35 protein-coding genes (2 of these 35 only partly in view) are annotated in these 57,671 nt (G+C 72.6%); 24 read left to right on the forward strand and 11 right to left on the reverse strand.

What is annotated here, in order from left to right:
• On the forward strand, window positions 1–1,529 hold the final stretch of the coding sequence (locus AB0E24_RS22185) for a pyruvate carboxylase (protein WP_069872188.1). The gene continues 1,846 nt to the left of window position 1, outside the view; 1,529 of the gene's 3,375 nt are visible here — the last part of the coding sequence; its start codon lies beyond the left edge, outside the window; its stop codon occupies window positions 1,527–1,529.
• Between the two features lie 193 nt (window positions 1,530–1,722).
• On the opposite strand, the gene AB0E24_RS22190 is transcribed toward AB0E24_RS22185, so the two are convergent.
• Window positions 1,723–2,271 (reverse strand): MarR family winged helix-turn-helix transcriptional regulator, encoded by a 549-nt coding sequence (locus tag AB0E24_RS22190; RefSeq protein WP_069872186.1) that lies wholly within the window; start codon window positions 2,269–2,271, stop codon window positions 1,723–1,725.
• Between the two features lie 169 nt (window positions 2,272–2,440).
• Here AB0E24_RS22190 and AB0E24_RS22195 point away from each other — a divergent pair, with 169 nt between their 5' ends.
• Entirely contained in the window at window positions 2,441–4,120 is a 1,680-nt protein-coding gene (locus AB0E24_RS22195; protein WP_359379232.1) for a purple acid phosphatase family protein, read from the forward strand.
• 172 nt (window positions 4,121–4,292) lie between these two features.
• Here AB0E24_RS22195 and AB0E24_RS22200 read toward each other — a convergent pair whose 3' ends face one another.
• Window positions 4,293–6,749, reverse strand: a complete 2,457-nt coding sequence (locus tag AB0E24_RS22200) for a GH92 family glycosyl hydrolase (protein WP_079256251.1) — start codon at window positions 6,747–6,749, stop codon at window positions 4,293–4,295.
• Window positions 6,750–6,880: 131 nt separating this feature from the next.
• Here AB0E24_RS22200 and AB0E24_RS22205 point away from each other — a divergent pair, with 131 nt between their 5' ends.
• From AB0E24_RS22205 to AB0E24_RS22230, 6 genes are all read left to right on the forward strand, one after another.
• Window positions 6,881–7,828: a right-handed parallel beta-helix repeat-containing protein gene (locus AB0E24_RS22205; protein WP_359379235.1), complete on the forward strand. Its 948-nt coding sequence runs from the start codon at window positions 6,881–6,883 to the stop codon at window positions 7,826–7,828.
• Window positions 7,829–8,097: 269 nt separating this feature from the next.
• Window positions 8,098–8,907 carry a DUF4142 domain-containing protein gene (locus AB0E24_RS22210; RefSeq protein WP_102933521.1) on the forward strand — a complete coding sequence of 270 codons (810 nt, stop codon included), beginning with the start codon at window positions 8,098–8,100 and terminating at the stop codon, window positions 8,905–8,907.
• Window positions 8,908–9,407: 500 nt separating this feature from the next.
• Window positions 9,408–9,818: a hypothetical protein gene (locus tag AB0E24_RS22215; RefSeq protein WP_359379238.1), complete on the forward strand. Its 411-nt coding sequence runs from the start codon at window positions 9,408–9,410 to the stop codon at window positions 9,816–9,818.
• Window positions 9,815–10,642, forward strand: a complete 828-nt coding sequence (locus AB0E24_RS22220; RefSeq protein WP_359379241.1) for a transcriptional regulator — start codon at window positions 9,815–9,817, stop codon at window positions 10,640–10,642. Before AB0E24_RS22215 ends, AB0E24_RS22220 begins: the two co-directional genes overlap by 4 nt.
• A gap of 109 nt (window positions 10,643–10,751) precedes the next feature.
• Entirely contained in the window at window positions 10,752–11,186 is a 435-nt protein-coding gene (locus tag AB0E24_RS22225; RefSeq protein WP_069872350.1) for a roadblock/LC7 domain-containing protein, read from the forward strand.
• Between the two features lie 100 nt (window positions 11,187–11,286).
• Window positions 11,287–11,661: a hypothetical protein gene (locus AB0E24_RS22230; RefSeq protein ID WP_069872172.1), complete on the forward strand. Its 375-nt coding sequence runs from the start codon at window positions 11,287–11,289 to the stop codon at window positions 11,659–11,661.
• Window positions 11,662–11,711: 50 nt separating this feature from the next.
• Here AB0E24_RS22230 and AB0E24_RS22235 read toward each other — a convergent pair whose 3' ends face one another.
• The 3 genes from AB0E24_RS22235 to AB0E24_RS22245 all read right to left on the reverse strand — a co-directional run bounded on the left by AB0E24_RS22235 (window position 11,712) and on the right by AB0E24_RS22245 (window position 15,764).
• Window positions 11,712–13,040, reverse strand: coding sequence for an enolase C-terminal domain-like protein (locus AB0E24_RS22235; RefSeq protein ID WP_232636535.1), 1,329 nt, complete (start codon window positions 13,038–13,040; stop codon window positions 11,712–11,714).
• A 25-nt stretch (window positions 13,041–13,065) separates the two neighbouring features.
• Window positions 13,066–14,403 (reverse strand): gluconate:H+ symporter, encoded by a 1,338-nt coding sequence (locus AB0E24_RS22240; protein WP_069872168.1) that lies wholly within the window; start codon window positions 14,401–14,403, stop codon window positions 13,066–13,068.
• 182 nt (window positions 14,404–14,585) lie between these two features.
• Entirely contained in the window at window positions 14,586–15,764 is a 1,179-nt protein-coding gene (locus AB0E24_RS22245; RefSeq protein WP_069872166.1) for an L-talarate/galactarate dehydratase, read from the reverse strand.
• Window positions 15,765–15,916: 152 nt separating this feature from the next.
• On the opposite strand from AB0E24_RS22245, the gene AB0E24_RS22250 reads away from it, so the two are divergent.
• Both AB0E24_RS22250 and AB0E24_RS22255 read left to right on the forward strand, forming a co-directional pair.
• Window positions 15,917–16,819 (forward strand): LysR substrate-binding domain-containing protein, encoded by a 903-nt coding sequence (locus tag AB0E24_RS22250; RefSeq protein ID WP_069872163.1) that lies wholly within the window; start codon window positions 15,917–15,919, stop codon window positions 16,817–16,819.
• A gap of 221 nt (window positions 16,820–17,040) precedes the next feature.
• Window positions 17,041–18,297, forward strand: coding sequence for a cytochrome P450 (locus AB0E24_RS22255; RefSeq protein WP_359379246.1), 1,257 nt, complete (start codon window positions 17,041–17,043; stop codon window positions 18,295–18,297).
• Here the strand turns inward: AB0E24_RS22255 and AB0E24_RS22260 are convergent.
• Window positions 18,294–18,926, reverse strand: a complete 633-nt coding sequence (locus tag AB0E24_RS22260; protein ID WP_234701492.1) for an ATP-binding protein — start codon at window positions 18,924–18,926, stop codon at window positions 18,294–18,296. The genes AB0E24_RS22255 and AB0E24_RS22260 overlap by 4 nt on opposite strands.
• Before the next feature lie 198 nt (window positions 18,927–19,124).
• Here AB0E24_RS22260 and AB0E24_RS22265 point away from each other — a divergent pair, with 198 nt between their 5' ends.
• From AB0E24_RS22265 to AB0E24_RS22280, 4 genes are all read left to right on the forward strand, one after another.
• Window positions 19,125–19,892 (forward strand): IclR family transcriptional regulator, encoded by a 768-nt coding sequence (locus AB0E24_RS22265; RefSeq protein ID WP_069872158.1) that lies wholly within the window; start codon window positions 19,125–19,127, stop codon window positions 19,890–19,892.
• 42 nt (window positions 19,893–19,934) lie between these two features.
• The gene (glpK, locus tag AB0E24_RS22270) at window positions 19,935–21,440 is read left to right on the forward strand and encodes a glycerol kinase GlpK (RefSeq protein WP_069872155.1); all 1,506 of its coding nucleotides are present in this window, start codon (window positions 19,935–19,937) and stop codon (window positions 21,438–21,440) included.
• Between the two features lie 160 nt (window positions 21,441–21,600).
• On the forward strand, window positions 21,601–22,002 hold the full coding sequence (locus tag AB0E24_RS22275; protein ID WP_069872347.1) for an SseB family protein: 402 nt from the start codon (window positions 21,601–21,603) through the stop codon (window positions 22,000–22,002).
• 243 nt (window positions 22,003–22,245) lie between these two features.
• Window positions 22,246–23,082 (forward strand): undecaprenyl-diphosphate phosphatase, encoded by an 837-nt coding sequence (locus AB0E24_RS22280; RefSeq protein ID WP_093704714.1) that lies wholly within the window; start codon window positions 22,246–22,248, stop codon window positions 23,080–23,082.
• Here the strand turns inward: AB0E24_RS22280 and AB0E24_RS22285 are convergent.
• Window positions 23,072–24,199 carry an alkene reductase gene (locus AB0E24_RS22285; protein WP_359379252.1) on the reverse strand — a complete coding sequence of 376 codons (1,128 nt, stop codon included), beginning with the start codon at window positions 24,197–24,199 and terminating at the stop codon, window positions 23,072–23,074. The two genes, AB0E24_RS22280 and AB0E24_RS22285, sit on opposite strands and share 11 nt — an antisense overlap.
• A gap of 90 nt (window positions 24,200–24,289) precedes the next feature.
• Between AB0E24_RS22285 and AB0E24_RS22290 the strand changes: the two genes are divergently transcribed.
• Both AB0E24_RS22290 and AB0E24_RS22295 read left to right on the forward strand, forming a co-directional pair.
• Window positions 24,290–25,231, forward strand: coding sequence for a sigma-70 family RNA polymerase sigma factor (locus tag AB0E24_RS22290; RefSeq protein ID WP_359379254.1), 942 nt, complete (start codon window positions 24,290–24,292; stop codon window positions 25,229–25,231).
• Window positions 25,224–25,394 (forward strand): hypothetical protein, encoded by a 171-nt coding sequence (locus tag AB0E24_RS22295; protein WP_159033396.1) that lies wholly within the window; start codon window positions 25,224–25,226, stop codon window positions 25,392–25,394. The genes AB0E24_RS22290 and AB0E24_RS22295 overlap by 8 nt, the downstream gene beginning before the upstream one ends.
• 227 nt (window positions 25,395–25,621) lie before the next feature.
• Here AB0E24_RS22295 and AB0E24_RS22300 read toward each other — a convergent pair whose 3' ends face one another.
• Window positions 25,622–26,500: a helix-turn-helix transcriptional regulator gene (locus tag AB0E24_RS22300; protein ID WP_359379258.1), complete on the reverse strand. Its 879-nt coding sequence runs from the start codon at window positions 26,498–26,500 to the stop codon at window positions 25,622–25,624.
• Window positions 26,501–26,724: 224 nt separating this feature from the next.
• On the opposite strand from AB0E24_RS22300, the gene AB0E24_RS22305 reads away from it, so the two are divergent.
• Window positions 26,725–27,870, forward strand: a complete 1,146-nt coding sequence (locus tag AB0E24_RS22305; RefSeq protein WP_359379261.1) for a cytochrome P450 — start codon at window positions 26,725–26,727, stop codon at window positions 27,868–27,870.
• Window positions 27,871–27,923: 53 nt separating this feature from the next.
• Window positions 27,924–29,084: a serine hydrolase domain-containing protein gene (locus AB0E24_RS22310; protein ID WP_359379264.1), complete on the forward strand. Its 1,161-nt coding sequence runs from the start codon at window positions 27,924–27,926 to the stop codon at window positions 29,082–29,084.
• A gap of 103 nt (window positions 29,085–29,187) precedes the next feature.
• Here AB0E24_RS22310 and AB0E24_RS22315 read toward each other — a convergent pair whose 3' ends face one another.
• The gene (locus AB0E24_RS22315; RefSeq protein WP_102933531.1) at window positions 29,188–29,766 is read right to left on the reverse strand and encodes a TetR/AcrR family transcriptional regulator; all 579 of its coding nucleotides are present in this window, start codon (window positions 29,764–29,766) and stop codon (window positions 29,188–29,190) included.
• Between the two features lie 130 nt (window positions 29,767–29,896).
• Here AB0E24_RS22315 and AB0E24_RS22320 point away from each other — a divergent pair, with 130 nt between their 5' ends.
• On the forward strand, window positions 29,897–30,634 hold the full coding sequence (locus AB0E24_RS22320; protein ID WP_359379268.1) for an SDR family oxidoreductase: 738 nt from the start codon (window positions 29,897–29,899) through the stop codon (window positions 30,632–30,634).
• Between the two features lie 24 nt (window positions 30,635–30,658).
• On the opposite strand, the gene AB0E24_RS22325 is transcribed toward AB0E24_RS22320, so the two are convergent.
• Both AB0E24_RS22325 and AB0E24_RS22330 read right to left on the reverse strand, forming a co-directional pair.
• Window positions 30,659–30,973, reverse strand: coding sequence for a hypothetical protein (locus tag AB0E24_RS22325; protein WP_351376900.1), 315 nt, complete (start codon window positions 30,971–30,973; stop codon window positions 30,659–30,661).
• On the reverse strand, window positions 30,970–31,383 hold the full coding sequence (locus tag AB0E24_RS22330; protein ID WP_146055538.1) for a helix-hairpin-helix domain-containing protein: 414 nt from the start codon (window positions 31,381–31,383) through the stop codon (window positions 30,970–30,972). The genes AB0E24_RS22325 and AB0E24_RS22330 overlap by 4 nt, the downstream gene beginning before the upstream one ends.
• Before the next feature lie 287 nt (window positions 31,384–31,670).
• Between AB0E24_RS22330 and AB0E24_RS22335 the strand changes: the two genes are divergently transcribed.
• The 5 genes from AB0E24_RS22335 to AB0E24_RS22355 form a co-directional block, all read left to right on the forward strand.
• On the forward strand, window positions 31,671–32,528 hold the full coding sequence (locus AB0E24_RS22335) for a Tat pathway signal sequence domain protein (protein ID WP_359379272.1): 858 nt from the start codon (window positions 31,671–31,673) through the stop codon (window positions 32,526–32,528).
• Between the two features lie 14 nt (window positions 32,529–32,542).
• A complete protein-coding gene (locus AB0E24_RS22340; protein WP_359379275.1) occupies window positions 32,543–33,742 on the forward strand; it encodes a copper amine oxidase in 1,200 nt (399 codons plus the stop codon).
• A gap of 44 nt (window positions 33,743–33,786) precedes the next feature.
• Window positions 33,787–35,148, forward strand: a complete 1,362-nt coding sequence (locus AB0E24_RS22345; RefSeq protein ID WP_359379278.1) for a serine hydrolase domain-containing protein — start codon at window positions 33,787–33,789, stop codon at window positions 35,146–35,148.
• A gap of 142 nt (window positions 35,149–35,290) precedes the next feature.
• Window positions 35,291–53,965 (forward strand): non-ribosomal peptide synthetase, encoded by an 18,675-nt coding sequence (locus AB0E24_RS22350; protein WP_359379281.1) that lies wholly within the window; start codon window positions 35,291–35,293, stop codon window positions 53,963–53,965.
• Window positions 53,966–53,976: 11 nt separating this feature from the next.
• On the forward strand, window positions 53,977–57,671 hold the start of the coding sequence (locus AB0E24_RS22355) for a non-ribosomal peptide synthase/polyketide synthase (protein WP_359379285.1). The gene runs 16,363 nt beyond the window's last position; only the first 3,695 of its 20,058 coding nucleotides appear in the window; its start codon is at window positions 53,977–53,979; its stop codon lies off the right edge, out of view.

Here is a 57,671-nt window from a genome sequence, read left to right on the forward strand (position 1 = left end):
CGACCGAGGTGACCACCTCCTTCGTCCGGGAGGCCACGGCCACCGGGATCGATATCTTCCGGATCTTCGACGCGCTGAACGACATCGGGCAGATGCGGCCGGCGATCGACGCGGTACGGGAGACGGGCACCGCGATCGCCGAGGTGGCGCTCTGCTACACCTCCGATCTGTCCGATCCCTCCGAGACGCTCTACACCCTCGACTACTATCTGCGGCTCGCCGAGCAGATCGTGGACGCGGGCGCGCATGTGCTGGCCATCAAGGACATGGCCGGGCTGCTGCGCGCCCCGGCCGCGGCCAAGCTGGTGTCCGCGCTGCGCAGGGAGTTCGACCTGCCGGTGCACATCCACACCCATGACACCGCGGGCGGTCAGCTCGCCACCTATCTCGCGGCGGTCCAGGCCGGTGCGGACGCGGTGGACGGCGCGGTGGCCTCCATGGCGGGCACCACCTCCCAGCCGTCGCTCTCGGCGATCGTGGCCGCCACCGACCACTCCGACCGGCCGACCGGGCTCGACCTCGAGGCGATCGGCGGCCTGGAGCCGTACTGGGAGGCCGTACGCAAGATCTACGCACCGTTCGAGGCGGGCCTGGCCTCGCCGACCGGACGGGTGTACCACCATGAGATCCCCGGTGGTCAGCTGTCCAATCTGCGCACCCAGGCCATCGCGCTCGGCCTCGGCGACCGCTTCGAGGAGATCGAGGCGATGTACACCGCCGCGGACCGGATCCTGGGCCATCTGGTGAAGGTCACCCCGTCGTCGAAGGTGGTCGGCGATCTCGCGCTGCACCTGGTGGGGGCGGGTGTGTCGCCCGAGGACTTCGAGGCGGATCCGGGCCGGTACGACATCCCGGACTCGGTCATCGGGTTCCTCCGCGGCGAGCTGGGCAATCCGCCGGGCGGCTGGCCCGAGCCGTTCCGCGGCAAGGCGCTGGAGGGCCGCGCCGCCGCCAAGCCGATGGCGGAACTGTCCGCCGAGGACCGGGAGCAGCTGGAGAAGGATCCGCGGGCCACGCTGAACCGGCTGCTGTTCCCCGGCCCGACCAAGGAGTTCGAGGCACAGCGGCAGGCCCACGGCGACACCAGCGTGCTGGACAGCAAGGACTTCTTCTACGGGCTGCGCCCGCGGCAGGAGTACACGGTGGACCTCGAGCCCGGGGTCCGGCTGCTGATCGAGCTGGAGGCGATCGGCGACGCCGACGAGCGCGGGATGCGTACGGTGATGTCCTCGCTGAACGGGCAGTTGCGCCCGGTCCAGGTGCGGGACACCTCGGCGGCCTCGGACGTACCGGCCACCGAGAAGGCCGACCGGAGCGACCCCGGCCATGTGGCGGCGCCCTTCGCGGGTGTGGTGACGCTGGTGGTGGCCGAGGGCGATCAGGTGGCGGCCGGGGCCACCGTGGCGACGATCGAGGCGATGAAGATGGAGGCCACCATCGCGGCCCCGAAGGGGGGCACGGTCTCGCGCCTCGCCATCAACACGATTCAGCAGGTGGAGGGCGGCGATCTGCTGGTCGCCCTCGTCTGAGCCGACAGCGACGGCGAGCCGCCGCCACCGGTCCCACGGCCCTCGGGTCAGGGGCGTCCGGTGGCGGCGGCTTCGTATGCCCGCGGAAAGGTGTCCACCGCGGGTGGGGCATCCACCGCCCGGTCGAGAGCGCCTCGTCGGACACCTCGACACCAATCCGCTGTTCCGGGACTTCCGGGCGTCCGAGGCTCGATCACCGGCCGTCGGGCACGTCGGTTGCGTCGGACACGTCGTGCACATCGGCTGCGCCGGACACATCGGATGCGCCGGCCCCCGGCAGATGGCGTGCCACGGAGGCGTTGAGCCGCTCCAGGAAGTCGGTCAGCCGGGCCAGGTCCTCATCCGGCCAGTCCGCGGTGGCCTCGCCCAGCAGCCGGGTCCGCCGGGCGGCCGCCAGGCCGATATGGCGGCGCCCGGCGTCGGTCAGGTCCACCCTCCGTATCCGCCGGTCCACGGTGTCCCGCACCCGGGTGACCAGCCCTGCCGCCGTCAGCCGGTCCACGACGCGCACGGCGCGGGCCCGGTCGGAGAGCAGCAGCGCGGCGATGTCGGACACGGTGGGTGGCGGTGGGGAGCTGGCCTCGACAAAGCGCAGCACCCGGTAGCCGGTCGGGGTGACCTCCGCGGGCAGCCCGTCCAGGAAGCGCTCCCGCACCAGCGGTCCGTACAGCCCGTACCGGGCGTGGCGCAGCTCCCGCAGCACCGCGTCCAGCCCGCGCAGCTCCTCGTCCCGATCGTTCACAGGGAACAGCGTGCTGCGCGGCCACCGCCCCTGGCAACGTCCATCCGCCACCGTCCACCGAGATGGTTGTCGGGGTTCGCCGTCCGGTCGTCCGCCGGTAGCCCGCCTTGCCGCGCTGTTCACGGTGGCACGGTGTCCGGCGGCGGCGGGCGCGTGGGAGCTTCCCCCCATGACAACGACACCGAAGGCCACGACCACCACAACGACGGCGACCATCACACCGACGACGACGGCCATCACACCGACGACGGCCATCACACCGAAGGCGCCCCGGGTGAGCCGCCGGGGGCTGCTGGGCGCGGCAGGCGCGGCGGCGGCCGGTGCGGGCACCTTCATCTCCCAGCCGGAGGCGGTGGCGGCCTCACCGGTGCTGTGGACCCGGCCCGACGGGTCCGGGATGCCGCCGGTGAGCGGGCTGCACCTCCAGTTCGGGGCCGATGCCGCGCGGGAGGTGGTGGTGTCCTGGCAGACACCGGTCCCGGTGAAACGGCCGCGTGTCATGTTCGGCACCCCGGCCCATGGCATGGGCACCGAGGTCACCGCGCGGACCACCTCCTACCAGGACGCCAAGTCCCGGCAGACCATCTATGTCCATCACGCCCGGCTGAACCGGCTGCGCCCCGGCACCGGCTATGTCTACGCCGCCGTCCACGACGGGGCGACGCCCGAGGCGGGGTCGTTCCGCACCGGGCCGGGCGGCCGGGCGCCGTTCACCTTCACCAGCTTCGGCGACCAGGGCACGCCCACGGTGGGCAAGCTGAACGGGCCCAGACCGCCGAAGATCACCGAGAAGCTCGTCTACCTCAACGACAACCTCGGCTCGCCGTACGCCAATGACGTGACCACCGCCGTCGAGCGGATCGCGCCGCTGTTCCACCTCATCAACGGCGATCTGTGCTACGCCAATCTGTCCGAGGACCGGCTGCGCACCTGGTCGGACTGGTTCGATATGACCAGCCGGTCCTCGCGGTTCCGGCCGTGGATGCCCGCGGCCGGCAACCACGAGAACGAGCTGGGCAACGGGCCGATCGGATTCGCCGCCTACCAGGCGTACTTCTCACTGCCCGGCAACGGCGGCGACGCCGAGACCGAGGGGCTGTGGTACGCCTTCACCGTCGGCTCGGTGCGCGTCGTGAGCCTGGCCAATGACGACGTGGCCTACCAGGACGCCGGAAACACCTATGTGCGGGGCTACTCCGGCGGGGCCCAGCGGCGCTGGCTGGAGGCCGAGCTCGCACGGGCCAGGGCCGACCGGGACATCGACTGGATCGTGGTCGTCATGCACCAGGTGGTCGTCTCCACGGCCGACCACCCGGGCAACGGCGCCGACCTCGGCATCCGGGAGGAGTGGCTGCCGCTCTTCGACACCTACGGCGTCGACCTGGTCGTCTGCGGCCATGAACACCACTACGAGCGCTCCCACCCGATCCGTGGCCAGGAGCCCAGCGACACGATGACACCGACCCCCGCCGCCACCCGCACCGATCTGGTGGACACCACCGGGGGAACCGTCCATATGGTCATCGGTGGCGGTGGCACCTCGGTGCCGTCGATGGACGTCCTGTTCGACACCCCGCGGTGCAATGTCATCACCGGTGTCGGAGCGACCGGCGCGAACGGCCACAAGAGCCCGGTCTATGTGACGGAGGCGGCCCCGTGGTCGGCGGTGCGCGACCGGGTGAACCCCTATGGCTTCGCCGCGTTCACCGTCGACCCCGGCACCGAACCGGGTGGCCTCACCACGATGTCGGTGACCTACTACGCGGTCACCGGGCTCTACGGCCGCGTCGAGCCCGTGGACACCTTCACCCTCCGGCGCACCCGCGGCGACGGTGAGCGGCCCCGATGAGCCACGCCAGGAACTGACGGACCCTCTGACGCTCCATGCGGAGGACAAGGGCTATGAGTGGGCCGGCCCGCTCACCGTGCGTGGGTCCCGGTCCGACCGGGTGCCCGGGTGGCGGGCCGGCCCATGGCCCATGTCCGCGCGGACACGTTCGCCTGCGCGACGGCCCAGTGCGTCAGTGAGGCAGCCGACCCGGGTCGGTGGCCCAGGTGGTGTCCGGCCGGTCGGCCAGGTCGAAGGAGAGCGAACCGCCCTGGCGGATGAACGAGCCGTCGAGCCACGAGGTGTTGTGCGGTTTGCCGTTCACCCGCACCGCGTGCACATAGAAGTCGGTGTCGGAGGCGTCCGGGGCGTCGATGGTGAGGGCGTGCCGCGAGCCCGCCGGGGCGACCACGGCGCGAGGGAAGAGCGGACCGGTGAGCAGTGCCTCGGCACGCCCCGGGGCCTGGGGGTAGAGGCCGAGCGCCGCGAACACGTACCACGCGGACATGGTGCCCAGGTCGTCATTGCCGGGCAGCCCCTTAGGCCCGGTTCCGTACACATTGGCGACGATCTGGCGCACCGTCTCCTGGGTCTTCCAGGGCTGACCGAGCGCGTTGTAGAGCCAGGGGGCGTGGATGCCCGGTTCATTGGTGGGGTCGTAGCGGAGCGGATCGCCGCCGCGGACCGACCAGGAGCCGTCGGGCTTGTGGAAGAAGCCGTCCAGCCGGGCCGCCGCCTTCTCGCGTCCGCCCATGGCGTCGGCGAGCCCCTGGACGTCCTGCGGCACCATCCAGGTGTACGTGGCCGCGCTGCCCTGGGCGAATCCCCGGTCGGACGCGGGGTCGAAGGGGGTCACCCAGGAGCCGTCCCGGTTCCTGGCCTGGCTGTAGCCGGCCGTACCGGTGGCCTCGGGGTTGAACACATTGCGCCAGTAGCCGCCGCGTGCGCCGAGCTCATCGGCCTCCTTGCCGCGGCCGAGCAGCCGGGCCCAGCGGGCGAGCGCGTCATCGGCGACGGAGTCCTCCAGGGTCTCCGCCGCACCGCCCCAGCAGTGGCAGGCGTCCTGCGCCGCGTACCCCGACTCCAGGTACTGGGCGAGGCCCGGGCGCTGGCCCTCGCACTGCCCCGGGCAGCCCTTGTCGGAGAGCGAATCGGGGTGGGGGACGGTGGCCTGGCGGTAGAGGGAGTCGAAGGCGCCCTTGGCGTCGAAGTTCCGTACCCCCATGGCGTAGAAGGTGGCGAGCGTGGCGGCGGAGGGGTCGCCGGTCATCACATGGGTGGCGCCGCTGATGTGCACCCAGCGGTCCCACACACCGCCGTTCTGCCGGGCGAAGTTGAACAGCGACTGGGCGAAGTCCCCGGCGACCCGGGGCTGGAGCAGGGCGAGCAGCTGCACCTGGGCGCGGTACTGGTCCCAGCCGGAGAAGTTGCTGTACTGCGCCGTCTGCCCGCGCTCGACGCGGTGCGGTGTGCCGTCCATGCCCGGGTAGCGGCCGTCGGTGTCGCTGATCAGGTTGGGCTGCTGGAGCGCGTGGTAGAGGGCGGTGTAGAAGGCGGTGCGGCGCGGTTCGCTGCCGCCGCTGACGCGGATGGCGCGCAGCCGGCGGTCCCAGGCGGCCCGTCCGGCGGCCGCCACATCGGCGACGCTCGCCCGGGGCGCTATCTCGGCGCGGAGGTTGGCCTCGGCGCCCGCGAGGGAGACGTACGAAATGCCGAGCCGCATCCGGACATCGTTATCCCGTGTGGTGTCGAAGCCGACGTATCCGCCGGAGCCACGCCCGGCCCGGTCGGCGCCGGTGAGATAGCCCTCGCCGCCGTCCGCGGTGGTGGCGCCGGGTGAGAGCCGGTCGTTCTCCCAGGTGCCCACGGTGGAGAAGGCGCGGTCGAACGAGGCGCTGAAGTAGAGGCGGTAGTAGGTCTTGCGGTTGTTCTCGCCGCCGTTGGCGCGCCGTCCGCAGAACGCGCCGGTCAGCACCCAGCCGGTGACCTTGTGCCGCTCGCGGTCGATCTCGATGTGCGCGTTCTCGCTGCCGTTGAGGGAGTTGGAGGTGCGGAACAGCAGTCGGGCCGGGGCGTCCCGGGGGAAGGAGAAGTCGGCGACACCGGCCCGCTCGCTCACCGCGAGATCGGCGGCCGCGCCCGAGTCGAGCCCCACCCGGTAGTGGCCGGGCTCGGCCTTCTCATTGTCGTGCGAGAAGGTGGCGGCGTACTTCTGGTCCTTGGTGTCGGCGGTGGGAGAGCTGTCGACCTCGCCGACGAACGGCATGATCGGCACATCGCCCGCGGCCCCGGGGTGGCAGCCCGCGCCGTTGACATGGGTGAGGCTGAAGCCCCGGACCCGGGTGGTGTCGTACGAATAGCCGTTGGCCGCGGCGGTGTTGGTCTGGTCGCCCGTGGTGCTGGTCGGGGACCAGGCGATCATGCCGAACGGCAGATTGGCGCCGGGGTAGGTGTTGCCGCCGCCCGCGGAGCCGATCAGCGGGTCCACATGGTCGACGGGGTGGCGTACCTCGTCGGCCCGTGGCGCCGCGCTCGCCGCGGGGGCCTCGACGAGCGGGGCGATCAGCGCGCCGATCGCCACCGCCACTCCCCCGCCGACCAGTGCCGATCGGCGTCCGAGTCTCTTTCGCCGTGCTTTGTGCGTCTCCATCGGGGATCACGCCCTTCCGTGTCTCGGGAGTGAACCTAGGGGCGCATGGTGACGGTGGAGTGAACCGGGTGACAGCAATGCACCGTTGACGTCGGGACCGGTCCCCGGGATCCGGCTCTACGGTTCCCGGCATGCGGATCACTTGGAGACTCGTCCTCGGCTTTCTCGCCGTCTCGGTCCTCGCGCTCCTGGCCGCCCTGGCGCGCCCGTCGTGGCCCCTGGAGCGAGGTACGGACGGCGGATCCGGCACCGCCGCGCAGAGGATGTGGCCCGCCACCGTGAAGGGGGCCGCGCGCTGCACCGTGCGCGCCACCACCCCGCGGGAGGCGGCGCGCCTGGCGAGGCCGGGGGACACCGTCTGCTTCGACGGCGATCTGTCCCGGCAACGGCTGGTCATCACCAAGGGCGGCGACCGGGAGCACCCGATCACCTACGCCGGGGGCGGGGACTCCGTGCACGGCATCACCATCGAGGCCGACGATGTGATCGTCGACGGGTTCCGGTCCATCCGCCCCGCGGCGCCCGGGATCGAGCTGACCGGCCACCGCGTCACCCTACGGAACAACACCGTGATCGGCCCGAGGGGCGGGGACGGCGACGGCATCCGGTTCTTCGGCGACGATCTCACCATCGCGCACAACACCGTCCGCGACACCGACAACAGCCATGGCCGGCACGCCGACTGCATGCAGACCTTCGCCAGCGACACCCCGCCCAGCCACCGTGTCCGCATCGAGGACAACCGCTGTCTGGAGGTGGACAACATGTGCCTGATGGCCGAGGGCCCGAACGACGGCGAGGGCGACGGCCGGGGCACCACCTCCGACTTCACCATCAGGGGCAACCGCTGTGAAACGCTGCGCGCCTCCCAGGCCCTGATGTTCGAGGACGTACAGAACGCGACCATCACCGGCAATGTGTTCGCCGCGCCCACCCACCACGCCATCGGCCTCGCCGAACACTCGACCGGCGCCCGGGTCTCCGGCAACGTCCTCCACTCCGGTATCCGCTACGAGGTGGGCATCGACGCCTCGTCCCGGCCGGGCTACCGGGGCCCGGAGCCGGGCGGCCCGCCGTAGGAACCTCTGGGAGGAGGAGCCGGGGGAGCGGGAGCGCGGGGTACTCCCGCTCCCCCGGGATACACGGACCCCCGCCCGGGAAACGGCGTATGACGCGTTGCTCCTGAGGCGGCTGTGAGATAGGCCATATGCGGCCGAAGTAACGGTTCAAAGATGCATAAACGGCCGCCACACCGTTGAGCATGGAGGCCGCGTGGTCCGTATTCGCCGGTGCAAGCACGGGCGGACACTGCTCCGCACTACGACCGGCGTCCCCGCCAGGAGGCTCTATGCGATCCCGGTACTTCGTGACAGGTACCTCCCTCCTCATAGGTTCCGTGGTGGTCACCCTCGGAGTGATCATGTCGCCCGTCCTGACGGGTGTGCAGCAGGAGAACCAGGCGAACCTGGCGAAGACGAGCTCGACGCAGTACGGACCGCTCACCGGGGCCGACCGGGACTTCGTGGTCAAGGTCCGGCTCGCCGGGCTGTGGGAGTTCCCCGTCGGTGAGCTGGCCCTGAAGAAGGGCACCACGGCGCCGGTGAAGACGGCCGGTGAGCATCTGGTCGTGGGGCACGCGCAACTGGACGCCGCCGCGCGGGACATCGCGCCCAAACTCGGCGTCACCCTGCCCAACAAGCCCACGCCGCAGCAGCAGGGGTTCCTGGACACCCTGACGGCCGCCACGGGCAAGGACTTCGACAGCCAGATGGCACAGATCCTGCGCATCACCCACGGCCAGATCTTCAGCTCCATCGCCAAGATCCGGGCGACCAGCAAGAACACCCTGGTGCGCCAGCTCGCGACCCAGGCCAACACGGTGGTGCTGGATCACATCACCCAGATGGAGAACACCGGGATGGTGGACTACGAGGCCCTCCCCGGCCAGATCACCTCGACCCCGACCCAGGGCCCGAACTTCACCAAGCCGGTGCTGCCCAGGCCCGGTGAGCCCATGGTCGTCCTGAAGGCGCCACCCTCGCTCGCCGGCAAGGGGGAAGCGCCCACGCCGTCGCCGCCCGCCCGCGTCGACGACACCCCGGGCGCCTCGGGCTCCCCCGCCACCCCCGGCGCCACCTCATCGCCCTCCGCGCCGTAACGCACCGTCAGGGCAGCCGGACAAGCCGGGTGAAACGCGGGCGGTTTCCGCCACATCGATACCGTCAATTCTCGCCACTCTGTGCACCGCGGGGGTGTGGAACGGCCCCGGGAGAGCCTCGTGCACACCTCTGGCGGGCACCGCGCCGCGTCCCGGCTCCATGCGTATGCGTACTCGACCATCGCACACCCGTCTACTGACCCATCCCCCACGCCTGCAACAGGACGGTGGAATATGCGTCCGGCCGTCTGTGGCCCGATGGCCCCGAACCCGCCGAGAATCCGTTCCGAGGGCCGATGACCGGGCCCGGCGGGCCGCCCGGCGAAGACTGCCGAGGCATACGGGGCCCACGGGGCGGCGGAGCTTACAACGCGCCGCCTACCATTTCCGAGCATTACCGGATTTGACCCCCAACGGCTGAACCCTGCGTAACCTCACCGTCACTGGCGAAGCGCCACCGGTGGGCGCCCGCCACGGGCGACGCAGGGAGGGGAGGCCGCATGCCCGGAATCGACGAGTGCTTAGTGGAAGCGATGACCGTGAACGGGGCGCGCGGAGCCGCCGTGATCGAGTGGACCAGTGGACTCGCGCTCGGCATGGTCGGCGAGGTGCGCGACGAGGACCCCGAGGCCACCGCGGCGGAGACGGCGGAGCTGGCCCGGATGGCCGCCGAGCAGCGGGCGTTCGCCGCGCTCGAGAAGGGCGGCGCGGACGCGGACGAGGCGGCTGGGGAGCCCGCCGTCGAGGATGTCATCGTCACCACCCGCACCTGCTACCACCTGTTGCGCTTCGTCGATACGGCCTTCGACAGCGGCGTCTTCTTCTATCTGTGGCTCGACCGCCGGGAGGGGAATCTGGCGCTCGCCCGGATCCGGCTGCGCGATATGTGCCGGCGTCTGGCACTGATATGAGCCTGCCGCGTCGGGCCGGTGCGCGGGCCGACCGCCCGCCCAGCCTCACCGGGCTCGCCGCCGAGCGGGCCAGCGGCGCCCTGCTGTGCGACGCGGGCACCGTCTATCTCCAAGGCGGCCAGGTGGTGCACGCCGAGAGTCCGGTGGCCCCCGGCATCGAGGTGCTGCTCACCGTCGGCGGACGGCTGACCGCCGACAGCTGGCGGGAGGCGGTGGGCCGCGCCGGCGGGGTCGGGCGGTTCCTCGTGGACAGCGGCCGGCTGTCGGACGCGGAGCTGGAGATCTGCCATCTGGGCGCGCTCTTCGACGCGGCGTACTTCGCGCTGGGACACGGCAGCGGCCCCCGCGGCTTCCAGCGGGGCGCGGCCCACTGGCTCGGGCCGGTGCGCCCGGTGGACGCGGTCGCCGTCGAGCGCGAGACCCGGCGCCGTGGCGGACTGCTGGACTCCCTGTGGCCGTATCCGCGGGTGGACACCGAACCGGTGGTGCTCCGCCGCCCCGACGGCCGTGCCCCGGCCGTCACTCCCCGTCAGCGCGCGGTGCTGGCGCTGGCCGACGGGGTCCGCACCCCCGCCGATATCGCCCATGAGCTGGGCCGTCCCGCCTTCCACACACTGCTCGACATACGGCGGCTGGCGGCCGCGGGCCATGTCGCCACACCGCGGCCCACCGGTCCGGGGCATCCGGGCCGCGCCGATCCGCCCGCCCGGTCCGGCGCCCCCGCGCCGACCGTCCCGGACCGCGGCCTGGGCGCGGTCGTCTTCACCGATCCCGATACCGACCTGCTGCGTCGGCTGCGCGACGCCCTGGAGGCAACCCTGTGATTCCCCCGACCAGCCCGCACGGCCCGACCGCCGCACACGGCCCGGCCGCAGCGCACAGTCCGACCGTCCCGCACGGCCCGACCGACCCGCCCACCCCGTGTACGGCGTCATGAGGCGCACCCTGCGGCAGCGCACGGAGCGGAAGTGGCTGCTGGCCGCCGAGCCCGAAGTGCTGGAGGAGCTGCGCCGGCTGCGGGCCCGGGTGACCCATGTGACCGGCGCACTCGCCGCCACCAGCGATGGTGTGGTGCTGGCGCATGACACGGCCACCGTCGAGCCCGAGGGGGTGGCGGCGCTGACCGCCGCGGCCCTCGGGGTGGCGCGGTCGCTGGCGGCTGCCACCGGGCGGGGCGACTTCCGTGAGCTGCTGGTTCGCGGCGAGGACGGCTATGTCGCCAGCTACGCCGCGGGGTCCACGGCCGTGCTGACCGTGCTGGCCGGTGACCGTACCAACGTCGGCCGCCTCCATATGGAGGCCCGTCGCTCGGGCGCCCGGCTCGCCGATCTGGTGGGCGTCGCCCTCAGCAGGGCCGAGCAGCCCTGACACCACGACCTCCCCCACCGGCGCGCACCCCGCGCCCACACCCGACCCGACATCAACGGCATCACCGATATCACCGACACCGAAGGGAACAACCACGATCATGGCGAACACCCAGACCGCGCTCAAAGAGGCGATGACGTCCGTAGAGGGCTGCCTCGGCGCCGCGCTGGTCGACTACTCCAGCGGTATGGCCCTGGGCACCGTGGGCGGGGGAAAGGACCTCGACCTGACGGTGGCCGCGGCGGGCAACACCGATGTGGTGCGCGCCAAGGTGCGGACCATGGAGCAACTCGGCCTCCAGGACACCATCGAGGACATCCTCATCACCCTCGGCAGCCAGTACCACCTGATCCGGCTGCTGAAGGGCCGGGATAGCCAGGGCCTCTTCCTCTATCTGGCGCTGGACAGGAACCGGGCCAATCTGGCGATGGCACGACACCAACTGCGCAAGATCGAGGCCGGGCTGGAGATCTGAGCCGTACGGCCCCGTCCCGTGGGCCGATCCGGCCCACCGGACGGGGCACGCTAACGCACCAGGCAGGGACGCTTGTTGTCGAAGGTCCAGCCCGGAATGAGATAGCGCATGCCCACCGCGTCGTCCCGCGCCCCCAGCGCCTTCTCCTGGTAGAGGGCGTGGGCGGCGAGGAGCCGGTCCCGGTCGAGCCGGATTCCCAGGCCGGGAGTGTCCGGGATGGCGATCTCGCCACCGGTGATCCGCGGCGGATCGACGGTGAGCCGCTCCAGCCCCTCCTGCCAGATCCAGTGGGTGTCCAGGGCGTTGTACTCGCCCGGGGCGGCGGCTCCGCAGTGGGCCACCATCGCCAGGGAGATGTCGAAGTGGTTATTGGAGTGGCATCCCCAGGTCAGGCCCATCTCATGGCACAGCTGGGCCACCCGTACCGACCCCTGCATGGTCCAGAAGTGGGGGTCGGCCAGCGGGATGGAGACCGATTGCAGCGCCAGCGCGTGGGTCATCTGCCGCCAGTCCGTGGCGATCATGTTGGTGGCCGTGGGCAGTCCGGTGGCGCGCCGGAACTCCGCCAGGATCTCCCGGCCCGAGTAGCCGTCCTCGGCCCCGCACGGGTCCTCGGCGTAGGCGAGCGTGCCGAGCAGCGGGCGGCACAGCTCGATCGCCTCGCGCAGCGACCAGGCGCCGTTGGGGTCGAGGGTGATACGGGCCCCGGGGAAGCGCTCCTTGAGCGCCCGTACCGCCTTGACCTCCTCGTTTCCCTCCAGCACCCCGCCCTTGAGCTTGAAGTCCCGGAAGCCGTAGAGGTCGTAGGTGGCCTCGGCCTGGCGGACTATCGCCTCGGGGGTGAGCGCCTCCTCGTGGCGGACGCGGTACCACTCGGCGGCGGCGTCGGGTTCGCGGACGTACTCCAGATCGGTCCGGTCGGGATCGCCGACGTAGAACAGATAGCCCAGGACCCGTACCGAGTCACGCTGCTGTCCGTCGCCCAGCAGCGCCGCGACCGGCACCTCGAGATGTTGCCCCAGCAGGTCCAGCAGGGCCGACTCGACGGCGGTGACGGCGTGCACGGTGGTGCGCAGATCGAAGGTCTGGGCGCCGCGGCCCCCGGCATCGCGGTCGCCGAACCGCTGTCCGATCTCGCTCAGCACCCGCTTGTAGTCGCCCACCCGCGCCCCGACGACGAGGGATCCGGCGTCGCGCAGCGTCTGGGTGATCTTCTCCCCGCCGGGGACCTCCCCCAGTCCCGTACGGCCCTCGGAGTCCTCGAGGACGACCACGTTGCGGGTGAAGTACGGGCCGTGGGCGCCGGAGAGGTTCAGCTCCATGCTGTCCCGGCCGGCGACCGGATAGACGGAGAAGGAGGTGACGGTCGGCTGGCTCATCGTGGCGTCCTTGGGTCGGAGGCGGTCAGACATTCAGTGCTTCGAGGGTCCATTCGACGGCCAGGACACCGCCGAGGCCGAGGACCGCGAGCACGGTGGTGTAGGTGGTGCGCGCCTTGATGGCGTCGATGACGGAGAGGTTGAAGTACTCCTTGAACATCCAGAAGCCGGGGTCGTTCACATGGCTGAAGGCGATCGAACCACAGGAGACGGCGAGGACCATCAGCTCGGGGTGGACTCCGCTGTTCTCCAGGAGCGGCTGCACCACCCCGGCGGCGGTGACCACCGCGACCGTCGCCGATCCGAGCGCCACCCGCAGGACGACGGCGATGAGCCAGGCGAGGATGATCGGCGAGATGGACCAGCTGTCGGTGAGGTCCTTGATGTAGTCGGATATCCCGCCCTCGACCAGGACCTCCTTGAACGCGCCACCGGCCCCGATGACCAGCAGGATCATCGCCATCGCCTGGGCCGCCGAGTTGCAGGAGGCGCTGACCTCGGCCAGGCTCCGGCCGATCCGCGGGCCGAACGCCCACACCGCCAGCAGCAGGGTCAGCAGCAGGGCGATCGGCGCGGATCCGATGAAGGTGATGAAGTGCAGGACCGGGCCGTCGCCGGACACGGCCATGTCGGTCACCGCGGCGCCCGCGATCAGCACCACCGGGACCAGCGCCACCGAAAGCGACCAGCCCAGGCCCGGCATCTCCTCATCGGTGAAGGTGCGCTCGCTGACCAGGCCCTTGGGGATCGCGGGGTCCATCCGGCGGACGAACGGAAGGCGCGGCCACACCAGGGCGATCAGCGCACCGGCCGGAACGGCGATGAACAGCCCGTAGAACAGGGTCAGTCCGACGGAGGCGTGGAAGGTCGAGGCCACCGCGGTGGGCCCGGGGTGGGGCGGCAGAAAGCTGTGCATGGTCGACAGGGCGATGGACATCGGAAGCCCGACCCACAGCAGGTTCTTCCGGGTGACCCGGACGATGGTGAACGCCACCGGCACGATGATGACGAAGGCCACCTCGTAGAACATGGTCACGCCGATGAGCATGGCGGTGACCACCATCGCCACCTGGACCCAGCGCAGTCCGAAGGTGTCGATGAGGGTGGTGGCTATGCGCTGGGCCGCGCCGCAGTCGCCCATGACCCGGCCGACCATGGCGCCGAGACCGACGACGAGCATGGTGTCGCCGATCTGACCCCCGACACCCTCGCCGAGGACCTCGGGGATCTTCTCCATCTCGACCCCCTGCACCAGCGCGACCCCGACGGCCACGAGGAGCAGGGCGATGAAGCCGTTGAGCTTCAGCCTGGTCATGAGGAACAGCAGGATCCCCACGCTGATTCCGACGACGACTAGTGGCATGTCTTCAGTTCCCCTTTGAACTGCGAGCGGTTGGGCGGGAGGCGCCAACGGTTCGCCAGACGGGCCAAGGAGTCCACGTACATGCACTCCGTCTATATATGCAGATGGAGGCTAGAGGGGTGACCACCACCGGTCAATGGGTGTGGCCATGGATCCGCGACCGGCTTCGCGGCGAGCCGGACTCATCGGGTGCCGAACTCCGCGGTGGCGCGCGTCCAGGCGTGGGCCTGCTCGCTGAGGGTGATGCCGAGGCCGGGCCGTGCGGACACCCGCATCCGGCCGTCGCGGATCTCCAGCCGCTCATTGAACAGCGGCTCCAGCCAGTCGAAATGCTCCACCCACGGCTCGGCCGGATAGGCGGCCGCGAGATGGAGGTGGATCTCCATCGCGAAGTGCGGGGCGAGCTGGAGATGGTGCTGCTCGGCGAGGGTGGCCAGCTTGAGGAACTGGGTGATGCCACCGATGCGCGGTGCGTCGGGCTGGATGATGTCCGCCGCGCCGTGGCGTATCAGCTCCCAGTGTTCGGCGACGCTGGCCAGCATCTCCCCCGTGGCCACGGGGGTGTCCAGCGAGGCGGCGAGGGCCGCGTGGCCCGGTGCGTCATAGGCGTCCAGCGGCTCCTCGATCCAGACCAGGCCGAACTCCTCGAAGGCGCGCCCCATGCGCTGTGCGGTGGGCCGGTCCCACTGCTGATTGGCGTCGACCATGAGCGGCACATCATCGCCCAGGTGCTCGCGTACGGCGGTCAGCCGGCGCAGGTCCTCCTTGCCGTCCGGCTGGCCCACCTTGATCTTGATACCGCCGATTCCACTGGCCAGGGAGGCCGTGGCGTTCTCCAGGAGTTGCCCGGTCGGCGTGTGCAGAAAGCCACCGGAGGTGTTGTAGCAGCGGACGGTGTCGCGGTGTGCGCCCAGCAACTTGGCCAGTGGCAGTCCCGCCCGCTTGGCCTTGAGGTCCCACAGGGCGATGTCGAAGGCCGCCACCGCCTGGGTGGACAGCCCACTGCGGCCCACCGAGGCGCCGGCCCACACCAGTTTGGTCCAGATCCTGCCGATGTCGCTGGGGTCCTCACCGAGGAGGGTGGGCGCGATCTCCTGGGCGTGGGCGAACTGGCCGGGCCCTCCCGCGCGCTTGGAGTAGCTGAAGCCGATGCCCTCGTGGCCCTGCTCGGTGGCGAGTTCGACGAAGAGGAACGCCACTTCCGTCATCGGCTTCTGGCGCCCGGTGAGAACCTTGGCGTCGCTGATCGGAGTGGCCAGGGGAAGGACGACCGAGGACACCCGGACCCAGGAGACCCGGTCCAGGGTTGCCTCGCCTGCTTGCTGTGCGATGTGCGTTGCCGTATGCGATGTGGTCACCACGTGTTGTCCCTGTGTGTGGGGCCCGTGTGCGGGGCGAGCGGATGTCGTCGGAGCCGCCCCGGGGCGGCCGACGAACTCCTTTGCAAGCTAAGGTCGCCAGACGATCTACGTCTAACTTAAAATTGGCATGCGTTGATACCGGGAGAGCATCGTTGTTCACGCTCATGCAACTCACCAGCTTTGTGACGGTCGCCGAGGAGCTGCACTTCACCCGGGCCGCGGAGCGGCTGAAGATGACCCAGCCGCCGCTGAGCCGCCAGATCCAGCTGCTGGAGACCGAGTTGGGGGTGCAGCTGCTGGAGCGCGCCAACCGCTCGGTGCGGCTCACCCCCGCGGGACGCGCCTTCCTCACCGAGGCCCGCCGTATCCTGCGCCAGTCCGAGCACGCCGTCCTCGCCGCCCGGCAGGTGGCCACGGGCGAGGCGGGCAGCATCGCCATCGGCTTCACGGCGGCCAGCGCCCACTCCGTGCTCGGCACACTGCTGGAGATCGCCCGGGCGACCATGCCGGGCGCGGAGATCACACTGCGCGAGATGGTCACCCGCGACCAGTTGGAGGCCGTCACCGAGCGGAGCCTGGACCTGGGCCTGGTACGGCCCTCGGTCACCGGACCGGATCTGTGCTCCCGGCCCGCGGCCCGGGAGCGGCTGCTCGCCGCCCTGCCGACGGGCCACCCGCTGGCGGCGCGCGAAGAACCGCTCCAGGTGGCCGACTTCGACGGGCAGGACCTGCTGATGTACTCGCCCATCGAGGCGCGCTACTTCAACGAGTTACTCATCAGCATCTTCCGCGCCGCACACGCCACCCCGGTCTTCTCCCAGTACCTGAGCCAGGTCCACACCATCCTGGCCCTGGTCAACGGCGGCTGGGGAGTGGCCCTGGTACCGGAGACCGCCGCCCGGCCGCGCTACCCGAACATCGCCTTCAAACCAGTGGAGTTGACCACCCCGGAACCGGTGGAACTCAACCTCGTATGGCGCGGCAACAACGACAACCCGGCCCTGCACACACTGCTCCGCCACGCGGCCGCCCTTCTCCCCGACCGAGGAGCCTGACCGCGTGACGCCCAGGACCTCCGGAAAGGGAGTTCTCCCCATGACCGGCTCCCCGGGCGCGACGCGTCGTGCCCGGGAACCCACCCGCGGTGACGGCCCGTCGCCGCGGGCCCCGGCCGCACAGGCCGTCGCGTAGCCCGGCCCATCGGCCCGAGCTACGCTCGAAAGGGAGGGACACTAACGGGGAGGGACTCGGTTCGCCTTTCGAAGGGAGCGCTTCCGTGTCCGTCACATCACGCGCGTCGACCCCGTCCGCGCTCCCCAGACATCGTGACTGCCCCTTCGATCCGCCCAGTGCCTATACGGAGCTGCGCGAGGAGGGCGGTGCAAGTCGGCTCGCCTTTCCGGACGGCAACGTGGGCTGGCTGCTCACCCGCCATGAGGACGTATCCCAACTGCTGGCGGACGACCGGTTCAGCTCGGACCGCCGCCGGACCTCCTCGCCGGTGCACTCGTTTCCGGTCCGCCCGGACGACCGCCGCATGCTGGGCTCGTTCATCGGCATGGACCCACCCGAGCACACCCGCTACCGGCGGCTGCTGAGCAAGTGGTTCACCGCCCGGGGGATGCGCGGGCTCCAGCCCCGGATCGAGGAGATCGTCGAGGACCGCCTGGCCGCGATGGAGCGCGCCGGTCCCCCGGCCGACCTCGTGACGTCCTTCGCCCAGCCGATCCCCTCGCTGGTGATCTGCGAACTGCTGGGGGTCCCGTACGAGGACCGGACCGACTTCCAGCGGTGGGCCACCGTGCTGCTCCGGCTCGGCCAGAGCCAGCAGGAGGTCTACGCGGCCAGGGACGCGCTGTGGGACTACATGCGGGGGCTGATCGACGCCAAGCGGCACCGGCCGGACGAGGCGCTGCTCTCCCGTCTGGTCAACGGCGACCAGGGCGCGCCCGGCGGCCCCGGGACCGCCACGGCGGCCGGGCTGACCGACGACGAGCTGACCGGTGTGGGGCTGCTGCTGCTCGTAGCGGGCCATGAGACGACGGCGAACATGCTGGCCCTGGGCACCTACGCCCTGCTGCGCCACCCCGAGCAGGCGCGCATGGTGCGGGAGCGGCCCGAGGTGATCGACCACGCGGTGGAGGAGCTGCTGCGGTATCTGACCATCGTCCAGTTCGGGACGGTGCGGGTCGCGCGGGAGGACCTCGAGATCGCGGGGGTGCGGGTACGGGCCGGGGAGACGGTGGTCGGGTCGCTGGCCTCGGCCAACCGGGACTCCTCGCGGTTCCCCGACCCCGACACCCTCGACGTCACCCGCGACACACCCGACCAGATGGCCTTCGGCCACGGCATTCACCAGTGCCTGGGCCAGCATCTGGCGCGGATGGAGATGCGGACGGGCTACCCCGCCCTGCTGCGGCGCTTTCCCACGCTCCGCCTCGCGGTGGAGCCCGGCCAGGTGCCCCTGCGCCACGACATGCTGGTCTACGGAGTCCACCGGCTCCCGGTCACCTGGGACCGGGCCGCCGGTTAGGCGACCAGCAGATCCGCCCACCAGGTGATGCCCTGATGGCAGGAGCGACTGCCGTGGCGCGCGGACAGCGCGGTGACGATACCGAGCCCACGGCCGTGCTCATCGGGCTCGATGTCCTCGTCCGCCCGCTGGTCGGCGGGGACCGGGCCGCCGTCGGTCACCTCGATGCGCAGGCTGGAGCGGCCCTCGCACTGGCTCCAGCCCAGCCGCAGCACGGCCGGGGGCAGCGCGTGCAGGATCGCGTTGGTGACCAGCTCCGAGATCACCATCAGCGCCTCGTCGAGCAGTTCGGTGGACAGCTCCCATTCGGTGAGCAGCGCGTGCGCCCGCCGCCGCACGGTGGCGACGGCCTCGCAGAGGTGCGGGACCGGAAGTACATGGGCATCGCCCTCGCTCGCCGAGAATCGGTCCAGGATCTCGTCGGGCGTCGCCGACGACGGCCGGTCCGGCAGCTCGTCGTCAGTCGGAAGCGGCGGCCGGTCCGGAACCTCGTCGTGTTCCGCCGCCGACGCGCTCAAGGCGTCCGGGCCCTGCGCCTGGGAGCCGATGAGACGGGCGCCGGTGAGATCGACGGTCCCCGCGGCCTGCCCGGTGGGGCCGGGCATCGGCATGCTCAGTTGTTCCGCCACGTCTCCTCCTCTCCTAGCCGGATAGTGCTTCTCTGCCGGGCACCCTTCAGGGCACCTTTCGGCATACGGGTCTTCTTGTCCCGATACGGACGCTATGACCCCCATCAAGCGGGGTCAACGAATCCGAGTCGGCATTACCGAACGTTTGGCGTTTTCGCCGACAGGCTGTGCCACTGCCCAACGAGCTACGATCGCGTCATGGCCGGCCCGGTGCAGTCCATCGAGCGGGCGGCGGCGATTCTGCGACTGCTCGCCCGGGGCTCAGGTCGGCTCAGTCTGGGCGAGGTGGCGACCTCGCTCGGGCTCGCGAAGGGCACCGCGCACGGCATTCTGCGCACTCTTCAGAGCGTCGACTTCGTCGAACAGGACAGGGCGACGGGGAAGTACCAGCTCGGCGCTGCGCTGCTGCACCTGGGGACCAGCTATCTCGACATCAACGAGCTGCGGTCCCGCTCCATCAACTGGGCCGACGCCCTGGCCGCCCGCAGCGGTGAGGCGGTCCGCCTCGGAGTGCCCCTGGAGGGCAAGGTCCTCATCGTCCACCACGTCTTCCGGCCCGATGACACCTTCCAGACCCTGGATGTGGGCTCGCTGCTGCCCCTGCACGCCAGCGCGCTGGGCAAGGTCCTGCTGGCGTACGGGGCGACCCCGCTGGAGCCGCTCATGGAAACCGAACAGGAGAGCTACACCCGGCACACCCTGGTCTCCCCCCAGCAGCTGAACCGGGCGCTGGGCGAGGTCCGCGAGGCCGGGTGGGCGGCCGCGATCCAGGAAATGATGATGGGCGAGGCGGACATCGCCGCGCCGATCCGCGGACAGGGCGGTCTGGTGGTGGGCGCCGTCGGTATCTCCGGCGCCATGGACCGCCTCTGCGACAGCAAGGGCCGGCCCCATGCCTCACTCGTCGGGCTGACGCGCGACGCCGCCCGGGCGATCTCCCGCGATCTCGGCGCGACTCGCTGGTGATGTCCATGCCCCGCAGATACGCGCCCGAAGGCAGGCCAGGCCATGGTTGAACGCTATGTGATGTCCATCGACCAGGGGACCATGTCCACCCGGTGCATCCTCTTCGACCACCAGGGGCGGCTGGTATCGGTCGGCCAGCGAGAACATGAGCAGTACTTCGCCAGGCCCGGCTGGGCCGAGCACGACCCGGCCGAGATCTGGTCCCATCTGCGCCGGGTCGTCGTGCCCCGGGCCCTCGACGGCGCGGGGATCCGGCCCGAGCAGATCACGGCGATCGGCATCGCCAATCAGCGCGAGACCACGGTGGTCTGGGACCGCCGTACGGGCGTTCCGGTGGGCCACGCCATCACCTGGCAGGACACCCGCACCAGCGGCTATGTCGAGGAGCTGCGCCGGACCACCGGTGACGACTTCTTCCTGGAACGCTGCGGTCTGTCGCCCACGACCTATTTCTCCGCGCCCCGGCTGCGCTGGCTGTTCGACCATGTCGAGGGTTTGCGCGAGCGCGCGGAGCGCGGGGACGTGCTGTTCGGCACGATGGAGAGCTGGCTGATCTGGAATCTCACCGGAGGGCCCGACGGCGGGCTGCACCTCACCGACGCCACCAACGCCAGCCGCACCATGCTGATGAACATCCGCAGCCTGACCTGGGACGATGAACTGCTGGCCTATTTCGATGTGCCCCGGGCGATGCTGCCGGAGATCCGCTCCTCCGCCGAGTGCTACGGCATGGCCAGCGCCCTGCTGCCGAACGTCCCGATCTGCGCCGCGCTCGGCGATCAGCAGGCGGCGCTGTTCGGGCAGACGTGTTTCGCCACCGGCGAGGCAAAGTGCACCTATGGCACCGGCAGCTTCCTCCTGGTCAACACCGGCACCGAGCTCGTACGGTCCCGGCACGGGCTGCTGACCACGGTGGGCTACAAGGTCGGCGACGAGCCGCCGGTCTACGCCCTGGAGGGCCCGATCGCCGTCACCGGCTCGCTGGTGCAGTGGTTCCGCGACCGTCTGGGGATGATCCACAGCGCCCCCGAGATCGAGACCCTTGCCCGCGGTGTCGAGGACAACGGCGGCTGCTATATCGTCCCCGCCTTCTCCGGGCTGTTCGCCCCGCACTGGCGCAGCGACGCCCGCGGGGTGATCGTCGGGCTCACCTCGTACATCACCAGGGGGCATCTGGCCCGGGCCGTGCTGGAGGCTACCGGCTGGCAGACCCGGGAGGTGGTCGACGCCATGAACGCCGACTCGCCGCGGCCACTGCGTCAGCTGAAGGTGGACGGCGGAATGACGTCGAACAATCTGCTGATGCAGTTCCTGGCCGACGTCCTGGAGATGCCGGTGGTGCGCCCAATGGTCTCCGAGACCGTCTCGCTCGGGGCCGCCTACGCCGCCGGACTCGCCTCCGGCTACTGGCCGGATCTGGAGGGGCTGCGCCGCAACTGGCACCGCGCGGCCCAATGGATGCCCACGATGGACCCCGCACGGCGGGAGACGGAGTACGAGAACTGGCGGCGGGCGGTCGAGAGGTCGCTGGGCTGGGCCAGATCGTAGCCCGGGGCATATTCCCCCGCGGGCCCGGCGGAGGAATCGAGTCCGGGGGACGTGTGAGTTCGATGAGGCGGGGTATTCGAGCCAGCCGCGGCTGTTTCAACCGGCCGCTCTGGGACCCAGAGACCCATGAAGACCCACAACCCGATCCATGGACGGAATCATGACCAGCCCTTCCGATGAAAACGTCTCCGCCACCCAGCAGGCCCTCGGCGAGCTGGCTGCCGACCGGGCGGACGAGTCGGCGCTGAACACCCTTGCCAACAGTGAGGTCCTGCTCCCCTCCGCCGAGACCGGAGAGGAGACGGACCCGCAGGCCGTGACCCTGCCCGTGTTCCAGCAGGAGGACGGCGCGCAGCTGGTACCGGTCTTCACCACCCCGGCCCGGATGCACCAGGCCCTGCCCCAGATCGAGCGGTACCACCTGGTGCCGCTGGGCGCGCTGGCCCAGGGATGGCCCTCCGAAGAGCTTTCGCTGACCATCGACGCGGGCGCCCCGGAGGCAGTCACCCTTTCGGCCAACGGTGTGCGGAGCCTGCTCAGCGGCTCCGGTCCGGCCGCCTGACCCCTTCCCGCGGCGGCTCGTGCCCCTTCCTGTACGGGCACGGGCCGCGGCGATGCCCGGATTCCGCGTCCGCCTCTCCCCACAAGCCCGGCGGAGCGCCGTGGGCCGCCCGCCGGCCGGCCCCGTCGCGCGCCCGGTGATCGGCCGCCGTCCCGCGCCCGCCGATTGGCCACCGTCCCATCGATCGTCTACGGTCCCGTAAACATTCACTGGTTACGGACAGACACCGGCGGGACTGATCACGTGAGCGCGATCAACATCGGACAGGCCGTCGTTCTCGGCGTCGTGGAGGGGGTCACGGAGTTCCTCCCGGTCTCGTCCACCGGCCACCTCAAGATCTCCGAGGGGCTGATGGACATCCCGGTGGACGACAAGTCGGTCGTCGCCTTCACCGCGGTGATCCAGGTCGGTGCCATCGCCGCCGTCCTGCTGTACTTCTTCCGCGACATCCGCCGCTTCGCCACCGCCTGGGGACGGGGGCTGGTCAACCGCGAGGAGAGGTACCACCACGACTACAAGTTCGCGTGGTGGGTCATCTACGCCACGATCCCCATCGTGGTCGTGGGCCTGGCGGCCAAACCGCTGATCGAGGGCCCGCTCGCCTCGCTGTGGGTGGTGGCCGGTTCGCTGATCGTGGGCAGCGGGCTGATGTGGCTGGCCGACCGGATGGGGCGCCACAAGCGCGGGGAGGACGACACCGACGTCAAGGACGCGATGCTGGTCGGCTCCTCGCAGATCCTCGCGCTGCTCTTCCCCGGCTTCTCCCGTTCGGGCGCCACGATGGCCACCGGCCTCATGCTCGGCCTGGACCGCGTGGCCGCCACCCGGCTCTCCTTCTTCCTGGGCATTCCGTCGCTGACCGGCGCGGGCCTCTACGAGCTCAAGGACGCCATGGGCGGCGGCGTGGGCACGGTGCCGCTGTTGGTGGGCACGGTGGTGTCCTTCGCCGTGGCCTACGCCTCCATCGCCTGGCTGCTGAAGTTCGTCGCCAAGCATTCGTTCAACGCCTTTGTGATCTACCGGATCGTGATCGGCGTGGCGCTGTTCGGACTGCTCGGCGCGGGCGTGCTCAACGCCTGACGCCGTCCTCCCAGCCGCTGGCCGGATAGTCGACATAGCCGCCCGCCCCGCCGGTGTAGTACGTGCCCGGATCGCCCGCCGCCAGCTCGCGGTCCAGGGCGAACCTGGCCACCAGGTCGGGGTTGGCCACGAAGTGCGTGGCATAGGAGACGGCGTCCGCGAGCCCCGCCTCGATCACGGCGTTCCCGCTCTCCCGGTCGAAGCCGTGGTTGGCGATCAGCGGTCCGGCGAAGAGCGGCCGGTAGCGGGCGAAGGCGTCGTGGCCGGGGGCGGCGCCGGGCGCGGCCGGGGCCGGTCCCCGTAGATGCAGATAGGCCACGGGGTGGTCGCACAGCTCCGCCACGAGCGCGTCGTAGTCGGCGAGCGTCCGCTCGTCGGCGGTGAACCGCTCGGCGGTCCAGTGCGGCGACAGACGGACGCCCACCCGGCGGCCGTCCCAGGCCGCGGCCGCCGCGTCGACGATCTCCATCAGCAGGCGCCGCCGCCCGGCCGCGTCGCGACCGTAGGCGTCGCGGCGGCGGTTCAGCCGCGGATTGAGGAACTGCGGGATCAGGAACGAGCCCAGGGCGTGGATCTCCACCCCGTCGAAACCGGCGCGGCGGGCATTGGCCGAGGCCGCCCCGTACTCCGCGACCGTGTCCCGGATCTCCGCGAGCGTCATCTCCCGCGGGGTGACCGTGGCCTTGGGCCCGGCCAGGGTGTAGGACCGCTCCCGGGGATCGACCGCCGACGGGCCGGCCGGCCGAGCGCCCCCGAGGTGGTCGGGGTGCGAGGCGGCGCCGGTGTGCCACAGCTGGAGCACGATCCGGCCGCCGAGGGCGTGGACCACGTCGGTGACCCGGCGCCATCCCCTGATCTGCTCCTCGCTGTAGACACCGGGGACGTGAGGGAAGCCGATGGCCCGCTCGCTCACCCACGTCCCCTCGGTGATGATCAGCCCGGCCCCGGCCCGCTGACCGTAGTAGGCCGTGTGCATACCGTTCGGGACCAGCCCCTCGCCCGTGGCGCGGGCCCGGGTCATGGGGGCCATCACCACCCGGTTGGGCAGTCGGAGGTCCCCCAGGTCCGCGGGGCGCAGCAGCGGCCGGTCCAGGGCGGTCGAAGCGATGGTGCTCATGGTGTTTTCCCCTCTCACCTCGGCCTTGTCACCTCGGCCGCGTGGGATACGTCTGAAGACATGACGGAGCACGGCGAGGAAAGGTGACCGATGGACGGGCGGAAGCCGGGGAACGGAGAGCATCCGCAGGACGGGCTGGCGGAGCGGTTCGAGGCGCACCGCGGCCGGCTGCGGGCGGTCGCCTACCGGATGCTCGGATCGCTCGGCGAGGCGGACGACGCCGTCCAGGAGACATGGCTGCGGCTCAGCCGCGCCGACGCCGAGACGGTCGGGAACCTGTCCGGCTGGCTGCGGACGGTGATCTCCCGCATCTGTCTGGACATGCTGCGCTCGCGCGCCGCGCGCCGGGAGGAGCCGGTCGGGCGGGAGCTGTCCGACCTGGCCCCGGCGACCGGGCACGGGGGCGCGCCCGAGGACGAGGCGGTGCTGGCCGAATCGGTCGGCAGAGCGCTGCTCGTGGTGCTGGACACGCTGGGCCCGGCCGAGCGGATCGCCTTTGTGCTGCACGATGTGTTCGCGGTGCCGTTCGACGGGATCGCGCCCATCGTGGAGCGCTCACCGGTCGCCGCGAAGAAGCTCGCCAGCCGCGCCCGCCAGAAGGTGCGGGGCAGCGCGGCGGTGCCCCGCACCGAGCTGGACCGGCAGCGGCGCACCGTCGACGCCTTTCTCGCCGCCGCCCGAGGCGGGGACATGGCCGCGCTGCTCGCGGTGCTCGACCCGGATGTCGTACGGCGCGCCGACCGCGCCGCCCTGCCCGAGGGGGTGCCGACGGTGGCCCGCGGTGCGCGGGCGGTGGCGGAGGAGACCGCCGGGTTCACGCCGAGGGCGCGGTTCGCGGAGCCCGCGCTGGTGAACGGGTCCGTGGAGATCGTCGTGGCCCCACGTGGCCGATTGCTCCTCGCCCTGACCGTCACCGTCGAGGACGGGCGGATCGCCGCGTACGAGGTGATCGCCGATCCCGGGCGGCTGAGCCGTCTGGAACTCGGGGTCCTCGACGACGTTCGGCCTCACGTAACCTCGGCCCATGGGTGATGTGTTGCCGTACCTGATCGTCGCCGGTGTGCTCGCCGTGCTCATGGTCTTCCTCGGCTGGGTGGCGTCCCTCGCCCGTCGGCGTGGTGCGATGGGCACGGCCCTGCGAGCCGCCATGGCCGGCCACCGGGCGCGGTCGCGCCGAGGGCCCGCCGGGTCCTGACCCGGTGAGCCCGGCGGGTGCGGCCCGCGTGCCACAGCGGGTCCGGCCCCCGGGCGGGTCCGGCCTGCGCGCCCAGTGGGCCTAGGAGGCGGCCACGGGGTAGTCGGCTCCGAGGGTGACCTCGCGCCAGGTGTCGAAGGCGGTCCTGAGGGAGTCCAGCCTGGCCAGCGCCCGGCCCAGACCGGTGGGTCAGCCGGTGATGAACCGGACGGGCGATTCATTGACGGTCATGCGGAAGAGTCCTTCGTCTTGGTGCTCATGGGGTCGTGGGGCGTCTCCACCGCGTCGGCGACGAGGCTGCCCAGCAGGGACAGGGCCTGTTCGGACGGGCTGCCCGGTTCGGCCTGGTAGACGATGAGCTGCTGACCGGGAGCGCTGTTCACGGTCAGCGCCTCGTACTCCAGCGTCAGCTCGCCGACCAGGCGGTGCCGGAAACGCTTGATCTCATGGGTCTTCTGGCGGATGTCATGGCGGGCCCACAGCCGCCGGAACGCCTCGCTCTTCAGCGACAACTCCCCGACGACGGCGATCAGTTCGGGGTCCTCCTCATCGACCCCTGCCGCCGCGCGGAGCCCGGCGACGGTGTTGACCGCCACCCGCTCCCAGTCGGGGTAGAACTCCCGCGCGTCCGGGTCGAGGAAGACCAGCCGCACCAGATCCCGGCTGTGGGTGTGGCCGTCGAACAGGGCCCCGCCCAGGGCGTTGTGGGCCAGTACGGTCAGACAGCGCCCCAGGACGACGGCCGGGGTCCGCGGCCAGCCGTCCATCATCCGCAGCAGGGCCGGGCTCACCCGCTCCCGCCGCGCGGCCGGACGGCGCCGCCGGCCGGGGGCCGGACGGGCCAGCCGGTGCAGATGGGCGACCGCGTCCTCCTCCAGCACCAGCGCCCGGGCCAGCGCCTCGACCACCTGCGCCGAGGGATGGCGCTCCCGGCCCTGCTCCAGCCGGATGTAGTAGTCGGTGCTGACCCCCGCGAGCAGGGCGACCTCCTCCCGGCGCAGCCCCGCCACCCGGCGCCGGCCGGCGGGCGGGATGTCCACGTCCTCTGGCCGCACCAGTTCACGGCGGGCGCGCAGAAAGCGCCCCAGGGGGTTCTCGCTGTCCATGTCGGGGAGCCTAGACCTGGGAAAGCGGGGTCCGGAGCCCGTAAGGTGGCCGCGCTACTCCTAGTCTGGGCCGGGAGGTGCCGCCCATGGGCGGGGGATCGCACGAAAGCGCATCGCACCACCACGGATCACAGGACCACGGATCACACGGATCGCGGGACCACGCGGCGCACGAGTACGGAGCGCGCAGGGTCGACCGGGGGCCGGACGCAGGGGGCTGTCCGGTGCGGCGGGGGCCCGACGGGATCTGGCAGGTGTCCGGCTACCAGGAGGCCCGCGCCGTACTGCGCGACACCGCCACCGTGCAGGCCGGGCTCGGCATCGAGACGGTGGAGAAGCTGCCGTCCCGGTTCCGGCGGCCGGTGCTCTACCGGGACGGTCCCGAACACCGCGAGGACCGGCGGCAGACCGCCCGGTTCTTCACCCCGCGCCGGGTCGATGAGCACTATCGCGAGGTCATGGTCCGGGTGGCGGAGGCGCAGATCGGCACCATCCGGGACACCGGCCGGGGCCGGCTCGCCGATGTGGCCTTCCATCTGGCGATCGAGGTGGCGAGCGCCGTGATCGGCCTGACGGAGAGCAGGCCCGGGATCCGGAGGCGGCTGGAGCGCTTCTTCCCCGAGAAGTTCGGCACCCCGGGGCTGACCAGCCTGCACGGGATCCGCTGGCTGCTGCGCCAGAACGCGAACTGGCTGCGGATCTACTGGGGTGATGTCCGCCCGGCCGTACGGGCCCGGCGGCGACGGCGGCGTGACGATCTGATCTCCCATCTGCTGGACGAGGGGTGTTCGGCCGGCGAGATCCTGGGGGAATGCATCACCTTCGCCGCGGCGGGCATGGTCACCACCCGGGAATTCGTCAATCTGGCCGCGTGGCATCTGTTCGCCGACACCGCGCTGCTGACGCGGTATCAGGCGGTTGACGAACCCGGCCGGATCGCGATCCTGGAGGAGATCCTCCGGCTGGAGCCGGTCATCGGCCGGCTCCGCCGTCGTACCACCGCACCGCTCCGGCTGTCCGGCGACGGCCAGAATCCGGGCGCGGAAGTGACGGTGCCGGCCGGGGAGTTGGTCGACGTCATGCTCCACCGCGCCAATCTCGACGCCCGTACGGTGGGCGAGCGGCCGGAGCGGCTCCGCCCGGGCCGTCCGATGGCCGGGGGCGCGGGCGCGCCGGGGCTGTCCTTCGGGGACGGTGCGCACAAATGCCCCGGAGCCGCGATCGCGCTCCTCGAAACGGATGTCTTCCTCAGCCGGCTGTTCGCCCTGCCCGGTATCCGTATGGCGTCCCCGCCCCGGGTCGGTTTCAAGGACGAGATCGGCAGCTATGAGCTGCGCGGTTGCACGGTCACGCTCACCGGCCGGACCTGACCGCCACCCCCACCGCCACCGCCACCGCCACCGCCACCGCCAGGAGGATTCACATGACCGAGTCCGCGATCCAGGGCCACTGCGACCCCAGGTTCGCCGGAGTGCGGGCCGCCTTCGAGGCGAACTTCCGCGACCACGACGAGCTGGGCGCGGCGGTGGCCGTGCGGATCGGCGGGGAGACCGTGGTGGACCTGTGGGGCGGCTGGGCTGACGCCGGGCGCACCCGCCCCTGGGAGCGGGACACCCTGGTCAATGTGTGGTCCACCACGAAGGGGCCGACCGCGCTGTGCGCCCATGTGCTGGCCGACCGCGGGCTGCTGGACCTGGACGCGCCGGTGGCCGCGTACTGGCCCGAGTTCGCCGCGGCCGGGAAGGGCTCGCTGCCGGTGCGGTACCTCCTCTCGCACCGTTCGGGGCTGGCCGGGCTGCGGGAGCCGCACAGCGTGGCGGAGCTGTACGACTGGGAGCTGACCACCGCCCGGCTGGCCGCGGCCGAACCGTGGTGGGAGCCCGGCACCCGGGCCGGCTATCACGCGCTCACCTACGGCTTCCTGGTCGGCGAGGTGATCCGGCGGATCACCGGGCTGCCGCCGGGCGAATTCCTGCGGCGGGAGGTCACCGGGCCGCTGGGCATCGACTTCACCATCGGCCTTCCGGAGAACGAGGCCGACCGGGCCGCCGAGCTGATCGGCCCGGCCGCGCCCTCGTCCGGTGAACGGGCCCCGGCGGGCGGGCGGTTCACACCGGTCGCGCTGGCGGCGCTGGGCAATCCACCGGTCGGCGCCGCCGATGCCAACACCCGGGAGTGGCGCGAGGCTCAGCTGCCGGCCCTCAACGGCCATGGCACCGCCCGCGCCGTCGCCGAGCTGTACGGCATCCTGGCCCACCGCGGTGTGTCCGGTGACCGGCGGGTGCTGTCCGCGGAGGCCGTCGAGCGCGCCCGTGAGGGCCAGGGTTCCGGCCGGGACCTGGTCCTGGGCCCGGCGCTCGGCCGGGACACCGAGGTGGCGCTCGGCGTGTGGCTGAGCGGTCCACACGGCTCCTACGGCCCCAACCCGCGCGCCGTCGGCCATGACGGCTACGGAGGCTCCTGCGGGCTCGCCGACCCGGAGGCGGAGCTCTCCCTGGGCTATGTGATGAACCGCATGGGCCCGCATATCGTCGACGACCCCCGGAAGATGGCCCTGGTGGAGGCGGTGTACGCGGCACTGTGACCGGCGCCGCCGGGCTTCACCGACGGGGCCGCGCGCCCTTACCGACGGGACCGCCCGGCCTCACCCGCGGGGCCGCCCAGCCTCACCCGCGGGACGCCCGGCCTTACCGACCGCTTCCGGCGCTCAGTCCGTCCAGGGTGAGGTCCAGGAGGCGGTCGGCCTGCTCCCGCTGTTCGGGCTTCCCCGAGGCGAGGGCGATGCCGGTGAGCGCGGCGAACATATCGGTCGCGCTGATGTCCGACCGGATCACACCGGCCGTGACGGCGGCGTCCATCAGCAGCGAGAGGGCGTCCTGGATCATCTCGTGGCTCTGGGCGTACGGGTTGACGCCCGACGCGACCACGCCCCGCAGCGCGTCCGCCATGCCCAGCTTGGCGTTGGCGTAGTCCATGAAGCGGCCCAGCCACACGCGCATGGCCTCGCGCGGGGGCAGGGCCGCCAGCAGTTCGGGGGCGGCATCGCAGAGCCGGGCCAGCTCATTGCGGTAGGCGGCCTCGATCAGCAACTCACGGGTCGGAAAGTTCCGGTAGAGGGTGCCGGTGCCCACCCCCGCCTCCTTGGCGATGCGCTCGAGGTGGGCGTTCAGCCCTTCCTCGGCGAAGATCCGCACCGCGGCGGAGAGGATCTTCTCCCGGTTGCGCTGTGCGTCGGCCCGCAGCGGGCGCCCTGGATCCCTGACCATCGACGGCTCTCCTCATTCCCCGGTTGCTAAGTGGAGGCACCTCCACTTACTGTGGGACGAAGTGGCGGCGCCTCCACTTTCCACAGTAGGCCATCGCCGCCTCCCCTTTTCCCTGGAAGGACCACCCATCATGTCGGGTGTCGAAGGCAAGGTCGTCGCCATTACGGGCGCGAGCAGCGGAATCGGCGAGGCGACCGCGCTGCTGCTCGCCGAGCGCGGCGCCACGGTCGTCCTCGGCGCGCGGCGGTCGGACCGCATCGAGGCGCTTGCGGCCCGGATCGCCGGGGCGGGCGGCGAGGCCGTCCCCGTCGCCACGGATGTGAAGCGGCGCGCGGATCTGTCCCGTCTGGTCGCGACGGCACGCGAGCGGTACGGAAAGCTCGACGTCCTGGTCAGCAACGCCGGGATCAGCCCGATCTCCCCCCTCGACGATCTGCGCGTCGAGGACTGGGAGGAGATGGTCGACGTCAACATCAAGGGCGTGCTGTACGGCATCGCCGAGGCCCTGCCCGTCTTCCGCGAGCAGGGCTTCGGGCATTTCGTGCACACCCTCTCCACCGCCGGGCTGACCATCGTCCCCACGATGTCGGTCTACGCCGGCACCAAGAACGCCGTGCGCGCCATCTCCGAAGGGCTGCGCCAGGAGGCGGGCGAGTCGCTGCGGGTGACCACGGTCTCGCCGGGATACACCCGGACGGGGCTCGCGGATTCCATCACCGACCCGGACGCGAGGAGCGCGATCCAGAGCGGCATGGACAAGATCGCGATATCCCCGGACGCCATCGCCCGCGCCATCGCGTTCGCCATCGAGCAGCCGGCCGGTGTCGACGTCGGCGAGATCGTGGTCCGCCCCACCGCGCAGAGCTGAGCTCCGCGCCCGGAGGCCCGGAGGTCAACCGCCGGGCGGGCGCCCGGTGTCCAGCAGCACGGCGTGGACGGCCGCGGTGAGAACCGCGGCCGCGAGTGTCCATGAGATCCAGTCGCCCGGGTCCGGCAGCCACTGCCGCCCGAGCGCGACCGGATAGATGACCACCGCGTACCCGGCGGGCACGGTGCGCGGCACGATCCCCTTTCGGGCGGCGCCGAGGAATAGCAGCGGCGCCAGCAGCCCGGCGGAAAACACCACGCCCACCACCCACAACACCCGGTGCCGCCGGCCGTTGAACAGAGCGGGCCGTACGGATGTTCCCGTGGAAGATTCGTTCACGATCGCCTTTCGTTCGGTGTGGAGTGCAGACGATTGAGTGCGTGATGGGCGCTCACGGCGCCGATGCCGTCCAGATCGCGAAGTTGACGCGCGGAGAAACTGGAGAGCAGTTCGAGATTATCGATACCGGCCCTGAGCAATGCATTGGCCAAACGATGTCCGATTCTGTCGTGTCCGAGGACATCGAAAAGCTCGCCCCCCTCGCAGGAACCGCAGCGCCGTCCGGGTGCGTTCGGCGCCATTTCCCGGGCACCGCACATGCCGCACATATCGATCACCCGGCCATTCCATCGCGCCCTGGACCAGCTCATTTGAACGATGACATCGCGAAGCGCACCGACGCTGTCGGCGGCGGAGGAGGAATGGGTGGCGCCACAGATGTCACATCGAATGGTGATCGAATGGCTCATGTGAGCATGATGGCAGAGAGGCTCTCAACGAGCCTTCCCCGCCATCGCTTTGCGGCCGCCCGACCGTCGATCCAGACATGCGTTTCTCACAGCCGCTTGATGACAAATGCGACTGTTACGCCGCCCGGAGTGGTGAAAGCGTGAGCCATCAGTGGACAGCGAAGAGTCCGGGGGGAGTCCGCGCCAGCCGTCGTCAGCGGCCTGAATCCCGTCGGTGCGGACGGGAACGCATCAGCGAGAATCCGGGATCCGGCCGAGTGCTGTCACCGCGAGCCCCACCGGCTCATATGACCGACAACGGAAACGGCTGGGTGATGAGAGACAACGCCACTCACAAGGGTGCGGCCGAAACCAGGGGGCGCCGTCACCGACGATGGCGCGTATCCGCGGCGCTGGGTCTGACGGCGGTGCTGGCGGGCGGCGCGATCGCCGCCCTCCGGACGGCCGGATCGCCCGCTCCCGCCCCCTCGCAACCCGCGGCGGCCATCGCCTCGCATGCGGGCCGGCTGACCCCCGATGAGTCGCGCGCGGCGTCCCGTATCGCCGTCGACGCCGCCACCCGGCCCGGAACCGCGCCCGCGCGGGGCGGTCAGGACGCGAAGAAGGACGCGAGGAAGGACACCGGAAGCGGGGAGCGGAACGCGGCGGGCGGCTCCGGCGCCGAGCCGCTGGACACCCGCCGTCCGCCCCGGGCCAAGTCGGCCTCCTCCGCCCCGGACGGCCGGGCCGAGGTCCAGCTCTACGACTACGCCTCGGACACCCTCATCACCCGGCTGGTCGACCTGCGCGCCGGCACGGTCCTCGACTCCGCACGTCAGCGCGGTGTCCAGCCGCCCCCCACCCTGGCCGAGGCCCGCGAGGCGGTGAAGATCGTCCTCGCCGACCGCCGTCTCGGCCCGGGGATGCGCGACTCCTACGCCTCGCAGACCGGGAAGCGGCTGACCTCGCCGTCCCAACTGCTCCTCCAGGGCATGTCGTTCCTCGGCTCCCGCGCCAAGGGGGTGGACGGCGCCCGGCAGGTGTCCCGGTGCGGTGAGCACCGGTGTGTGCAGCTGTTCGTACGCATTCCGGGCGGAAAGTGGATCGACACCAGCCGGATCGTCATCGATCTGTCGGCCAGGCGCGCCGCCGTCATCGGCCTGTGAGGGGAGCCTTGTCCGTGTCCAGTCTGTTCCGGTGTGCCCGGGTGCTGATCGCCGTGGTGGGATCGCTGGCCCTGTGGGTGCCGGGCCCGGCGTCCGCCGCGCCCGCGAGGGCCTCGGCGGCCCCGTCCTGCCCCGCCGCCGAGCGCATCGACAACACGCTGAAGAACGGTGCCCGGTGGCAGATGTGCTGGGACATCGACCGCAACACCGGTGCGGTGCTGAGCGATGTGATCTACACCCCGAACCGCTCCACCCCCACCCGTGTGCTGAAGAGCGCCTCGCTGGCCGAGGTGCATGTGCCCTACGACAGCGGTCAGCCGCGGTTCTACGATGTCTCCGCGATCGGCTTCGGCGATCTGGAGCAGGGCACGCTCACCCGGCTCGGCGCCGAGGACTGCCCCGACGGGCGGCTGCGCGACTTCCGCGACACCCCCGTGCTGTGCGTCGAGGAGCAGCCGCGGCCGTTCGCCTACAAGAGCGCGGTGGAGAAGGGCGTTCTGCACGGCACCGACCTGGTCGTCTTCTCGGTCTCCGAGATCGGCTGGTACGACTACATCACCGAATGGCGCTTCTCGGACGACGGTTCCATCACCCCCCGGTCGGGCGCCACCGGAAGCCTCTCGCCGTTCCAGTTCTCCGACGCGGGCAGCGGCTGGCCGACCGGGGTGGGCTCCACCCGGTTCAGCGAGAACCACTCGCACAACATCTTCTGGCGGCTGGACTTCGACGTCGACGGAGAGTCGAAGAACACCGTGGAGCAGTACGACTACCCGGGCAGCGGTACGGCCGCGCGCACCACCAAGCGCACCGTGCTCTCCCATGAGACCGCGGCGGACCTCGCGCCCGCCCGCTTCTGGCGGGTGGTGAACCCCACCGCCGAGAACACCGACGGCCACGTCAAGTCCTGGGAGATCGACAACCACCACAGCGATCAGTACCGGGGCCCGCACGAGACCGAGGAGTTCACCCACCACGACATGTACTTCACGCAGTACCGGGAGTGCGAGCGGCTGGCCTACGGCAACACCGCCCCGGACTGCGCCACCTCGGTCGACAAGTACACCGGCGGCGAGCGGCTCACCGACCCGGTCGCCTGGGTCAGTGTCGACTTCCACCATGTGCCCAGGGACGAGGACCAGGACCCCATGCCGACCCACTGGCAGGGCTTCACGATCGTGCCCCGGGATGTCACGGCCACGAGCCAGCTGCCATGACCCGGCCCCCGTCGCCCGTCCCCTTCCCCGGCAAGGAGTGCACCGTGTTCCGTCCGACCCCGGCGCCGTCCGCCGAGGAGCGGTCGAAGTTACGCCGCGTCCTCGAGGACCGCCTGACCGCACTGGCCCGCCACCATCAGGTGCCCGGAGCCCAACTCGCCGTGCACAGCGGCGGAATGACGTTCGGCGTGGAGACCGGCGTCCTGGACGTGGGCACCGGCGAGCCGTTCACCGCCGACACCGCCGTACCCATCGGCTCCGTCACCAAGGCGTACACCGCGACCGTGGTGATGCTCCTGGTCGCCGACGGCGATGTGGAGCTGGACGACCGGCTCGGTGACCATGTGCCCGAGCTGCGGCGGGCCGGTCCGCCGTGCACGGTGCGCCAGGTGCTCAGCCACACCGCGGGGCTGCCGTCCGGGCCCGACTCGGACCAGGTGGCCTCGGTGACCGCCGCACGCTATCTGCTGGACCACTGCACCGACCGCACCCTGGTGATGCCTCCGGGAACGGACTTCTCCTACTCCAACGCGGGCTATGTCGCGGCGGGCCGGCTGATCGAGACGGTCACCGGGATGAGCTGGCGGGAGGCCATGCGGTCCGTTCTGCTCGATCCGCTGGGCACCGTGCCGTCCTTCATCGGCACGGCCGCCGCCCCGCACCGGCCCACCGCGCGCGGCCACTCGGCCAACAAGGCCACCGGCAGAACGAGACCGGTGCGGCAGAACCTCGCCCCCGCCGAGGCCGCGGCCGGGGCGCTGAGGGTCAGTGCCCTCGATCTGGTGGCGCTGGGCCGGGCCCATCTCGGCGACGGCCCGGCGGGGTTGCCGCCCCGCGAGCTCGCGGAGGAGATGCGCCGCCCCGTGCCCGGCGGCGACCCCGGTGTGCTGGCCGACGGCTGGGGCCTGGGCTGGGCGCTCTTCCACCGCGGCGACACGGTGTGGTTCGGGCACGACGGAAACGCCCAGGGCACCTCCTGCTCCCTGCGCGCCGACCCCGCCACGGGGACGGTGGTCGGCTTCACCGCCAACGCGGGGAGCGGCACGGAGCTGTGGAACGAACTGACCGATGTGCTGGGCGAGATCACCGGTGTCCCGATGCCCGCCGCCCCCGCCCCACGGGGTCCGGCGGCCCCCATGGCCGCGACCTCCCAGTGCACCGGCACCTATCTCAACGGCGATATCGAGTACCAGGTGACCATGGGCGACGGCGGTGGTCTCGCCCTGTCCGTGGACGGTGACCCCTCCGCGCCGCTGGTCTGCCATGAGGACCTCACCTGCGATCTGGTGGACCCCTCCTCCGGACGCCGGATCCCCGGCGGACGGTTCGTCCGCGATCCGCGGACCGGCGCCGTCGACCGGATCCAGCTCTCGGGCCGGATGGCCCGTAAGAGCGCCCTGGTCTGAGGCCCCCACCGCCCACGCGCACGGCCGTCTCCCCACAGCTCCCCCGGCCGGGCGCGGGCGCCCCGGCTCGGCGCCGACCGGTCCGAGCCGTCCCCCATCTGCCATCCGCCCGTGCAACCGCTCCGAAGGGCCACACCCCACCATGACGGACCACTACGAGACCTCTTCGGTGTCCGCACCCCAGGACGTCCCGGATCTGCCTCCGGCGGCGTGGAACGCCACGGACCGCGCCGTCTCCCGCGCACCGCTCGGCGAGCTGTTCGCCGTCCGGGCGAAGCGCACCCCCGAGGCGCCGGCCCTGGTGGCGGAGGAGCGCGAGTGGTCCTTCGGGGAGGTCGAGCGCTGGGCGAACCGGCTGGCCCACCACCTCATCGGGCGCGGTGTGGGGCCGGAGCGGGTGGTGGCCCTGGTCCTGCCCCGCTCGGCGGAGCTGGTGGTGGCGGAACTGGCGGTGGCGAAGGCGGGTGGTGCGTACCTCCCGATCGACCCCGCGCACCCCGAGGAGCGCCGGGCCATGATGCTGGCCGACGCCCGGCCGGTGGCCGTGCTCGACGACCCGGTGTGGATCCGGGAGGTGGAGGCCGGGGCGGGCCCCGATCACGCACCCGGCCAAGTGGACCTGCTCCGCCCGCTGTTCCCCGAGCACCCCGCGTATGTCATCTACACCTCCGGCTCCACGGGTGTGCCCAAGGGCGTGCTGGTGCCGCATGCCGGTCTGGGCAACTTCTCGGCCGCGGCGACGGCCCACTACCGGGTCCGGCCGGGCGACCGGGTGCTCCAGTTCTCCTCGCCCGGCTTCGACGCCTCCGTCCTGGAGCTGTGCTCCTCCCTGCTCGCCGGGGCGGCGCTGGTGGTGCCCCCGGAGGGGCCCCTGCTCGGTGCCGAACTGGCCTCGGTCCTGCGGGAGAGGCGGGTGACCCATGCCCTGATCCCCCCGGCGGCGCTCGCGACCGTGCCCCCGGAGGAGCTTCACGACGGGCTGCCCGAATTCCGCACCCTGATCGTGGGCGCGGAAGCCTGCCCCGCCGATCTGGTGGACCTGTGGGCACCCGGGCGGCGGCTGGTCAACTCCTACGGCCCGACGGAGGCCACGGTCGTGGCCACCTGGACCGACGCCCTGGCGGCGGGCTCCGGCGCCCCGCCGATCGGCCGTCCGCTCCCCAACACCCGGGTGTTCGTGGTGGACGAGGCGGCGCGGCAGGTGCCGGTCGGCGCCACCGGAGAGCTCTGCATCAGCGGCGCGGGCCTGGCCCGGGGCTATCTCGACCGGCCGGGGCTGACCGCCGAGCGCTTCACCGCCTGCCCCTTCGGCCCGCCCGGCTCCCGGATGTACCGCACCGGTGACCTGGCCCGCTGGAACGCCGACGGGGAGCTGGAATTCCTCGGCCGGGCCGACCACCAGGTGAAGATCCGCGGCTTCCGGATCGAACTGGGCGAGGTGGAGGCCGCGTTGGCGCGCCACCCCCGGGTGGGCGCGGCCGTGGTCACCGTACGGGAGGACGAGCCCGGTCGGAAGCGGCTGGTCGCCTACGTGGTGCCGCCCGGCGGCGGCACCCCGCCGAAGGCCGCGGAGGTGCGCGCCGCGGCGGCCCGGGTGCTGCCGGCGCATATGGTGCCGTCCGCCTATGTGGTGCTGGACGCGTTCCCGCTCACCCCGCACCGCAAGATCGACCGGCAGGCGCTGCCCGCCCCGCGCTCCGCTCCGGACGGCGACTCCCGCCATATCGCCCCGCGCACTCCCACCGAGAAGGCCCTGGCCCGCATCTGGTCCGAGGTGCTGCCGGTGGACACCGTGGGCGTGGCGGACGACTTCCTGGGCCTGGGCGGCGACTCCATCCTCGGGGTGCGGCTGCTGACCCGGGTCCGGGCCGAACTGGGCGTGGAGCTCTCGCTGCGCGATCTGCTGGACGCCAGGACGGTGGCTCGGCTGGCCGGACGGCTGCCCGCCGGGGCCGCCGATACGCCCGATCCATCCGATCCATCCGTGGCTGCGATTCCGCCCGCGCCGCGCGACCGTCCGCTGCCGCTGTCCTCCGCCCAGCGGCGGCTGTGGTTCCTGGACGATCTGACCTCCGGCGGCACCGAGTACAACACCGGGGCCGGGCTGCGGCTCGACGGCCCGCTCGACGCGGCAGCGCTGCGCCGGGCGCTGGACCGGCTCGCCACCCGCCATGACGCGCTGCGCACCACCTTCGCCACCGTGGACGGGCACGGGGTGCAGCGGGTGGCCGCGCACGGGACCGTACCGCTGGACCGGGCCGACCTCGGCGGGCATCCGGCGCGGCGGCGCGCCGAGGAGCTCGAACGCACGCTGACCGGTGAGCTGAGCCGCCCCTACGACCTGAGGCAGGGGCCGCTCACCAGGGCGCTGCTGATCCGGCTCGCCGACGAGGAGCACATCCTGCTGCTCGCGCAGCATCACATCGTCACCGACGGCTGGTCGGTCGGGCTGCTGGTGCGCGAACTGGCCGCGCTCTACGCCGCCGAGGTGTCCGGGACGGATGCCGCGCTGCCCGAACCGGCGCTCCAGTACCCGGACTTCGCGGTGTGGGAGCGCGGCCGTTCCGCCACCGCCGGTGACGACGCCGATCTGCAGTACTGGCGGGGCCGGCTCGCCGGAATGCGGATGCTGGAGCTGCCCACCGACCACCCGCGCCCGCCGGTGCGCACCACGGCGGGGGCGGTGCGTCGCCGGGAGCTGCCCGCCGAGCTGGTGGCGGGGCTGACCCGGCTCGGCAGAGAGCGGGACACCACACTGTTCACCCTGCTCGCGGCCGCCGCCGCGGTGCTGTTCTCCCGCTACTCCGGCCAGCGGGACATCGCCTTCGGCACCGTCACCGCCGGACGCCACCGCGAGGAGCTGGAGTCGGTCGCGGGATTCTTCGTCAACACCCTGGTGCTGCGCGCCGATGTCGACGGGGACGCCACGGTCGAGCGGTTCCTGGACACCATGCGCGAGACGGTGCTCGACGCCTTCGGCCATGACCGACTGCCGTTCGAGCGGGTCGTCGAGGAGCTGGCCCCGCGCCGCGATCCCAGCCGTCATCCGCTGGTGCAGGCGCTGGTCGTGCAGCAGAGCGCCATGGTGCCCGCCCAGGAGGCGGGCGGTGTGCGGATCACCGAGCACTCCCTGCCGCGCCCCGCCGCACGGTTCGATCTGGTGCTGGAGTTCCTGCCCCGCGACGACGGCTCGCTGGGCCTGACCGTGGAGTTCAACTCCGATCTGTTCGACGCGACCACGATCGAGCGGATGGCCGGGCATCTGCACCGGCTGCTGACCGCCATGGTGGCCGATCCGGGCGCCACCCTGATCGAGTTGCGGATGCTGGCCGACGCCGAGTGGCATGCGATGCTCGACGCCTGGAACGGGCCGGAGCAACCCGCGACCGAGACCACCCTGCCCGAGCTCTTCGCCGCCCAGGTGGCGCGGCGGCCGGCGGACACCGCCGTGATCCACGGCGCCACCAGCCTCTCGTACGACGAGGTGAACCGGCGCGCCAACCGGCTGGCGCGGCTGCTCATCGCCAGGGGCGCCGGTCCCGAGCGGCTGGTGGCGCTCGCCCTGCCCCGCTCCGCCGAACTCGTCGTCGTGCTGCTGGCGGTACTCAAGGCGGGCGCCGCATATCTGCCGGTGGACCCCGGCTATCCAGCCGAGCGCATCGCGTTCATGCTGGACGACGCCGCGCCGTCGACCATCGTCACCACCGCCGGGGCGGCCGGCTGCCTGCCCTCGGACGCCCAACCGCTGGTGCTGGACGACCCGGGCGTCCGCGCCGAGTTGGCCGAGTTCGCGGACGGCGACATCACCGACGCCGAGCGGATCCACCCCCTGGCCCCGGCCCATCCCGCCTATGTCATCCACACCTCCGGATCGACCGGCCGGCCCAAGGGCGTGGTGGCCACCCACCGCGGTGTGGCCGGGCTCGCGGCATGGGCCGCGGCGGAGCTGGGGCGGGAGCGGCTGACCGATGTGGTCGCCTCGACCTCGCTCAGCTTCGATGTGTCCGTCTTCGAGATCCTCTGCCCGCTGCTGGCCGGCGGCCGGGTGGAGGTGGTGCGGGATCTGCTCGCCCTCACCGATGCCGAGGGGCGGCCGGGCGCGCGGGGGATGCTCAGCGCAGTGCCCTCGGTGTTCTCCCGGCTCCTGGGCGAGAACCCTCCGGCGGACTGGGCCCGGACGGTCGTACTGGCGGGCGAGGCGCTGCCCGCCCAGACCGTACGGGACCTCCGGGAGGCCATGCCCTCCTGCCGCATCGCCAATCTGTACGGGCCGACCGAGGCCACGGTGTACGCCACCGCCTGGTTCTGCGACGGCCAAGTGCCCGCACAGGCCCCGCCGATCGGCCGCCCGGTCGCGGGCACCCGCGCGTATGTCCTGGACCCGACGCTCCGGCTGGTGCCGCCCGGGGTGACCGGTGAGCTGTATCTGGGCGGGCAGGGCCTGGCCCGGGGCTATCTGAGGCGGCCGGGACCGACCGCCCGCCGCTTCCTCGCGGACCCCTTCGGATCGCCCGGCAGCCGGATGTACCGCACCGGTGACCTGGTCCGCTGGAACGCCGACGGGGAGCTGGAGTACCTGGGCCGGGTCGACGACCAGGTGAAGATCCGCGGCTTCCGTATCGAGCTGGGCGAGGTGGAGACGGCGCTGCTGCGCCACCCCGACATCGCCGAGGCGGCGGCCGTCGCCCGGGAGGCGGACGGTCACCGGCGGCTGATCGCCTATGTGGTGGCCGCCGCGGACGCCGCGCCGGACCCGGCGGGGCTGCGGCGGTTCCTGCGGCGTTCGCTGCCCGACTACATGGTGCCCGCCTCGGTCGTCGTCCTGGAGCGGATGCCCCTCAACCCCAATGGCAAGCTGGACCGCGGCCGGCTCCCCGAACCGGACTGGGCCGAGGCCGCGGCACCGGGCTATGTGGCGCCCCGGACCGCCACCGAGCGGACCCTGGCGCGGGTCTGGGCCCGGATCCTGCGGGTGGAGCGGGTGGGGGTGGAGGACAACTTCTTCTCCCTCGGCGGCGATTCGATCCTCAGCATCCAGCTGGTCTCCCAGGCGCGGCAGGCCGGGCTCGCCGTCACCTCGCGCGATGTCTACCGTCACCAGACGATCGCCGCGCTGGCCCTGCGTCTGGACACCGCCACGGCCCCGGCCGGGCCGCCCGGCTCCGACGGAGACGGCACGGCCACCGGGGAGCTGCCGCTGACCCCCATTCAGCACTGGCTGTTCACCACCGACCCCGAGCGGGCCGGTCACTTCAACCAGACCATCTCCCTGACGCTGCCCGAGGAGGTGGACGAGGACGCGCTGCGGTACGCCCTGGACGCGCTGGTGGAGCACCATGACGCCCTGCGCTCCCGCTTCCACCGGCGGGACGGCGGCTGGTACCAGCGGATCGAGGACGCGGCGGCCCTCCGCGTACCGCTGGAGGCCACCGGCGCCGACCACCTGGGCCGCTTCGACCTGGCCGAGGGACCGCCGATGCGCGCGGTGCTCGACCGGGGGGCCGGGCCACGCCCGGTGCTCCATCTCACCGTCCATCACACGGTCGTGGACGGGGTGTCCTGGCGCGTCATCCTGGAGGACCTCGACAGCGCCTACCGGCGGGCGGCCCGCGACGAGGGGGCCGGGCTTCCCCCGAAGTCCTCCCCGCTGCGCCGCTGGGCACTGCGGCTGAACGACCACGCCGGGAGGGGCGGGTTCGCGGACGAGGAGGCGTACTGGACCGGCCTCGCCGCGGCCTGCGACCCCACGCTGCCGACCGACCTGGGCGGGGTTGACGGAGCGAACGGGGCTGACGGAGCGAACGGGGTGAACACCTATGCCTCGGCCCGGTCGGTCACCGTCCGGCTCGGCCCGGAGGAGACCGCCGCCCTCCTCCAGACCCTCCCCGAGGTCTACCGGACGCAGGTCAACGACGTGCTGCTGAGCGCGCTGACCCGGGTGCTGCACCGCTGGACCGGGCGTGCCCGGGTCCCGGTGGACGTGGAGGGCCACGGCCGCGAGGAGCTCTTCGCGGACCTGGATCTGTCCCGTACGGTCGGCTGGTTCACCACCCGCTTCCCGGTGGCGCTCGACCTTCCGGACGGCGGCTGGGGCGAGGTCCTCAAGTCGGTCAAGGAGCAGATGCGGGCCGTACCGCGGCGGGGTCTGGGCTACGGGGTGCGGCGCGATCTGCTCGGTGGCGAGGGCCTTCCCGACGGCCCCACGGCCGGGATCAGCTTCAACTACCTCGGCCGGTTCGAGCCGCCGGGCGGTGGCGACGGCCTCTTCCGCGGTCTCCACAGCGAGCTGGCCCTGGACGCCGACCCCGGCTCGCCGCGCCCGCATCCGCTGGAGGTGGTGGGCCGGGCCTGGGAGGACGGCCTGGAGTTCACCTGGTTCTACTCCGCGCGGCTGCACCGGGAGGAGACGGTCGCCCGGCTCGCCGGGGAGTTCCGCGAGGCCCTGTGCGAGATCGCCCGGCACGGCGGCGCGCCCGGTGCGGGCGGCCGCACCCCGTCGGACTTCCCGCTCGCCGCCCTCGACCAGGCCGCCGTGGACCGGCTGGCCGGGAACGGCGCCACGGTGGAGGACATCTACCCGCTCACCCCCACCCAGGCGGGCATGCTGTTCCACACCCTGGCCCAGGACGACCGGCGGGCCTACTTCCAGCAGCTCTCCTTCGTCCTCGACGGGATGCCGGAGCCGGCGGCGCTGGCCGCGGCCTGGCAGCAGGTCGCCGACCGTACCCAGGTGTTGCGCGCCCGCGCGGTGTGGGAAGGGGTGCCCGAGCCGGTCCAGGTGGTGGAGCGCGGGGCCCGGATCCCGGTCGCGCTGCTCGACTGGCGCCATCTGTCCGGGCCGGACGAGCGCCGGGAGGAGCTGCGGAGGTTCCTCGCCGAGGACCGCGAGCGCGGTCTCGACCTGGCCACCGCCCCGCTGACCCGGCTGGCGCTGGCCCGGCTGTCGGCGACCGAGGTCCAGGTGGTGTGGACCTTCCACCATCTGATCCTGGACGGCTGGAGCCTGTTCCAGGTGCTCTCCGATGTCTTCCACTGCCATGCGCGGGCATGTGAGGGAGCGTCCGGCGCGGCCATGGCCACCGGTCTGCCCGGCCGCCGTCCGTTCGGCGACTACGTGGCCTGGCTGCGGGAGCGCGACGGGGCCCTGGCCGAGGAGCACTGGCGGGCCCGGCTCGGCGATCTCACCGAGCCCACCCCGCTGCCGTACGACCGGGAGCCCACCGAGACCCATCACGCCGAGTCCACCGAGGACGTGCGCGTCGCCCTGCCCGCCACCACCACCCGCCGGCTTCAGGATCTGGCCCGGGACGAGGGGCTCACCCTGAACACCGTGGTGCAGGGGGCGTGGGCGCTGCTGCTGGCCCGGCAGTCCGGCCGCGAGGACGTCGTCTTCGGCACCACGGTGTCCGGTCGGCCGCCGGAGCTGCCGGGCGTGGAGACGATGAACGGGCTGTTCATCACCACCGTGCCGACCCGCCTCGCGGTGCCTTCCGGCGCCACCCTGCTGACCTGGCTGAGCTCGGTGCAGTCGGGGCAGACCGAGGACCGGCGGTTCGACTTCGTACCGCTCACCCGGCTGCGGTCCTGGACGGGTCTGCCCGAGCGGGTGAACCTCTTCGACTCCATCGTGGTCTTCGAGAACTATCCGATCGGCGGGGACCTCGCCGCCACGCACGGCCTCGCCCTGCGGGACCTGGACGGCGTCGAGACCACCAACTACCCGCTGTCGCTGGTGGTCTACCCCGGCGAGGAGCTGGCCCTGCGGCTCGGCTACGACCCGGCGCTGTTCGATCACGCCACCGCGCGGCGAATGGCCGAGTATCTGACGGTGCTGCTGACCGCCATGGCCGACACACCGGACCGGGCGCCCGCACACCTTCCCATGCTCACCTCCGCACGGCGCCACCAGGTGCTCCGGGAGTGGAACGACACCGCGGTGCCGCTGCCCGAGGCCACGGTGGCCGGGCTGTTCGCCGACCGGGTGCGATGCGCGCCGGAGGCGACGGCCCTGGACGGCGAGACGGGCCCGGTGAGCTACCGGGAGCTGGACGCCCGCGCCAACCGGCTGGCCCACCGGCTCATCGGACACGGCGCAGGCCCGGAGCGCCCGGTGACCGTCCTGATGGACCGGTCGGTGGAGCTGGTGGTGGCGCTGCTGGCGGTGGTCAAGGCGGGCGGGGTGTACGTACCGCTGGACACCCGTGCCCCCGAGGACCGGCTGCGGAGCGTGCTGGCCGAGGCGGGGGCGGAGCTGCTGCTGACCGACCGCGCCTGGGAGCGCACGGCGGCGGACATCTCGGGCGACCGGCACACCCTGCTGGTGGCGCCCGGCTCCTACGGTGGCGACGACGGCCCGGCGGAGCCGCCGAACGTGGCGCTCTCCCCCGACAACGCCCTGTATCTGATGTTCACTTCGGGCTCCACCGGACGGCCCAAGGGGGTCGCGGTGCGCCACCGCGATGTGACCGCCCTCGTCGCGGACCGCGCCTTCGCGGACCACGACCGGGTGCTGGTGCACTCGCCCCAGGCGTTCGACGCCTCGACCTATGAGCTGTGGGTGCCGCTGCTGCGCGGCGGCCGGGCCGTGCTGGCGCCCGCCGGGGACGTGGACGCGGACACCGTGCGCCGGGCGATCGGCGAGCACGGGGTGAACTGCCTGTGGCTGACCGCCGGGCTGTTCCGGCTGCTCGCACAGGAGGCGCCGGACTGTCTGCGCGGCGCCCGTGAGGTGTGGACCGGCGGCGAGGCGGTGCCCGCGGGGGCGGTGCGCCGGGTGCTGGCGGCCTGCCCGGATCTGACGGTGGTGGACGGCTACGGCCCCACCGAGACCACGACCTTCGCCACCCGGCGCCCCTTCCGCGCCGGGGAGGAGCTGCCGCGTTCGCTGCCCATCGGGCGGCCGCTCGACAACACCCGCGCCTACGTCCTCGACGACGCCCTCCAGCCGCAACCCCCGGGCGTGCCCGGGGAGTTGTTCATCGCGGGCGCGGGGGTGGCCCGCGGCTACCACGGCCGCCCCGGCGCCACCGCCGAGCGGTACCTCGCCGATCCGTTCGGGCCGCCCGGCTCCCGGATGTACCGCACCGGGGACATCGTGGCCTGGACCGACGACGGTGAACTGCGCTTCGTGGGCCGCGCCGACGACCAGCTGAAGGTCCGGGGCTTCCGTATCGAGCCGGGCGAGGTCGAGTCCGCGCTGGCCCGCCACGAGGCCGTGGCGGAGGCGGTCGTCGCGCTCGCCCGCGTGGGCGACCGCACGCTGCTGACGGGCTATGCGGTGCCGGTCGCCGGGGGCGAGGTGCCCGACGCCGGGGAGCTGCGGTCCTTCCTGGGCGGCCTGCTGCCCGACTACATGGTGCCCTCGGCCTTCGTCGCCCTGGACGCGCTGCCGCTCACCCGCAATGGCAAGGTGGACCGCCGCCGGCTGCCCGCGCCCGAACCGGCGGCGGCAGGAACGGCCGGGTATGTGGCACCCCGTACCGACACCGAACGGGCCCTGGCGGAGATCTGGGCCACGCTGCTCGGCCGGGAGCGGATCGGCGCCGAGGACAACTTCTTCCATCTGGGCGGGGATTCGATCCTCAGCATCCAGGTGGCCTCCCGCGCCCGGCAGGCGGGGCTGGCCCTCACCCCCCGGGAGCTCTTCCGGTATCCCACGATCGCCTCGCTCGCCACCGTCACCACCCCGACCGCGGCGCCCGCCGCCGACACCGGGCCGGTGACCGGCGAGGTGCCGCTCACCCCGATCCAGCACTGGTTCTTCGGTATGCGAACCGCCCGGCCCGGCCACTTCAACCAGTCCGTGGTCGTGGAACTCCGGCGGGACCCGGACCCGCGCGCGCTCCGTGCGGCGCTCGACGCGCTGCTGGTCCACCATGACGCACTCAGGACACGGTTCGAGCCCGGGGATGGCGGAGCCCCGCGGCAGTACTGCCCGCCGCCGGACCTGACGGGCCCGCCGCCGCTGCGGGAGCACGATCTGTCGGGGCTCGGCGAGCCGGAGCGGCGGGCCGCCGAGGACGCGGCGATGGCCGAGGCGCAGACCGGGTTCGACCTGGGGCGCGGCCCGCTGCTGGCGGCGCGGCTGTTCCACCACGGGGACGGGCGGCGGCCGACGCTCTTCCTGACCGTCCACCACCTGGTGGTGGACGGTGTCTCCTGGCGGGTGCTGCTGGAGGATCTCAACACCGCGTACCAGCGGTTGCTCTCCGGCGGGCGGGCCGATCTCGGGCCGCGCACCACCTCCGTACGGGACTGGTCCCGGAAGCTGGCCGAGCACACCGCCGCCGGCGGTTTCGACGCCGAACTCCCCCACTGGCGGGCGGTGAACGCCGAATGCGCCGCGGGGCTGCCCGTGGACGGCGCGGGGGACAACACGGTGGCGGCGATGGCCTCGGTCACCGTCCGGCTGGACCGGGAGCGGACCGACGCGCTGCTGCGGCAGGTCCCCGAGGTCTATCGCACCCGCGTGGACGATGTGCTGCTCGCGGCGCTCGGCCGGGTGCTCGGCGAGTGGACCGGGCGGCGCCGGATCGCCGTGGACCTGGAGGGCCACGGCCGGGAGGAACATCTGCTGGACGGGGTGGACCTGTCCCGCACCGTCGGCTGGTTCACCAGCCTGTATCCGGTCGCCCTGGACGTTCCGGGCGGCGGCTGGGGCGAGACGCTCAAGTCCGTCAAGGAGCAGCTGCGGGCGGTGCCGGCCCACGGGATCGGCTATGGCGCGCTGCGCCATCTCGCCCCCACCTCGGGGCTTTGGGGCGCGCCGGATCCCGGCATCAGCTTCAACTACCTCGGGCAGTTCGACTGGACGGCCGCGGATGAGGACGCCGGTCTCGTCCGCGCCGTACGGGACGGTCTCGGCGGTGACGCCGCGCCCGACACGGTCCGGGCCCATCTGCTGGACGTGGTGGGCCGGGTGGAGCGGCGGTGCCTGGAGATCACCTGGTACTACGGCTCCGGGACGCACACCGAGGAGACGGTGGCCGGGCTGGCGCGGGGGATGCTCCGCGCGCTGGAGGAGATCATCGGCCACTGCGCCGACCCCGCGGCGGGCGGCCGCACCCCGTCGGACTTCCCGCTGGCCCGTCTCGACCAGGCCGCGGTGGACCGGATCGCCGCCGACGGACGGGCGGTGGAGGACATCTATCCGCTGACCCCGACGCAGGCCGGGATGCTGTTCCACGGGCTGGTGGATCCGGCCTCGGACGCCTATGTCAACCAGGTGCAGCTGACGCTGAGCGGGGCGGCCGACCCGCGGGCGCTGGCCACCGCGTGGCGGCGGACCGTGGCGGCCAATCCGATCCTGCGCACCCATCTGGTGTGGGCGGACACCCCGGAGCCGCTCCAGGTCGTGACACGCCCGGCGACGCCCCGGATCGTCCACCACGACTGGACGCGGCGGCCCGAGGAGTGGCGCGAGGCCGAACTGGACCGCATGCTCGCCGAGGACCGGGCCGAGGGGATCGACCTGACCACGGCGCCGCTGATGCGGCTGGCGCTGATCCGGCTGTCCGCCGACGAGGTGCGGATCGTCTGGACCTTCCACCATGTGCTGCTCGACGGCTGGAGCGCGGCGCAGGTCTTCGACGAGGTCTGCGAGCGGTACGCGGCGCTCACCGGGGGACGCGCGCCCGTGGTGCCCGCCCGCCGCCCGTTCCGCGAGTACCTGGGCTGGCTCGGCGAGCAGGACACGGCGGAGGCCGAGCGCTACTGGCGTACGGCGCTGGCGGGGTTCACCTCGCCCACCGAACTGCCGCGGGACCGGCCCGCGTCGGAGGCGCACCGCACCGCCTCCTCGGGCTCGCACCGGGTCACGCTGGGCGCCGAGGAGTCCGCCCGGCTCCGTACGGTCGCGCAGCGCGGCGGGCTGACCATGAACACGGTGGTGCAGGGCGCCTGGGCGCTGCTGCTGTCCCGGTACAGCGGGGCCGACGACCTGTGCTTCGGCACCACCGTCTCGGGGCGGCCGGCCGCGCTGCCGGGTGTCGAGTCCATGGTCGGGGTGTTCATCAACACCGTCCCCACCCGGGTCCGGGTGGCGGGCGGGCGCGGGCTGCTGGACTGGCTGCGGGAGCTGCAATCGGCGCAGTCGGAGGCGCGCCTCTTCGAGTTCGTGTCCCTGGCGCAGCTGGGCGGTTGGAGCGAGGTGCCCGGCGGGGTGAGCCTCTTCGACTCCATCGTGGTCTTCGAGAACTACCCGTTCGACGGCGAGGCCATCGCGGCCCACGGCCTCGGCATCCGGCAGGAGCGGGATGTGGAGCCCACCAACTACGCGCTCAGCGTCGTGGTGGCGCCCGAGGAGCGGCTGTCGATCTCACTGGACTACGACCCCGCGGCCTTCGACGCCCCGACGATCGAGCGGCTGGGCGGCTGTCTGCGGAATCTGCTGGTGGAGATGGCGGCCGATCCGGAGCGCCGGCTGGACGAACTGCCGCTGATCGGCGAGGCCGACACGCGCGGGATCCTCGACCGGTTCAGCGGCCCGGTGCGCGCCGCGCCGCATGCGGTGCTGCCCGCGCTCTTCGAGGCGCGGGCGGCCCGTACGCCGGACGCGGTGGCGGTGATGGGCGATGGCGGACGGCTGACCTACCGGGAGCTGAACGAGCGCGCCAACCGGCTCGCCCGGCTGCTGATCGCCTCGGGCGCCGGACCGGAGCGCTTCGTGGCCCTCGCGCTGCCGCGCACACCGGAGCTGGTGGTGGCCGTGCTCGCGGTGCTCAAGAGCGGGGCCGCCTATCTCCCGGTCGACCCGGCCTACCCGGCGGAGCGGATCGCCTTCATGCTCGGCGACATCGCCCCGGACACGGTGGTGACCACCGGCGAGGTGGCGGACCGGATCCCCGCCGGGGCGGGCGGTGGCCGGATCCTGCTGGACGGCGCGGAGTTCCGCGGACGGCTGGCGCGGCTGCCGGCCCATGACATCGGCGACGCCGAGCGGCGCCACCCGCTGGACCCCGGCCATCCGGCGTACGCCATCCACACCTCGGGGTCGACCGGGACGCCCAAGGGCGTCGTGGTCACCCATGCGAGCGTGGCGGCGCTGGCCGCGTGGGCGCGGGAGGAGTTCGGCGCCGAGGGGCTCTCCCATGTGGTGGCCTCGACCTCCCTCAACTTCGATGTGTCGGTCTTCGAGATCCTGTGCCCGCTGCTGGCCGGGGGCGCCGTCGAGATCGTCCGCGATCTGCTCACCCTGGCCGAGCGGACACGGCCCTGGACGGCGAGCCTGATCAGCGCCGTGCCCTCGGCGCTCGGGCAGGTGCTCGGCAAGGGCTCGGTCTCGGTGGCGGCCGGCACCGTGGTGCTGGCGGGCGAGGGGCTCGCCGCCCGCACCGTCCAGGAGGTCCGCGCGGCCATCCCCGGCTGCCGGGTGGCGAACATCTACGGGCCCACCGAGGCGACCGTCTACGCCACCGCCTGGACCTGCGACCCCGCCGATCCGGACCGCACCCCGCCCATCGGCTCCCCGGTCGCCGCCACCCGCGCCTATGTGCTGGACGCGCGGCTGCGGCCGGTGCCGGTCGGTGTGCCGGGAGAGCTGTATCTGGCGGGGCCGGGCCTCGCCCGGGGGTACTTCGGCCAACCGGGGCTGACCGCACGGCGGTTCACGGCCGATCCGTTCGGCCCCGCGGGCGGCCGGATGTACCGCACCGGCGATCTGGTCCGCTGGGACGAGCGGGGGCGGCTGGAGTACCTCGGCAGAACCGACGACCAGGTCAAGGTGCGTGGTTTCCGTATCGAACTGGGCGAGGTGGAGGCCGCGCTGGCACGCCACCCCGATGTCGCCGAGGCGGCCGCGGCCGTCGTCGACACCGGTGGTCACAAGCGCCTGGCCGGCTATGTGGTCCAGGTCCCCGGCTCCCCGCCGGTGGACACCGCCGCGATCCGCGGCTTCCTCGCCACGAGCCTGCCGGACCATATGGTCCCCTCGGCCGTGGTCGTCCTGGACCGGCTGCCGCTGGGGTCGAGCGGCAAGCTGGACCGGCGTGCGCTGCCCGCACCCGTCTGGACGGCCCGCGCCACCGGCCATGTGGAGCCGCGCACCGAGACCGAGAAGGCCCTGGCCGCCATCTGGGCGGAGGTCCTGGGGGTGGAGCGGATCGGCGTGGAGGACAACTACTTCACCCTCGGCGGCGACTCCATCCTCAGCATCCAGATCGTCTCCGCCGCCCGGCGGGCCGGTATCGAGCTGACCCCGCGCCATCTCTTCGTCCACCAGACCGTGGCGGACCTGGCGGCGGCCGCGCGGGAGGCCACGGATACGGAGACCGCGGCCGAACGGGGTCCGGTCGTCGGCGAGGTGCCGCTGACCCCGATCCAGCGCTGGCTCTTCGAGCAACCGGGCGACGCGGCGGGGCACTTCACCCAGTCGGTCTCGGCCGAGCTGACCGCGTCGGTGGACCACGGCGCGCTGCGGGGTGCCCTGGCCACGGTGCTGACCCACCATGACGCCCTGCGGCTGCGGTTCGAGCGGACCGGGGACGGCGCCGTGCGCCAGCACAACGCCCCGCCGGAGGACCGATCGGTGCTGGACGTCCACGATCTGTCCACCGTGGCGCCGGAGCGGCGGGACGCGGTGGTGCGGGAGACGGCGGGGCGGATCCGGGCCGGGTTCGACCTGGCCCGGGGGCCGCTGCTGCGCGCGGCGCTCTTCACCCGGGGCGCGGGGGAACGGCCCGTACTGCTGCTGACCGCCCACCATCTGGTGGTCGACGCCGTCTCCTGGCGCATCGTGCTGGAGGACCTGGACACCGCCTACCGGCAGCTCGTCGCGGGCCGGACGGCGGCGCCCGGCGCCAGGACCACATCGTTCCGCACCTGGGCGCTGCGCCTGAGCGACCACACCGCCGCCGGGGGCTTCGACGCGGAACGCGGCCACTGGGCCGCCTTCGACGGCCGCACCGGCCTCCCCACGGACGGCGAAGGCCCCAACACAGCCGCCACGGCGGAGGAGGTGACCGTCCGGCTGGGCGCCGAGGAGACCCGGCTGCTGCTCCAGGAGGTGCCGGGCGCGTACCGGACCCGGGTCAACGATGTGCTGCTGTGCGCCCTGGGACGGGTGCTGGCCCGCTGGACCGGCGAGGACCGGGTGGCGGTGGCGCTGGAGGGGCACGGCCGGGAGGAGATCTTCGAGGGCGTCGATCTGTCCCGTACGGTCGGCTGGTTCACCAGCATGTTCCCCGTGGCGCTGGAGGCACCCGCGGATTGGGGGCTGGAGCGGACGCTGAAGGCCGTCAAGGAGCGGCTGCGGGCGGTCCCCGGGAACGGTCTGGGCTACGGCGCGCTGCGCCATCTGTCCGGCGCGGCCGCCTCCGGTCTCCCCGCCGCCCCGGAGATCAGCTTCAACTACCTCGGGCAGCAGGACTGGGAGCCCCCGGCGGGCGGTCTGCTGCACGCCCTGGCCGGTGGGCTGGAGGGCGATATGAGCCCGGCGGCGCCCCGGCCGCATCTCCTCGATGTGCTCGGCCGGGTGACGGACCGGCGGCTCGAGCTCAGCTGGTCCTACTCCCGGTCGCTGCACCGGCACGCCACGGTGCGCCGGCTCGCCGAGGAGATGGCCGAGGAGCTGCGGGCGATCGTCCGGCTGTGCGTCCGCCCCGACGCGGGCGGGCGGACGCCCTCGGACTTCCCGCTGGCCACCCTGGATCAGGAGACCGTCGACCGGCTGGTGGGCGACGGCCGGGACGTGGCCGATATCCATCCGCTGACCCCGACCCAGTCCGGGCTGGTCTTCCACGCACTGGCCCAGCGCGACCAAGGGCTCTATGTGGAACAGGCGACGTTCGTCCTGGACGGGGTCGGCGATCCCGGGATTCTGGCCGCCGCCTGGCAGCATGTCGTGGACCGCACACCGGTGCTGCGCGGCGAGGTGGTGGTGCGCGGTGTGGCCGAGCCGCTGATGGTCGTGCGCCGCACCGCGGCCGTACCGGTCGAGGAGCTCGACTGGACCGGCCTCGCGGAGGATGAGCGCACGGCAGCGCTGGAGCGGCTGCTGGACCGGGACCGCGCCCGCGGGATCGATCTCACCGCGGCCCCGCTGCTCCGCATCACCCTGGCCCGGCTGTCACCCGGTGAGGTGCGGGTGCTGTGGACCTTCCACCATGTGCTGCTGGACGGTTGGAGCGTCTTCCAGGTGCTCGGCGATGTCTTCGCCGCCCATGCCGCCCTGGCCGCCGGTGAACGGCCGAGGCTGCCGGCCCGCAGACCGTTCGCCGACTACGTCGCCTGGCTCGGCCGCCAGGACCGCACCCGGGCCGAGGCCCACTGGAGGCAGGCCCTGGAGGGATTCACCGCTCCCACTCCCCTCCCCTGCGACCACAGGCGGACACCGGAGCTCGCCACCCGGTCCTCGCGCTGGCTCTCGCACCGGCTCGGTGAGCGGGACACCGCCGCACTCCAGGACTTCGCCCGGCGGCACCGGCTCACCATGAATACGATCGTGCAGGGAGCTTGGGCCTTGCTCGTATCCCGCTTGAGCGGTGAGCCGGACGTCTGCTTCGGGACGACGGTCTCCGGGCGGCCGACGGAGCTGCCCGGCGCGGACGACATCACCGGCGTCTTCATCAACACCCTCCCGGTGCGGTGCACGGTGGAGGGCGCCGCCGGTACGGCCGCCTGGCTGCGGGGGCTCCAGGCCGAGCAGGCGGACGCGCGCGGCTTCGGCCATGTGCCGCTGTCCCAGCTCCAGGGCTGGAGCCGACTGCCCGCCGGGGTGGACCTCTTCGACAGCCTGGTGGTGTTCGAGAACTACCCCATCAACAGCGCCGCCGCGGCCGAGCACGGGCTGCGGGTGCGCGATCTGCGCGCCCTGGAGTCCACCAACTACGCGCTCACCGTGGTGGTCTCGCCCGGATCCGAACTGTCCGTGGAACTCGGCTACGATCCGCGGCTGTTCGAGGACTCCACCGCCGAGGCGCTGGCCGACCGGCTCACCCATCTCCTCAACACGCTGGCCGCGGCCGACGACGATCTGCCGCTGGACCGGATCGACATCCTTCCGGCCGCCGAGCGCCACCGGCTCCTGGTGGCGTGGAACGACACCGCCCGGCCGGTGGAGCAGGCGACCTGGGCCGAACTCGTCGAGGCGGCGGCGGACCGCGCCCCCGACGCGACCGCGGTGGACTCCCCCGGCCTCCGGCTGACCTATGCGGAGCTGGACGGCCGGGCCAACCGCCTCGCCCACCGCCTCATCGGCCAGGGCGTGGGCCCCGGGCGGATCGTCGCGCTGGTGCTGCCCCGGTCGGTGGAGTCCGTCGTCGCGCGGCTCGCGGTGGCCAAGGCCGGGGGCGCCTATCTGCCCATCGACCCCGGCTACCCGGCCGAGCGCATCGAGCTGATGCTGGGGGACTCCGCCCCGCACCTCGTGATCGGGCGGACCGCCGAGGTCCACACCACGGACGGTCCGGCGCACCGCCCCACGGACGCGGACCGCCTCGCCGCCGTCCACCCGGACGACCCCGCCTATGTGATCTACACCTCCGGGTCCACCGGAACGCCCAAGGGGGTGGTCGTCACCCACCGCGGGATCGCGGGGTTCGCCGCCGCCGAGGCCGAGCACTTCCGGGTGCGGCCGGGCGACCGCGTCCTGCGGTTCTCCTCACCCGGTTTCGACGCCTCCGTCCTGGAGCTGTGCATGGCGCTGCCGTCCGGGGCCACCCTGGTGGTGCCCGAGCCCGGTCCGCTGCTGGGCGGCCATCTCGCGGACGTCCTGCGGCGGCAGCGGATCACGCACACCCTCATCCCGCCCGCCGCGCTCGCGACACTGCCCGCGGGCACCGAGCGGGAACTGCCCGAGCTGCGGACGCTGATCGTCGGAGGGGACGCCTGCGGCGCGGAGCTGACCGCCCGCTGGGCGCCGTACCACCGCATGATCAACGCCTACGGGCCGACCGAGACCACGGTGGTGGCCACCTGGTCCGAACCGCTCGGCCACGACGGCGCCCCGCCGACGATCGGGCGGCCCATCCCCAACACCCGGGTCCATCTGCTCGACGCGCGGCTGCGCCCGGTGCCGGTGGGTGTGCCCGGCGAGCTGTGGGTCAGCGGTCCGTCGCTCGCCCGCGGCTATCTGGGCCGCGCCGGGCTGACCGCGTCCCGTTTCGTCGCCGATCCGTTCGGGCCGCCCGGCTCCCGGATGTACCGCACCGGCGACCTCGCCCGCTACGACGCCCAGGGCCGCCTCCACCATCTGGGGCGCGGCGACCACCAGCTCAAGCTGCACGGCCATCGCATCGAGGCCGGTGAGGTGGAGACCGCCCTGTGCGGCCACCCCGCCGTCGCGGAGGCCGTGGTGACGGTGCGGGAGGACGAGCCCGGGGTACGCCGGCTGGTGGCGCATCTGGTCCTCGTGCCCGGGGCCGACGCCCCGGCCGACACGGAGCTGCGCACCCATCTGGGCCGTACGCTTCCGGGCCCGATGGTCCCGTCGGCGTTCGCCGTGCTGGAGCGGCTGCCGCTCACGGAGAACGGCAAGACCGACCGCGCGGCGCTGCCCGCGCCCGGCCCCGCCACCACCGCCGTGTCGGCCGCCCATATCGCCCCGCGCACCCCCACCGAGGAGGTCATCGCGGAGATCTGGTCGGAGGTGCTGGATGTGTCGCCGGTGGGCGCGGAGGACGAGTTCTTCGCCCTGGGCGGTGACTCGGTCCGCAGCCTGCTGATCGCCTCCCGGGCCAAGGAGGCGTTCGCCGTCGACCTGACCCCGCGGGACATTCTGACCGCGCGCACCGTCTCCGGCCTCGCCGATCTGGTCGAGGAGCACATCCTGCGCGAACTCGAAGACGCCGCTCTCGGCGGCAGCGACCACGACGACCGGTGAGGAAGGACGACATGACGTCTTCGAGGAAGGACCGCGCCGCCGCGCTGCCCGAGGAGGTGCGGGCGGCCCTGCGCCGCCGCCTCGCGGGCAAGGCGGGGCGCGCCGACGCCATCCCGCGCGCGGACCGCGCGCGGCCGCTGCCGCTGTCCTTCGCGCAGGCGCGGCTGTGGTTCCTGCACACCCTCCAGCCGGAGGAGGCGGGGTACAACAGCGCGCTGGCGCTGCGGCTGACCGGCGCGCTGGACGTGGCGGCGCTCTCCCGGGCGCTGGACGCCCTGGTGGAGCGCCACGAGGCGCTGCGGACCACGTTCGAGGACCTCGACGGCCGGCCCACGCAGGTGGTGCGCCCGGCCGCGCCGGTGCCGCTGCCGGTGGCCGACCTCTCCGGCGCGGATCTCACCGGCCTGGACTCCTCCGGAGCGGACCTCTCCGGCGCGGGCCGGGGTCCGGAGGCGCTGGACGGGCTGCTGCTGGCCGAGTACGCCCGGCCGTTCGATCTGCGCACCGGTCCGGTGCTGCGGGCGCTGCTGATCCGGCTGGCCGAGGACGAGCATGTGCTGCTGCTGACCGCCCATCACATCGTCACCGACGGCTGGTCGATGGGGGTGCTCCAGGACGAGCTGTGCGCGCTGTACGGCGCGGAGCCCGGCGCGGTCCCGCTGCCTCCGGTGCCGGTGCAGTACCCGGACTTCGCCGTGTGGCAGCGGGAGCGGCTCTCAGGGGCCGCGTCGGACCGGCAGCTCGACCACTGGAAGGAGCGGCTGGAGGGCGTCGTCCCCCTGGAGCTGCCCACCGACCGGCCCCGGCCCCCGGCGCCCACCTCGGCGGGCGCGGTCCACGAGTTCACGGTGGACCGCGCCACCGCGGCCCGGCTGCGCGCGCTTGCCGCCGGGGAGCGGACCACGCTGTTCACGGCGCTGGTCGCCGCCTGTCAGGGGCTGTTCGCCCGCTGGTCGGGGCAGGACGACATCGCCATCGGCACCGTCACCTCCGGCCGTGGCCGCACCGAACTGGAGCGCGCCGTCGGCTTCTTCGTCAACACGGTGGTGCTCCGCTCCTCTGTGGACACGGCCCGCTCCTACCGCGGGTTGCTGGCCGACGCGGGGGCCACGGTGCTGGACGCCTTCGCCCATGACGAGACGCCGTACCAGCGGCTGGTGGAGGCCGTGGGGGCGCGCCGGGAGGCGGGCCGCAACCCGCTGTTCGATGTGATGGTGCTGCTGCACAGCGCCCCGCGGAACGCGCCCCGGCTGTCCGGGCTGACCGCGACGAGCGTGGCTGTGCCCCGGCGGTCGGCCACCTTCGACCTCAGCGTCGAATTCGTCGAGGACGGGACGGACGGGACGGAGCTGCGGGGTCTGCTGGAGTACAGCACCGAGCTGTTCGACGCGGCGACCGCGAAGCGGATGGCGGGCCATCTGCTGGTGCTGCTGGACGGGGTGGCCGCCGAACCGGACCGGCCACTGCGCGAGCTGCCCCTGCTCACGGAGGACGAACGGCGGCGGATGACGGCTCTCGGGCGCGGTCCCGAACTCGCGGTCGAACCGGCCACGTTCCCCGCGATGTTCGAGGCGGCGGCGGCCCGTACCCCGGACGCGACGGCGCTGGTGGCCTCCGACGCCACGTACGACTTCGCGGGGCTGAACGCGGCCGCCAACCGGCTGGCGCACCAGCTGATCGCCCAGGGCGTGGGACCGGAGCGCGTGGTCGGGGTGCGGCTGCCCCGGACCTCCGACATGATCGTGGCGATCCTGGGAGTGCTCAAGGCGGGCGGGGTCTATCTGCCGCTCGACCCCGAACTCCCCGCCGAGCGCCTAGCGTTCCTCCTGGCCGACGCCGAACCGGCGCTGGTGCTCGACGAGGCCGCCCTGCGCGCCGTCCCCGCCACGCTGCCGGCGGACGGTCCCACGGACGCGGACCGCACCGCCGCGCTGCGCCCCGACAGCGCCGCCTACGTCCTCTACACCTCCGGCTCCACCGGCCGCCCCAAGGGGGTGGCCGTGGCGCACCGGTCGATGGTCAACCTGCTGGTCGGCCACCGCCGGGGCTTCGTGGCCGAGGCGGGTGGCGGGCCGCTGCGCGCGGCGCTGACCGCGTCGTTCTCCTTCGACACCTCGCTGGAGGGGTTGCTGCTGCTGGCCGACGGCCATGAGCTGCACCTCATCGACGAGACCACCCGGCTCGATCCGGCCGCGCTGGTGGCGTATATCGCCGAGCGCCGCGTCGACTTCCTCGACCTCACCCCCTCGTATCTGCGGCAGCTCCTCCCGGCCGGGCTGCTGGACCACCCCCACCACCGCCCGCGGGTGCTGATGCTGGGCGGTGAGGCCCTCGGCCCTTCGCTGTGGCGGCGGCTGGCGGACACGCCCGGCACGACGGCGTACAACTTCTACGGTCCGACCGAGTGCACCATCGACGCGCTCGCCGCCCGGATCGGCGGCACGGGGCGTGCGGTGGTGGGGCGGCCGCTGGGCAATCTGCGCGCCCATGTGCTGGACTCCCGGCTCCGGCCGGTGCCGGTGGGCGTGGCGGGTGAGCTGTATCTGGCGGGTGAGCAGGTGGCCCGGGGGTACCGGGGGCGTCCCGGGCTGACCGCGTCCCGCTTCGTGGCCGATCCGTACGGGCCCGCGGGGAGCCGGATGTACCGCACCGGGGACGTGGCCCGCTGGACCGCCGGCGGGGAGCTGGACTGCCTCGGGCGCGCCGACGACCAGGTGAAGATCCGGGGCCACCGGATCGAACCGGGTGAGATCGAGGCGGCGTTGCTCGATCTGCCCGGCGTCGCCGAGGCGGCCGTCGTCGCGGTGGCCGACGACCGCGGCCACGCACGGCTGGCCGCGTACCACGTGCCCGCACCGGGCGGTGAGCCGCCCGCCGCCGGTGAGTTGCGCGCGGCCCTCGGGCGCACCCTGCCCGGCCATATGGTGCCCGCCGCCTTCGTGGCCCTGGACGCCATGCCGCTCAGCACCAGCGGCAAACTGGACCGCCGGGCGCTGCCCGCCCCGCGGTTCGACGCGGACCGCCCGGAGCGGGAGGCCACGGCTCCGCGCACCGGGACGGAGCGGGAGCTCGTACGGATCTGGGCCGAGGTGCTGGGCGCCCGGGCGGTGGGGGTGGACGACAACTTCTTCGAGCTGGGCGGCGATTCGATCCTCAGCATCCAGATCGTCTCCCGGGCCCGCCGGGCCGGGCTCGCGCTCACCTCGCGGGACGTCTTCCTGCACCAGACCGTCGCCGAGCTGGCCGCCGCCGTGACGCCGCGCGACGCGCCGGACGTCACCCACCGGGAACCGGCGGACGTGGCGGGTCCGGCGCCGCTCACCCCGATCCAGCACTGGTTCTTCGCCACCCATGGCGCGCTGCGCCACTTCACCATGTCGATGGTGCTCGAGCTGCCGCACGACCTGGACGAGGGCGCGCTGGAGACCGCGCTCAACGCCGTGGTCGCGCACCACCCCGCCCTGCGCACCCGGTTCGTCCGGGGCGACGACGGCGAGTGGCGGCAGCTCGCGGACCGCGCGGCGGACGGGCCGCTGCTGCGCCGCCACGATCCGTCCGAGGCCGCCGACGCGGAGGAAGCGGCCGCGGAGGCCGCCCGCGCCGAACTCGACCTGACCACAGGGGCGTTGCTGCGAGGCGTCCTGCTACGGCGCGGGGCGGGAGCCCGGTCGCGGCTGTTCCTCACCGTCCACCATCTGGCCGTGGA

This window comes from Streptomyces malaysiensis subsp. malaysiensis, from assembly GCF_040653035.1.
GTDB lineage: Bacteria > Actinomycetota > Actinomycetes > Streptomycetales > Streptomycetaceae > Streptomyces > Streptomyces malaysiensis.

Coding starts and splice junctions, on each gene's coding strand:
- AB0E24_RS22350 (WP_359379281.1), top strand. CDS start 35,291: ATGACGGACCACTACGAGACCTCTTCGGTGTCCGCACCCCAGGACGTC.
- AB0E24_RS22320 (WP_359379268.1), top strand. CDS start 29,897: ATGTCGGGTGTCGAAGGCAAGGTCGTCGCCATTACGGGCGCGAGCAGC.
- AB0E24_RS22220 (WP_359379241.1), top strand. CDS start 9,815: ATGAGCCTGCCGCGTCGGGCCGGTGCGCGGGCCGACCGCCCGCCCAGC.
- AB0E24_RS22205 (WP_359379235.1), top strand. CDS start 6,881: ATGCGGATCACTTGGAGACTCGTCCTCGGCTTTCTCGCCGTCTCGGTC.
- AB0E24_RS22265 (WP_069872158.1), top strand. CDS start 19,125: ATGGCCGGCCCGGTGCAGTCCATCGAGCGGGCGGCGGCGATTCTGCGA.
- AB0E24_RS22200 (WP_079256251.1), bottom strand. CDS start 6,749: ATGGAGACGCACAAAGCACGGCGAAAGAGACTCGGACGCCGATCGGCA.
- AB0E24_RS22230 (WP_069872172.1), top strand. CDS start 11,287: ATGGCGAACACCCAGACCGCGCTCAAAGAGGCGATGACGTCCGTAGAG.
- AB0E24_RS22195 (WP_359379232.1), top strand. CDS start 2,441: ATGACAACGACACCGAAGGCCACGACCACCACAACGACGGCGACCATC.
- AB0E24_RS22290 (WP_359379254.1), top strand. CDS start 24,290: ATGGACGGGCGGAAGCCGGGGAACGGAGAGCATCCGCAGGACGGGCTG.
- AB0E24_RS22295 (WP_159033396.1), top strand. CDS start 25,224: ATGGGTGATGTGTTGCCGTACCTGATCGTCGCCGGTGTGCTCGCCGTG.
- AB0E24_RS22315 (WP_102933531.1), bottom strand. CDS start 29,766: ATGGTCAGGGATCCAGGGCGCCCGCTGCGGGCCGACGCACAGCGCAAC.
- AB0E24_RS22330 (WP_146055538.1), bottom strand. CDS start 31,383: ATGAGCCATTCGATCACCATTCGATGTGACATCTGTGGCGCCACCCAT.
- AB0E24_RS22300 (WP_359379258.1), bottom strand. CDS start 26,500: ATGGACAGCGAGAACCCCCTGGGGCGCTTTCTGCGCGCCCGCCGTGAA.
- glpK (WP_069872155.1), top strand. CDS start 19,935: ATGGTTGAACGCTATGTGATGTCCATCGACCAGGGGACCATGTCCACC.
- AB0E24_RS22275 (WP_069872347.1), top strand. CDS start 21,601: ATGACCAGCCCTTCCGATGAAAACGTCTCCGCCACCCAGCAGGCCCTC.
- AB0E24_RS22215 (WP_359379238.1), top strand. CDS start 9,408: ATGCCCGGAATCGACGAGTGCTTAGTGGAAGCGATGACCGTGAACGGG.
- AB0E24_RS22235 (WP_232636535.1), bottom strand. CDS start 13,040: ATGAGCCAGCCGACCGTCACCTCCTTCTCCGTCTATCCGGTCGCCGGC.
- AB0E24_RS22335 (WP_359379272.1), top strand. CDS start 31,671: ATGACCGACAACGGAAACGGCTGGGTGATGAGAGACAACGCCACTCAC.
- AB0E24_RS22240 (WP_069872168.1), bottom strand. CDS start 14,403: ATGCCACTAGTCGTCGTCGGAATCAGCGTGGGGATCCTGCTGTTCCTC.
- AB0E24_RS22210 (WP_102933521.1), top strand. CDS start 8,098: ATGCGATCCCGGTACTTCGTGACAGGTACCTCCCTCCTCATAGGTTCC.
- AB0E24_RS22225 (WP_069872350.1), top strand. CDS start 10,752: ATGAGGCGCACCCTGCGGCAGCGCACGGAGCGGAAGTGGCTGCTGGCC.
- AB0E24_RS22310 (WP_359379264.1), top strand. CDS start 27,924: ATGACCGAGTCCGCGATCCAGGGCCACTGCGACCCCAGGTTCGCCGGA.
- AB0E24_RS22285 (WP_359379252.1), bottom strand. CDS start 24,199: ATGAGCACCATCGCTTCGACCGCCCTGGACCGGCCGCTGCTGCGCCCC.